This window comes from Parafrankia sp. Ea1.12, from assembly GCF_900465275.1.
Lineage (GTDB): Bacteria > Actinomycetota > Actinomycetes > Frankiales > Frankiaceae > Parafrankia > Parafrankia soli.
In genome coordinates, this window is the sequence record NZ_UBIZ01000431.1 from 1 (window position 1) to 41,076 (window position 41,076).

General features: G+C 73.3%; 30 protein-coding genes and 1 pseudogene. 12 read left to right on the forward strand and 19 right to left on the reverse strand.

The features are described 5' to 3' along the window. The 8 genes and pseudogenes from FMEAI12_RS25245 to FMEAI12_RS25280 all read right to left on the reverse strand — a co-directional run. Positions 1-310 (reverse strand): annotated as a pseudogene (locus FMEAI12_RS25245) (hypothetical protein); the annotation flags it as partial. Further along, positions 307-678 carry a hypothetical protein gene (locus FMEAI12_RS25250; protein WP_049795875.1) on the reverse strand — a complete coding sequence of 124 codons (372 nt, stop codon included), beginning with the start codon at positions 676-678 and terminating at the stop codon, positions 307-309. The pseudogene FMEAI12_RS25245 and the gene FMEAI12_RS25250, both read right to left, overlap by 4 nt. A 59-nt stretch (positions 679-737) precedes the next feature. Further along, complete coding sequence (locus FMEAI12_RS25255; protein ID WP_012157834.1) at positions 738-1,331, reverse strand: ATP/GTP-binding protein; 594 nt, start codon at positions 1,329-1,331, stop codon at positions 738-740. Next, on the reverse strand, positions 1,312-1,704 hold the full coding sequence (locus FMEAI12_RS25260; RefSeq protein ID WP_012157833.1) for a DUF742 domain-containing protein: 393 nt from the start codon (positions 1,702-1,704) through the stop codon (positions 1,312-1,314). The genes FMEAI12_RS25255 and FMEAI12_RS25260 overlap by 20 nt, the downstream gene beginning before the upstream one ends. 34 nt (positions 1,705-1,738) lie before the next feature. Beyond that, positions 1,739-2,149, reverse strand: coding sequence for a roadblock/LC7 domain-containing protein (locus tag FMEAI12_RS25265; RefSeq protein WP_071065810.1), 411 nt, complete (start codon positions 2,147-2,149; stop codon positions 1,739-1,741). A 3-nt stretch (positions 2,150-2,152) separates the two neighbouring features. Next, entirely contained in the window at positions 2,153-5,257 is a 3,105-nt protein-coding gene (locus FMEAI12_RS25270) for a nitrate- and nitrite sensing domain-containing protein (protein ID WP_112108098.1), read from the reverse strand. A 237-nt stretch (positions 5,258-5,494) separates the two neighbouring features. Further along, positions 5,495-6,931 (reverse strand): LuxR family transcriptional regulator, encoded by a 1,437-nt coding sequence (locus tag FMEAI12_RS25275; protein ID WP_112108114.1) that lies wholly within the window; start codon positions 6,929-6,931, stop codon positions 5,495-5,497. A 614-nt stretch (positions 6,932-7,545) separates the two neighbouring features. Then, the gene (locus FMEAI12_RS25280) at positions 7,546-8,811 is read right to left on the reverse strand and encodes a sensor domain-containing protein (protein WP_112108099.1); all 1,266 of its coding nucleotides are present in this window, start codon (positions 8,809-8,811) and stop codon (positions 7,546-7,548) included. Between the two features lie 1,193 nt (positions 8,812-10,004). On the opposite strand from FMEAI12_RS25280, the gene FMEAI12_RS25285 reads away from it, so the two are divergent. From FMEAI12_RS25285 to FMEAI12_RS25305, 5 genes are all read left to right on the forward strand, one after another. Then, the gene (locus FMEAI12_RS25285) at positions 10,005-10,283 is read left to right on the forward strand and encodes a hypothetical protein (protein ID WP_071065807.1); all 279 of its coding nucleotides are present in this window, start codon (positions 10,005-10,007) and stop codon (positions 10,281-10,283) included. After that, positions 10,280-11,611 carry a glycosyltransferase family 2 protein gene (locus tag FMEAI12_RS25290; protein WP_112108100.1) on the forward strand — a complete coding sequence of 444 codons (1,332 nt, stop codon included), beginning with the start codon at positions 10,280-10,282 and terminating at the stop codon, positions 11,609-11,611. The genes FMEAI12_RS25285 and FMEAI12_RS25290 overlap by 4 nt, the downstream gene beginning before the upstream one ends. Next, on the forward strand, positions 11,608-12,435 hold the full coding sequence (locus FMEAI12_RS25295) for a family 16 glycoside hydrolase (protein WP_112108101.1): 828 nt from the start codon (positions 11,608-11,610) through the stop codon (positions 12,433-12,435). Before FMEAI12_RS25290 ends, FMEAI12_RS25295 begins: the two co-directional genes overlap by 4 nt. A gap of 121 nt (positions 12,436-12,556) precedes the next feature. Further along, positions 12,557-13,819 (forward strand): non-hydrolyzing UDP-N-acetylglucosamine 2-epimerase, encoded by a 1,263-nt coding sequence (gene wecB / locus FMEAI12_RS25300; RefSeq protein WP_112108102.1) that lies wholly within the window; start codon positions 12,557-12,559, stop codon positions 13,817-13,819. Next, the gene (locus FMEAI12_RS25305; RefSeq protein WP_235014474.1) at positions 13,816-15,696 is read left to right on the forward strand and encodes a DUF2334 domain-containing protein; all 1,881 of its coding nucleotides are present in this window, start codon (positions 13,816-13,818) and stop codon (positions 15,694-15,696) included. Before wecB ends, FMEAI12_RS25305 begins: the two co-directional genes overlap by 4 nt. A 140-nt stretch (positions 15,697-15,836) precedes the next feature. Here the strand turns inward: FMEAI12_RS25305 and FMEAI12_RS25310 are convergent, their stop codons facing one another. Both FMEAI12_RS25310 and FMEAI12_RS25315 read right to left on the reverse strand, forming a co-directional pair. Continuing rightward, positions 15,837-16,481: a hypothetical protein gene (locus FMEAI12_RS25310; RefSeq protein WP_235014477.1), complete on the reverse strand. Its 645-nt coding sequence runs from the start codon at positions 16,479-16,481 to the stop codon at positions 15,837-15,839. 141 nt (positions 16,482-16,622) lie between these two features. Next, complete coding sequence (locus FMEAI12_RS25315; RefSeq protein WP_235014479.1) at positions 16,623-18,077, reverse strand: EAL domain-containing protein; 1,455 nt, start codon at positions 18,075-18,077, stop codon at positions 16,623-16,625. A 133-nt stretch (positions 18,078-18,210) separates the two neighbouring features. On the opposite strand from FMEAI12_RS25315, the gene FMEAI12_RS25320 reads away from it, so the two are divergent. After that, positions 18,211-22,011 (forward strand): ABC transporter ATP-binding protein, encoded by a 3,801-nt coding sequence (locus tag FMEAI12_RS25320; protein ID WP_112108116.1) that lies wholly within the window; start codon positions 18,211-18,213, stop codon positions 22,009-22,011. Between the two features lie 91 nt (positions 22,012-22,102). Here FMEAI12_RS25320 and FMEAI12_RS25325 read toward each other — a convergent pair whose 3' ends face one another. The 4 genes from FMEAI12_RS25325 to rlmB all read right to left on the reverse strand — a co-directional run bounded on the left by FMEAI12_RS25325 (position 22,103) and on the right by rlmB (position 26,687). Beyond that, positions 22,103-23,011 (reverse strand): hypothetical protein, encoded by a 909-nt coding sequence (locus FMEAI12_RS25325; RefSeq protein WP_112108104.1) that lies wholly within the window; start codon positions 23,009-23,011, stop codon positions 22,103-22,105. 7 nt (positions 23,012-23,018) lie between these two features. Beyond that, the gene (locus FMEAI12_RS25330; RefSeq protein WP_160144322.1) at positions 23,019-24,164 is read right to left on the reverse strand and encodes a serine/threonine-protein kinase; all 1,146 of its coding nucleotides are present in this window, start codon (positions 24,162-24,164) and stop codon (positions 23,019-23,021) included. Between the two features lie 219 nt (positions 24,165-24,383). Further along, positions 24,384-25,430 carry a PHB depolymerase family esterase gene (locus FMEAI12_RS25335; protein WP_112108106.1) on the reverse strand — a complete coding sequence of 349 codons (1,047 nt, stop codon included), beginning with the start codon at positions 25,428-25,430 and terminating at the stop codon, positions 24,384-24,386. A 96-nt stretch (positions 25,431-25,526) separates the two neighbouring features. Then, positions 25,527-26,687, reverse strand: coding sequence for a 23S rRNA (guanosine(2251)-2'-O)-methyltransferase RlmB (gene rlmB / locus FMEAI12_RS25340; RefSeq protein WP_071065802.1), 1,161 nt, complete (start codon positions 26,685-26,687; stop codon positions 25,527-25,529). A gap of 491 nt (positions 26,688-27,178) precedes the next feature. Between rlmB and FMEAI12_RS25345 the strand changes: the two genes are divergently transcribed. From FMEAI12_RS25345 to FMEAI12_RS25365, 5 genes are all read left to right on the forward strand, one after another. Next, complete coding sequence (locus FMEAI12_RS25345; RefSeq protein WP_112108107.1) at positions 27,179-28,900, forward strand: hypothetical protein; 1,722 nt, start codon at positions 27,179-27,181, stop codon at positions 28,898-28,900. Next, the gene (locus FMEAI12_RS25350) at positions 28,897-30,213 is read left to right on the forward strand and encodes a serine/threonine protein kinase (protein ID WP_112108108.1); all 1,317 of its coding nucleotides are present in this window, start codon (positions 28,897-28,899) and stop codon (positions 30,211-30,213) included. The genes FMEAI12_RS25345 and FMEAI12_RS25350 overlap by 4 nt, the downstream gene beginning before the upstream one ends. A gap of 123 nt (positions 30,214-30,336) precedes the next feature. After that, entirely contained in the window at positions 30,337-31,872 is a 1,536-nt protein-coding gene (locus FMEAI12_RS25355) for a PP2C family serine/threonine-protein phosphatase (protein WP_112108109.1), read from the forward strand. Between the two features lie 106 nt (positions 31,873-31,978). Continuing rightward, a complete protein-coding gene (locus FMEAI12_RS25360; protein WP_071065799.1) occupies positions 31,979-33,265 on the forward strand; it encodes a VWA domain-containing protein in 1,287 nt (428 codons plus the stop codon). A gap of 4 nt (positions 33,266-33,269) precedes the next feature. Next, positions 33,270-34,877 carry an FHA domain-containing protein gene (locus tag FMEAI12_RS25365; protein WP_112108110.1) on the forward strand — a complete coding sequence of 536 codons (1,608 nt, stop codon included), beginning with the start codon at positions 33,270-33,272 and terminating at the stop codon, positions 34,875-34,877. Positions 34,878-35,106: 229 nt separating this feature from the next. On the opposite strand, the gene FMEAI12_RS25370 is transcribed toward FMEAI12_RS25365, so the two are convergent. From FMEAI12_RS25370 to FMEAI12_RS25390, 5 genes are all read right to left on the reverse strand, one after another. After that, complete coding sequence (locus FMEAI12_RS25370; RefSeq protein WP_112108111.1) at positions 35,107-36,690, reverse strand: cysteine--tRNA ligase; 1,584 nt, start codon at positions 36,688-36,690, stop codon at positions 35,107-35,109. 69 nt (positions 36,691-36,759) lie between these two features. After that, entirely contained in the window at positions 36,760-37,152 is a 393-nt protein-coding gene (locus FMEAI12_RS25375; protein WP_012157807.1) for a PPOX class F420-dependent oxidoreductase, read from the reverse strand. Between the two features lie 222 nt (positions 37,153-37,374). Then, on the reverse strand, positions 37,375-37,857 hold the full coding sequence (gene ispF / locus FMEAI12_RS25380; protein ID WP_012157806.1) for a 2-C-methyl-D-erythritol 2,4-cyclodiphosphate synthase: 483 nt from the start codon (positions 37,855-37,857) through the stop codon (positions 37,375-37,377). Beyond that, positions 37,854-38,543 (reverse strand): 2-C-methyl-D-erythritol 4-phosphate cytidylyltransferase, encoded by a 690-nt coding sequence (gene ispD, locus FMEAI12_RS25385; RefSeq protein ID WP_112108112.1) that lies wholly within the window; start codon positions 38,541-38,543, stop codon positions 37,854-37,856. The genes ispF and ispD overlap by 4 nt, the downstream gene beginning before the upstream one ends. 204 nt (positions 38,544-38,747) lie before the next feature. Continuing rightward, complete coding sequence (locus FMEAI12_RS25390; protein ID WP_006545253.1) at positions 38,748-39,230, reverse strand: CarD family transcriptional regulator; 483 nt, start codon at positions 39,228-39,230, stop codon at positions 38,748-38,750. A gap of 1,099 nt (positions 39,231-40,329) precedes the next feature. Here FMEAI12_RS25390 and FMEAI12_RS25395 point away from each other — a divergent pair. Next, on the forward strand, positions 40,330-41,076 hold a 747-nt coding region (locus tag FMEAI12_RS25395; RefSeq protein ID WP_112108113.1), incomplete at its 3' end, for a hypothetical protein.

The window sequence follows — 41,076 nt, forward strand, 5'->3', positions numbered from 1 at the left end:
CCCCAAAACCGCCAACGCCCCCAACGCCCCCAACGCCCGTGGCGCCGACGGTGGAGGTCGCCCGGTGCGCAAGGTTGATCGCGGCGATGACGGCACCCAACGGTGAGCGCTCGAATCCCGCGACGACGTGCTCGCCCAGCACCCGCGGACCGGCGGAACGGCTGCACGGTAGCCGTGCGCCGTCCGCGTGGTCATAGAAGAAGACGTCGGCCATGGTGACGGCCCGATATCTCGTCCAGGTGCGGAGCAACAGGTAGGTGGACACCCCGAAGACGACCGCGGCCTCGGTCGTCAGCAGGAGGAGGGTCATACGATTCCCCCAGGCGCGATCTCCCGGCAGCCGGCGGGTGGTGGCAGGTCGGCCGGTGGCAGATCGGCGAGCTCGGGATGCCGGTCCGAGCCGGCGGCCATCCGGGCCGCGGCGAGCAGAGCCCGGGCGACCTGCGCCCATTCGCTGCTGTCACCGCCGACGGCGCCCCGGATCGTCTCCAGGCTGTGCAGTTCGTGGGAGAGCCCGCCGGCCACGTAGGCCGGCATCCGCACCATGACTGCGGGGCGCTGGCTGTTCGGCGGATCCTCCACCTCGATGGGATGCTCCCAGTCGACATAGATCTCCATTTCGACGCCGGGTACCCGGCTTTTACGCGGACGCGGCGCGTCGAGGTCATGGCTGGGCATGTCCACCTCCTGGCGTCCCCCCGGCTGGTCAATCCGCTTTCCTGGTCGGGCCGGGCCCGTCATGGCTCGTCCGGCAGGTCGCCGGAGAGAGCCAGTTCCAGTGCGTGGCGCACGAGATGGACCAGGGTCGTCTGCGCGCTGTCCGGGCGCCGGGCGTCGCAGTACATCAGCGGCCGGTGCGGCGCCAGGTCCGCCGCGTTGCGGACCATGGGCAGCGGGTACTCGTAGGTGTTCGCGTCGAACCGGTTGACGGCCACCAGGAACGGGACCCGGCGGTTCTCGAAGAAGTCGATGGCGGGAAAGGAGTCTGCCATCCGCCGGGTGTCGACGAGAACGACCGCGCCGATCGCGCCGCGGACGAGCTCGTCCCACATGAACCAGAAGCGGTCCTGGCCGGGCGTGCCGAACAGGTAAAGGATGATGTTGTTGCTGAGCGTGAGACGGCCGAAGTCCATGGCGACCGTGGTGGTCGTCTTGCCGTGCACGGCGCTGGTGTCGTCGACGCCGAGGCTGGCGCTGGTCAGCGCCGCCTCGGTGGTGAGCGGCTCGATCTCGCTCACCGACCCCACGAACGTCGTTTTTCCTACTCCGAACCCACCGGCGACGAGAACCTTGACCGCGGTGGGCGCCCGCTTAGAGACGGGTGAGACCATGCAGAACCCTCCGTAGGAGTTCCGGACTGGGCCGATCTGGATTTTCGGGGCGGTGGACGGAGACCATTCCGTCGCGCGCCATGTCGTCGATGAGGACCCGAACCACCATCAGTGGCAGCTTGAGCCTGGCGGAGATCTCGGCGATCGAGTGGATTCGCATGCACAGGATCGCGATGTCGTGTTCCTCGGGGGCGAGCCGGCCGCGCCGCCGGATCGCCGCCATTCCCGAATCGGTCGTCGCGACCAGCGCGACGAGCTCCAGCGGGACGGCGGGCGCGGTGCGCCCCCTGGTCACCGCGTAGGGACGGACCAGCGGCTCGGACTCATCCCAGCTATCGCCCAGTCCTGTTGACCCGGACCAGTCGCCAGCCACCCTGTTCCACCTCCCTGCGTGACGCGGTGCGAGTTCAGGACGGAAGGGCAGCCCGCATCTGGTTGCGCAGCTCGGGGGTCAGGAACCTGCCGGCCCGGCTGACGAGATGGGCCATCTCGTAGGCGATCTGGCCGACGTCGGCGTCGGCCCTGCTGGAGACCGCCAGGCAGGCGCTGTGGCCCACGGCGGTGATGAACAGGTAGCCGTTCTCCATGTCGACCATGGTCTTGTTGACCTGGCCCCAGCCGTGCTGCCGCGCCGCGCCGCGGGCCAGCGCGTCGAATCCGGAGGCGACCGCCGCGAGCTGGTCGGCCGCGGCCCGGTCGATGCCGGTGGAGGTGGCCAGCAGCAGGCCGTCGGAGGACAGGACGACCGCGCAGAGGATGTCGGGGACCGTCTCGCGAAGTCGGTCGAGCAGAAAGGACAGGTCAGGCTGTCGGGGCATGGCTCATCTCCCGTCGAGGTCGTCGGCGTCGCGCATGCCGCGGTCGAAAGCGGTGGTGAAACGCTGGGCGAGCGCGCGGGCGGCTTCGGGGTCGGGCGCGCTGGCGGCCTTCTGCGGCAGCCGCTCGCCGGCGGGGTCGTCGCGCAGGCTCTTGGCGAGGTGCGCGCCGCGCTGCCGGCGCGGCAGGTCCTCGAGCCGCGGGTGTCCGCCGGGGCCGGGCGGGCCGGCCAGCGCCTCGGCGCCGTCGTGGCCGCGCAGCGGGCCGAACAGCGGGTCGAACAGTCCGCCGTCCGCCAGGTCCGCGGCGCTGTGTGCGGCCATCCCGCCGGGACGTCCCTCGGGCCGGCGGCGCGGCGCGGCGTCGAGACCACCGTCGACGAAACCACGTCCGAGACCACCGTCGAGCCCGTCGTCGAGGCCGCCATCGAAGCCCCTGTCGAGGCGCAGGCCGCGTGGGTCCTCGAGCTGCCGGTCGGCCAGGTCGCCGCCGTGGCCGCCGGCCGCGCGGGCGTCGCCGTACCGGCCGGCGCGGGAGTCCGGCCCGTAACCGGTGGCCCGGGGATCGTCGCCGTACCGGCCGGCGCCGGTGTCGCTGCCGGGACCTCCGGTGCGGGGATCGTCCTGATAACCGCTGCCGCCGGGGTCGCCGCGGTAGCCATTGTCGCGGGCGTCACCGCCGTAGCCGGCCTGGCGCGCCTCGGCACCGTAGCCACCGTCGCGGCCATCGTGCGGGTCACGGGGGTCACGGGGGTCACTGCCGTAGGCGGCCGCGCGCGGGTCCTCCCCATAGCCCGCCGGGCGAGGGTCCTCCCCGTAACCCACCGCACGCGGGTCCTCCCCATAGCCTGCCGCGCGAGGGTCCTCCCCATAGCCGGCACCGCGGGGGTCGCCGTGCTGGCCACCGAACCTGTCGTCGCTACCACCGGAACGAGCCTCGCCAGGACGAACCTCTCCGGGACGGGCGTCGCCGCCACCGGGGCGGACGTCGTCGGCGGCCTCGGGCCGCAGGCGGGCGGACGCCCGGTGCGGAACCGCCGCGACCGCTCCGGCCAGCGCGAGCTCCTCGGCGGGGGTGGGCCCGGCCCGACGTCCACCGCGATCGCCCGGCGCGCCGGGACCAGTTCCGCTGCCGCCGCCGGCACCTCCGCCGTACACGGAGCCGCCCGCCGCGAGCGCCGCCGGCTGCCGGCCGCCGTTCGACCCGGCGGCCGGCAGCGATGCGGCCTGATGCGGGATCTCGGTGTGGATGAGCCCGGCCGGGATGATCGTGACGACGTGGACGCCCCCGTACACGCTGGGCTTGAACCGCACGGCGATCCTGTGCCGGGCGGCCAGCCGGGCGACGACGAACAGGCCGATCTGGCTGCCCTGCGTCGAGGCCTCGAACGGCGGCGGGTTGGCCATCCGGTGGTTGGTCGAGGCGTAGGAGGCCGGGTCGAGGCCGACGCCGCGGTCCTCGATCTCCACCGTCCAGCCCTGGCCGACGCGGCTGGCCTGCACGGTCACCGGGGTGTCGGGTGGGGAGAAGGCGGTGGCGTTCTCGATGAGCTCGGCGAGCATGTGGGTCAGGTCGCCGACGGCCGAGCCGACGATCTCGACGTCCGACGTCGGCAGGTGCACGTGTACCCGGGTGTAGTCCTCGACCTCGCTGGCCGCCGCGCGCAGCACCTGGACCAGGCGCACCGGCCCGCGGAAGGTGCGTCCCGGCTGGCCGCCGGCGAGGACGATCAGGCTCTCCGCCAGCCGCCGCATGCGGGTGGCCTGGTGGTCGACGCCGAACAGGCGGGTGAGGATCTCGCCGTCCTGCTGGTCGCGCTCGAGCTCGTCGATCAGCCGGAGCTGGCGCTGGATCAACCCCTGGGTGCGTCGGGCGAGCGTCTGCAGGATGGCGCCGACACTGCGGCTCTCCGCCACCTCGTAGGCCGCCGACACCGCGGACGAGTAGGTCACGTTGAAGGCACGGGCGACGTCGCCGATCTCGTCGCCGGCCGCGGTGGCGAAGGCCGGCGGCTCGGCGGCCGGGTCGATGGGATGTCCCTGCCTCAGCTTCGAGGTGACCGCGGGCAGCCGCCGCTGGGCCACCTCGAGCGCGCCGGACCGCAGCGCGCGCAGCGCGCCGACCAGCCTGGTCGCGACGCCGACGGACACCGCGATCGACAGGGCGACCACGCCGGCGGCGAGCAGACCGGAGAGCAGGGCGCTGCGCAGCGCGGCGTCGGCGAGCGAGGCGCTGCGGTGCTCCAGGTCGTCGACGACCTGCCGCTGCACCTTGCGGAGCTGCTCGCTCTTCGCGCCGCTCGCCGTCGCCCACGCGGTGAAGTCGATCCGCTCGCCGCGCAGCACCCGGTCGCGCAGGTCGGTGACGGGGTTCAGCGTCGGGCCGACGACGGAGTCGTACAGGGCGAGCTGCTCGGGGGTGGCGGACGACCGGAACTGGGTCATCCACGCCGCCTCGGCGCCGATCGCCGACTGGACCCGGGTGGCGCTGTCGGGCACCGCGCCGCCGAGCACGGCCGCCGCCGAGACGTACCCGTACTGCTGGCTGATCGCCTCGCTGGCCCGGGAGACCGCGGACAGTGCGGTGGCCCCGCGCACGACCTCGGTGTCCTCGCTGCCGATGCCGACCATGGCGGCGCCGACGTCCAGCCAGGAGGAGATCATCTGGTTGAAGGTGACGGTTCCCGGGCCGGGCTGGAGGGTCTGCGCGTCGACGCCGGCGCGCACCGTGGCGAGCCCGGCCATCTGGTTCCGCGCGGCGCCGACCGCGTCCCGGACCTGGTTGCGCGGGCCCGCCGGCAGTTCGTCGGCCGTCTCGGTGACGGTTGCGAGGGCCTCGTCGACCGGGCTGCGCGCGCTCGTCGAGCGGGCGGCGAACTCCCGTTCCCGGTAGCCGGAGCCGACCAGGCTGGAGACGGCGTACCGCTCGGCCTGCAGGGCGTAGACAAGATCGTTGACGTGGATGAGGAACCGGGCGGCGGTCCTGGTCTGGTCGCTCGCGCGCTGGGCCGCGAGCTGGCCGGTCACGACCCAGCTACCGAAGCCGACCAGGGCCAGCAGTGGCAGGAGCAGGACCAGAGTGATCTTGTACCGGATGGGCCAGTTCCGCACTCCGCCACCTCTCGTCGGGGACGCGGGGGTCCTCGAGACATCCAGTCGGCCGACGGGACCGGGGGGCGGCAGGAGGGGAGTAACCGCGCCCGGCTGCGGACGCACTGGGTGGCATGGCGACCTCGCCCCGGCGCCAACAGCCACCGAGAACGACGCTGAGCAGCTGTTCCGATCCCGTCGGCAATCAGGACGCTAACCGTGAGAGGTGCTCTACCGGAAGAGTAATCATGTGACGCTTTAGGGACGTCGTGTCCTGTTCATGCCATTACCGCGCCCGCCGGACGCCCGATCGCCCGTCCGGTCGCCCGCGCGGTCGCCTCGACGGGCACCGGCGGCACCCGTCTGGCCAAGTCGTGCCACCGGACGGGCCGCGCCCGGCCCCGAGGAGGCGGCCGCGGGCACCGACGAGGAGGATCCGGCCGCCTGCGCGGGCGCCGACGCCGCCGATGCGGACGCGGTCGCCGCGGCGGGGTCCGACTCGGGCGACGCCGGAGCGGGAACCGCTGGCAGGGCAGCCGCGCGGCCGCCCCGGCCGGCCGCGAGCGCCCCGCCGCGGACACCACCGAGAACCCCGCCGAGGGCGCCGTCGAGGCCGCCGTCGAGGCCGCCGTCGAGCGCAGCGTCGAGGCCGCCGTCGAGGCCGCCGTCCGGTCCGCCGTCCCAGCGGCCGGCGCCGGCGCCCCGGGGCAGGTATCCGGCGCGCGCGGCGGCGGCACCGAGTTGGAACCGGGTCAGCACGCCGAAGCGTTGGCACATCTCCGCCACGTCCCGTTTCACCGTCCGGTCGGAGACACCGAGCTCCCGGGCCGCACGGCTGTCGTCGAGCCCGCTGTCGAGCAGCTGGAGCAGGGCGCGCTGGCGGCGCACCGTCGCGGGCTCGTCGAGCTCGACCTCACCCGACCCGCGCCGCGCCGCCGCGTACTGGGTGCGGGTCACCATGTCCGCGATCGCCCGGACCAGAGTCGGGGCGACGACCGCGAACGCGCCGTCGTCGAGGTCGTCGTCACGCACCGGCACGAGCGCGGCGGAGCCGTCCCAGACGATCGCCCGCATCGGCAGTGCCGGCAGCACGTGGATCTGCCCGATCGGCGGCAGCCGCCGCCCCTGGTGCCGCCGGCGCGCCGCCGCGACCGCGCCCGCCGTCCACACGCTGACGACTCGCACGCCCCGGCTGGCGGCCGGTACCAGCAGGTCGGGGACGTCCCCACCGAGGCCGGGCGGCGGCGGCCCGGTCAGCAGGAACCGGACGGACTGGGTCGATCTGCGGGTCAGCTCCGCCATCCGGGGGAAGATCTCGTCGCGGGCGAGAAGCTGCACGCCCGCGTTGGTCCCCGCCCGGCGGCGGCCGGCGACGTAGTCGCCGAACAGGCCCGACCGGTAGAGCTGCGCCCGTTCGTCGGCCATCCGCGCCCGCTCGGCGACCAGCGCCGCCTCGCGCATGGCGTGGCGTGCCTGCAGGACGCGCACCGGGTCCTGCGGCTCCCACTGGTGGCCGACCCGGCGAACGAGACCCGCCTCCACCAGCCGGTCCATCTCGGCCTGGACAATGGGCTCGGGGCGGCGCAGCCACTCCGCGAGCAGGTCAACCCCGCAGTAGGGGTGGCGGGCCACCGTCCGCCACACCTCGTCGGAGAATTCGTCCAGACCCTCGAATCCGAGTTCGGACAGACGCACGCCCACCCCTCCCCGCGCAGCCGCCAGCCACAAGCGACGAACATTCCAGATACGTCCCGGAAACACTTCGCTGGATTCACGGGAAATCGCGGTGCGGGGCAGACCGAGAACCGCGCTGACGCGCCGATTACATCTGGTTACGGCAAGCTATACCACTTTGGGTGACTCTTCAACGGCTTTGCGCGAATTGCGGCAGGATCGACCGCGACACAACAACAGATACACAAAGATGATCGATTGTTTGACCTGTCATGTTCCTGCATGGTGCGCACGGACGATGAACCTGACCCCATCCGTAACATAGCGATAATTAAACCTATACACACCAACAGAAGCCCACCTGCGCTCCGGGCCGAGAGCGGCCGTCGTCGGCGCCTGGACCCGGCCCGTCCCACGCCACGGGCCCGGGGCGCACCGCTGAGGGCCGCCGCCAGGCGACCCGCTCCGGCCCCCGTCCACGCACAAAACCGTTACCCGCCCGTTACCCGGCCGGACGGCCCGCGATCGGCCGGGAATCGACGGCGCGGGCTGGCAGACGCCCATTCCACGCGTCCGCCCGGGGACGCCGGAGGCTGATTTGAAGATGACGTCGATGATGACTGTCGCCGGAATGATCAGTCCGACTGTGTCTGTTCCCTGTCCCGCCACGGCACCTTCGCGATGACGTAGGTCGGCCCGCCGGGTGGGCTGTCCACGATCAACGTGCCGTCGATGGCGTCCAGCCGCTCGGTGAGGCCCGCCAGGCCGCTGCCCCGGCCGAGGCTCGCGCCCCCGCGGCCGTCGTCGGTTATCCGCAGCAGCAGGTTGTCACCGACCCGGCGCAGGTCGACCAGCGCGTCCGACGCCTGGCTGTGCTTGCTGATGTTGGTGAGCAGCTCGGCGGCGGTGAAGTAGACGATGCCCTCGATCGCCGGCGCCGGCCGCTCGTCCAGCTCGACCGTCACCCGGACGGGAACCGTGCAGCGCATCCCCAGCGACGGGATCGCGCCCGGCAGGCCCCGGTCGGTGAGGATCGCGGGATGGATGCCGCGGGCCAGGTCGCGCAGCTCCCGCAGCGCCAGCTTGACCTCGCCGTGCGCCTCCTCGACCATCTTCGCCGCGGTGTCCGGGTCGTCGGCGAGCTTCTCCCGCGCCAGGCCCAGCCCCATCGCGAGCGCGACCAGCCGCGCCTGCGCGCCGTCATGCAGATCCCGCTCGATGCGCCGCAGGTCGGCCGCGGCCGTGTCGACGACGACGCCGCGGTCGGCCTCCAGCTCCCTGATCCGCCGCTCCATCCGGTCGGACGGCGAGAGCAGCGCCGAGATCATCGCCCGGTCGACGGCTGCCAGTGCCCGGGCCACGACCGGCAGCACCGGCCAGCCGACGAGCAGCAGCACCAGCGTCACGGTGAAGGTGACGATCACCCATGGAAGCCGGATCACGAAGTACAGGGCGTGCCGCCAGCCGACCGGGTCCGCCACCGCGGCCCACAGTCGGCCGAAGGCACCCGTGGACGCCGACCGCGGCCGCGACGCCGTCGGAATGTGCAGGCCGAGGATGGCCCGGGCCCGGGCCCGTTCGACGGTGCCGAGCGCCCGGGTCACCACCAGGCCGATGGTCAGCAGCGGCAGGCCGACGACCGTGACCGCCATCCCCACGCCGACCGAGAACCAGACGACCACGAAGACGAACCCGACGAGGCCCGTCGGCAGGTTCAGCAACAGGAAGAGGACCCGCCGCCAGGTCCGGTTGTCGAGGGCGAAGACCTGCTCGGGCCTGGCGTCCACCCCGGCGCCGGGCTGATCGGGAACGGGCTGGTCGGGAACGGGTTCTTTCCCGGCCGGCGGGGCCACGGGCTGCTCGGTCCGTTGGTCCGGGGTCGCGTCGACGGGGCCGGCCACTGCTGGGGCTCCTCCCGGGTGTGCGGCGGCTGCACGGGGCAGGCTCAACTCTCGCGCCACTCCGTCTGGACGACACAGCCTGGACGACGCACAAGGACACCGTACTCGTTCAACAGGACAAACAATAGCGAGGGTTTCTATCCGCTTTACGGCAGCACCGAACGAGACCACATCGTGTGACGCGGGGGCCGGCGCAAGAAAATTCCTCAACCCCCCGCCGCCACAGTCGCACGGCGTGTAAGAATAAGCGCCGAACAGGAAAGTAACGGGGCGCCCTCCCGCCCTGGTCCACTGAGGATTCAGCGAGATCGCAGCCGTCGCGTCTCGGCGGCCTGGCGGTTCCGGGAGGCATGGCTCCATGGGGGGAAATGATTTGGATCAGCAGAAACCCACGGGCGGCGATGTGTCGTGACGGTATCGCTCCGGCCCCGCCCACGGCCCACATCGGGCATACATCCGAGCTGCTCAGACAGCTTGCGGGGTGTCCCCTGGCCCAGCGCCGAGCGCGCTGCCGGGCCACAGTGAACCACTGCCACGCCGGCACATCCTGAGTCGCCGTACCGGGCGTTGTCCACTTTCGAAACGACCGCCGGCCGACCCGTCGATAGTTTTCTCCGGCCAGCGCTAAACCGCGCGAACCTGATTCCTCCAATCCGTTCCGGGGAATCAGTTGGACACCGCACCGGAATAGTTCCGTCGACATTTCTTGCGGCGCCGGCCGAATACACCGTCCAACGACCCGTGAGGGTGGCTGGCACCTGGGCGGCCGGCTGGTTGGCCGGGTCGTGATGCCTCGGCTGGATCCGTCCAATGGTCTCATCCGGGCCGGAGCGATCGGCTGACCCGGGTTCCGGGCTGACCCACCGACCGGCGCGCCACAGCGATCTCCCGCTGGAGCGCGGTGGCGGGGCTGGTCACGCCCGGTGCTCGTCATGCCCGGTGCTCGTCCTGCCCGTCGCGCCCTGAGCTGGGCACATCCCGGGTCAAGGAACACCTGGGTTCGGCGCGTCCCGAGTTCGACGTGCCTGGGCTCGGCCCGCCCCCGGGCCTGGTCCCGGGCGTGATCGCGCCGAGACGGCTGGCGTCCGGACAGGGCGCAGGAGAACCGGCCGCCGGTCGTCGACCGGCCGCCACCTCCCGTGCGGCGACGGCCGTCCCGCCGCCGCACGGACCCCATCTCGCACGGAGGAACCATGCACGTCCCCCTGACGTCCGGCGCGGCGCTCACCCGCGCGGGGCTCCCGCCCGCCCACCAGGCTCCCGGCGGGGCGGGCGGCGCGGCCCCGGTCGCCCGCGACGCCTCCCCGGACCACGCGACCGTGCTGCTCGATCTGCTCTCGGATCTGCTGACCAACCTCGTGGGCCTCGCCTTCGTGCTGTACATGACGGTCGGCCTGCTCGGGGTCCTGCTGGCACTGGCGCTGCGGGCCCGGCGCGGCGCGTCCCGGCCTGGTCCCGGAGCGGCGACGTGAACCTGCTCGACACCGACGGCCGCGACGCGCGCCTGCTCGCCGCAACCATGATCACCTTCGGGATGGTCTACCTGTTCGCGATGCTGGTGCTCTCCCGTGTCCACCGGCCCCGGACGGGCACGCCCCCCGACGGCATCTTCTTCGTCTTCGTGATGCCCTGCCTCAACGAGGAGGCGGTCATCGAGGCGAGCCTGCGCCGGCTCCTGCTCTCCCCCGCCACGAACCGCCGGGCCCTCGTCGTCGACGACGGCTCGGACGACCGGACCTCGCTGATCGTCCGCGGGGTGGCCGACGACCGGGTGTGGCTGCTGCGCCGCGAGCCACCGGACGCCCGACGGGGCAAGGGTGCCGCGCTGAACGCCGCCGTGGCCCATCTGGCGACCCGCCCGGAGATCGCCGCCTGCGACCCCGACGACGTGATCATCGCCGTGGTCGACGCGGACGGCCGTCTCGACCCGCACTCGGTGGAGGCGGTCGCCCCCTACTTCGCCGATCCCCGCACCGCCGGCGTGCAGACGGGCGTGCGCATCAACAACCGGCACACCAGCCTGCTCGCCCGGCTCCAGGACATGGAGTTCGTGATCTACACCGATGTCTTCCAACGCGGACGCGGCCAACTGGACAATGTCGGCCTCGGTGGCAACGGCCAGTTCGTCCGGCTCTCGGCGCTGCGGTCCCTCGGCGGCGACCCGTGGTCGCACAGCCTGACCGAGGATCTCGATCTCGGTGTCCGGCTGCTGCTGACGGGCTGGCGCAACCAGTTCTGCCCGCAGGCGGACGTCCACCAGCAGGGGGTCGTCCGGCTGGGACGGCTGCTGCGGCAGCGGTCGCGCTGGTTCCAGGGCCACCTGCAGTCGTGGGCGCTGATGCCCCGCGTGCTGCGGCAGGCGCGGGCCCGGGCGCTGCCCGACATGCTGTTTCACCTCTCCAGCCCGCTGCTGATCCTCCTCGCGTCGCTGCTGACGGCCGCCTTCGTGCTCAGCACGGTGGGCGTGCTGACGAGCTGGCTCGCCGGCGGGCCGGCGCCGGACCCGCGCTACTTCCTCGGCGCCTACCTGATGGCGGCGGGACCGGCGCTGGTCTGCGCGCTGATCTACCGGTCACGCGAGCCGCTTGTTGGCTTCGGCGTGGTCCGCCTAGCCGGCTATGCACACCTCTACATGCTGTACGCGCTGGTGTGGTTCGTCGCCGGCTGGTGGGCGATGGGACGGGTGGTCAGCGGCCGGACGAGCTGGCACAAGACCGCCCGAACCCCGGAGAGCGCGCCACCCACGCCCCTCCAGCCGGTGTCCGCCGCTCCCGCCGCTCCCGAGGGACCGGACCGGTGAGCGCCAACCACGACCACACCGACCTCCACCACAGCCGCCACCTCGGCCAGGAGCGTGGCCGGCCCGGCGCCGGCCCGCCAGCCAGGTCCGCCGTCGGCTCGCCGCGCCCGCCGCGTCGGCGGGTCCGCCGCCGGTATCGGCTCGTCGTCCTCGCGCTGGTCAGCGCGGGCGGGATGGCCGCCCTCGCCGGGCTGTGGGCGGTCATCTCGCTCAGCACCGAGGACGGGCCGACCCGCTGGCGGGACGGGACCAGGCACGGCCCGTGGCTGGCGGTCTTCGACGGCTACGGCCGCACCACCGGGCAGCTCGAGGCCGGCGGCCTGGTGATCACACTCGCCCCCCGGACCGCCGACGCACCGGAGCGCACCCACGCCGGCCTGGTGGTCAGCTCGGAGCACTACGGCGACGTGCGGTTCACCACGCAGGTGCGCACCGTCCGCCAGCTGCGCCACGGCACCCCGGCCCCGTGGGAGGTCGGCTGGGTGCTCTGGAACTACACCGACCCGGCGCACTTCTACGCCTTCGCGCTGAAGCCCAACGGCTGGGAGCTCAGCAAGCAGGACCCCGCCTACCCCGGCGGCCAGCGGTTCCTGGCCAGCGGGCCGGCGCCGCGGGCCCGCCTCGGCAGCTGGCACACGGTGGAGGTGATCCACGACCGGGACTCGATGGCGGTGTCCGTGGACGGCGTCCCCACGGTGCGGATGCAGGACACCGAGCGCCCCTACGTCTCCGGTGCCGTCGGCCTGTACTGCGAGGACTCCGTCGTGGAGTTCCGCGGGTCCGGCGCCCGCCACCTGCGCCCGACCGACCAGCCGCCGTTCTGACCGGCCGCCGTTCCGGCTGGCGCCGACCGGCCGCCGTTCGGAGCGGCGGCCCCCGAGCACCCGCCTCTCGGCGCGGTGGAGTTCAGCCGTTCACAAACGATCAAGAATGGGAGGATTCGACATGACCGACAGCTCTGACGGTCGCACGGTGCTGCTCGTGTACGGCACCAGACCCGAGGCGATCAAGATGGCTCCGGTGGTCCATGAACTTGGACGGACCGGCCCGCTGCGGCCGGTCGTGGCCGTCACCGGCCAGCACCGGTCCATGCTCGACCAGGTCAACGACCTCTTCGGCATAGTTCCCGACTACGACCTCGGGATCCTCCGGGACCGGCAGTCGCTGGCCGGGGTGACCACCCGCTCGCTCGGCGGCCTGGAGTCGGTGATGGCCGAGGTGCGCCCGGACGTCGTGGTCGTCCAGGGCGACACGACGACGGCGTTCACCGGTGCCCTCGCCGCGTTCTACCAGGGCCTGCCCGTCGTCCACATGGAAGCCGGGCTGCGCACCGAGGACCCGGCCTCGCCGTTCCCGGAGGAGATCAACCGCCGGCTCACCTCGCAGCTCGCCGACCTGCACCTAACGCCCACGCCGTCGGCCCGGGCGAACCTGCTGGCGGAGGGTATCCGGCCGGAGTCCGTGCTGGTCACCGGCAACACCGTCATCGACGCGCTGCTGCACGTCACGGCGGCACCGCCCCCGCCGGACCGGCTGCTCGCCGAGGTCCGCCAGCGCTCGGGCGACGGCCGGCGGCAGGTGCTGCTCGTCACCGCGCACCGGCGCGAGTCGTGGGGGGAGCCGCTCGCGCGGGTCGGCGCGGCGCTCGCCCGGCTGGCCGAGCAGCGGCCCGAGCTGCTGATCGTGCTGCCCGTGCACCGCAACCCGGTGGTGCGGGAGACGGTCCTGCCGCCGGTGGAGGGGTTCCCCAACATCCTCGTCGCCGATCCCGTCGACTACGCCACCTTCGCGCACCTGATGAAGGCTGCGACGGTCGTCCTGACGGACAGTGGCGGTATCCAGGAGGAGGCGCCCAGCCTGGGCAAGCCGGTTCTGGTGCTGCGGGACAACACCGAGCGGCCCGAGGGGGTGCAGGCCGGCACCGCCTGCCTGGTCGGCACCGAGTCGAACCGGATCGTCGCGGCCGTCGACCGGCTCCTCGACGATCCCGTCGCCTACGCGGCGATGGCGGAGGCGATCAACCCCTACGGCGACGGGCAGGCGGCGCGCCGCACCGTCGCCGCGATCGCGCACCGCTTCAGTGACGCGCCCGCCCCGGACTCCTTCGTCCCGCGCCCGCGCACGATCACCATTCCCGTCCAGCCGGCCGCCCCGGGGCAGGAGCTGACCGGCTCCGCCGCCGGCCGACGAGAGGAGTCCGGAACATGACCCCGCCGCTCAGGTGGCTCCCGCGCCGGCGCACGAGCCGTCCCGACGGCACCGGCCGGGGTGTCCGCCGGGGCATCAGACGCGGTGGCCGCGCGGCGACGACCGCCGGGCTGCTCGCGGTCGTGCTCGGTGCCGGCGCCGGTGCCGGTGCCGCGGCACCCGTGGCCGCGGCACCGGACGCGCCCAAACACCCGCCGCGGCACGCCCGCGCGGCCACCCCGCAGGTGCTGCCCGCCGAGGGGCGCTTCGCCTCACCGCCGGCTCCACCGGCTCCACCGGCGCCGCCGCGCACCCCGCCGCCGCGGCGGGCCGCGCGGCCCGTCCCGGGCACGAACCAGCGCCCGCCCGCGGCACCGGACGGTGCCACCGGGCCCGGGGCCGCGCCGGCGCCGTCCGGCCAGGCGACCGGGACGGGCACCCTGATCCTGTACGACACCACCGGCGCGTGGGGGTGGCTGGGCGAGCAGTACGCCATGCAGGCGGCCAACCTGGCCTCCCGGTTCGGCACCTGGCAGGCCCGTCCGGTCAGCTCGTACACCGCGGGCCAGATGTCCGCGTACGCCGCGGTGGTGTACGTCGGGTCGACCTACGACGAGCAGGTCCCGACGGCGTTCCTCACCGACGTGCTGGCGGGCAGCCGGCCCGTGGTGTGGATGTACAACAACATCTGGCAGCTCACGTCGCAGGCGCCGACCTTCCCGACGACGTACGGGTGGAACTGGTCCGGCTTCGACACGTCGGCGATCGGGACCGTCAGCTACAAAGGGACCGACCTGACCCGGTACGCGGCGAACGCCGCCGGGATCATGAACTACGCCTCCGTGGACACCACCAGGGCCACGGTGCTCGCCGAGGCGGTGCGCGGTGACGGCACCCGCTTCCCCTGGGCGCTGCGGTCCGGGAACCTGACCTACATCGGCGAGATCCCGTTCGCCTACGCCGACATGACCGACCGCTACCTCGCGGTGGCCGACATGCTCTTCGACGTCCTCGCGCCGCAGACCGCCGCCCGGCACCGCGGGCTCGTCCGCGTCGAAGACGTCGGGCCGGACGCCGACCCCGCGGAGCTGCACGCGATCGCCGACTACCTGTCCTCCGCGCAGGTACCGTTCTCGGTCGCCGTCTACCCGCGGTATGTGGACGCGAACGGCACGTACAACAACGGCGTACCGCAGGACTACACCCTCGCGTCCAGACCGGCGGTGGTCAGCGCGCTGAAGTACATGACCCAGCGCGGCGGCACACTGATCATGCACGGCTGGACACACCAGTTCTCGAACGTCGCCAACCCGTACTCGGGCGCGAGCGCGGACGACTTCGAGTTCTTCCGGGCGCATGTCGACGCCCAGGACTACGTGGTCTACGACGGACCCGTGCCCGGCGACAGCCAGACGTGGGCGACCGACCGGATGAACGGCTCGGCCGCCGCGTTCACCGCCGCCGGGCTGCCGGTGCCGACGACCTTCGAGTTCCCGCACTACGCCGCGTCCGCCCCCGACTACGCCGCGGCCCGGGCGGAGTTCCCGCGCCGCTACGACCGCGGGCTCTACTTCCGCAACCAGCTCGCCGGCGGCGCGGTGGACCACACGAAGTACGGCGGCCAGTTCTTCCCGTACCCGGTGACGGACGTCCACGGGTCCTTCGTCATTCCGGAGAACATCGGGAACATCGAGCCCGAGCCGTTCAACAACCACCCGGCGCGGCTGCCCGCGGAGCTGATCGACGCGGCCCGGCGCAATCTGGTCGTCCGGGACGGTTTCGCCAGCATGTTCTACCATCCGTATCTGGGCGTTGACTACCTGCGCCAGACCGTGGAGGGCGTGCGCGCCCTCGGATACACCTTCGTCGCGGCCGGCTCCGTCGTCGCGGGCGGGTAGATCTGACGGGCGCGGGAGCCCAGGTGGACTCCCGCGCCCGTCTCTTTCACGGATCTGTTTCCGGCTTTCCCCGGACCCGCGTTTTCGCCCTGTGGTGCGCCTGTTCCCGTGGATTTCGTTCGCACGGTTCTCCGGGAGTGCTACCGCGAGGCCCGGCCGGTGATGGCGACGCGTGCGCCGAGGCCGGTCAGGTAAAGCGGGCTGCGGTCGGTGAATCCGGCGACGTCCTCCTCGCCGATGTAGAGATCGAGGTGGCGCTGCCCGCCAAGCCCCGGCGTGAACTCGTCCCGGACCTCCCACGTCCCGCGCCGCAGCGCCGCGCACGCGTTCGGGTCGATCTCGGAGCCGTCCTCCTCGTGCCCGCAGTCCTCGACCACGAAGGTCGTGCCGGCCGGCAGGGTGGAGGAGTCGGCCGCGGCGCTGCGGAACGGGACCAGCGCCCGCCCGGCGGTGTCGACCGGGACATCGTCGATCCAGAAGCCGGAATCGTACGACCAGTTCAGCGCCGAGCCCCGCCGCGGGCCGCTGGTGATCCGCCCCGTTCCCTCCTCGCGCACCACCTGGACGAATCCGGCCGGGAACGTCCCGAGGAAATCGTTACCAAAGACGCAGTCGAGCTGGGGGCAGCCCCGCACCGTCAGAGGTGGGCCGTCATGGAAACGCTCCACGGCCGTGTAGTAGACGGTGATCTCCCAGTCGCCTTCGGGCCCGCTCGGGGGCTGGCCACCCGCCGACGGCGCACAGGCGCCCATTCCGATCAGCAGGGTTCCGGCGATTCCGGACATGGCGGAAACCGCCGCACGCCGATTCAGCCACCGGACCTTGTTCACGATGCCCACGACACGACACTGTCCCGGTTTCCCCAACGGCGGGCAACGATCTCTATCGAAAAAAGCTCCGGGCCACCGCGGAAGACCACACTGTATTTACGCCGGGGCCGGATTCAGGACGCGCACGCGGACACCAGCGGCCCGTGACTCGCCGGGACGTACCGGGACGCACCGGCCGTGCGCGGGCAGCGGCAACGGCCCCGGCGGGCCCAGGAACTCGCCCTGCCCCTGGTCCACACCGGCGGCGGTCAGCACGCGCAGCTCGTCCGCCCTCTGGATGCCCTCCGCCACGAGACACGCCCCGATCTGCCGGGAGAAGTGCACGAGCGCCTCGACGAGCGCGCGCCGCGCCGCGTCGGCACCGACGTCCGTCGTCAGCCAGCGGTTCATCTTCACGACGTCCGGCAGGATCTGCACCAGCCGGCGCAGGCTCGCGTAGGCGACGCCGACGTTGTCCACCGCGATCCGCACCCCCATGTCCCGCAGCTCGTAGAGGCGGGCGAGCGTGCCGGGCAGGTCGTGGATGCCGTCCCGTTCGGTGATCTCGACGATCAGCTGGTCGGCCGCCGTGACCGCTAGCAGCTCCCCGAGGCGGCCGGACGCGATGGTCGCCGGGGACGCGTTCACCGCGAGCGACAGCCCGCGCGGGAACCTGGGCAGCTCCGCGACCGCAGCCCGGATCGCCGCCAGCTCCAGATCGATTCCCATCCCGACCGACGCGGCGTGCGCGAACCAGCGGTCCGGCGGAAGATCACCGAAGTACGGGCCGGCGGCGCTGCGGTCGTCGGCCTCCTCACCGGCCGCCCCGCCAGCCTGGTCACCGGTCTCCTCACCGAGGTCCCCGGCCGGCTCCCCCGGCGGCGCGGGGAAGGTGGGGAAGCGGGCCAGCGCCTCGGCGCCCACGAGGCCGTGCGTCGGCAGGTCGAACACCGGCTGGAAGACCATCACCGGCCCGCCGCGGGCGATTACCTGCGCGATCACGCTCCGGATGTGGTCGTCGTCCGCCCCGCCGCGGTGCAGGGCGGACACCGCGTCCGCCACGACGTCGGCGAGCAGGCCCAGGAAGCGGGCCTCGCGGTCACCCAGGCCCGGGTCCGGCTCGGTGCTCAGCGCGCACAGCATGCCGTAGAACTCGCCGCTGTCGAGGTACACAGGCGCGCCCACGTACGAGCCGATGCCCAGCTCGCGGGTGACGGCCAGGGCGGCGGTGCGCTGATCCGCCCGGGCGTCGGGAATGACGGCGGGCAGCCGCCCGTCCAGCACCCGGGCACAGTAGGTCGCCTCCTGCTCGACATGCCTGCCGACCAGGCGCTCGACCAGCTCACCCTCCCCGGAGATCAGGTCGATGACCTGTTCGTCCCCGGTGAACCGCGACAGCCAGGCGACGTCCGTCCCGAGGTGGCGGCGGGCCAGGTCCAACACCCGGGCCACCTCGTCGGTGCGCTCGCGCACCCGCCCGCCGACGCGACGGTCCCGGCCACGCCGGCCGTCACGGCCGTCACGGCCGGCAGGTGGGTCCTGCGACCCAGCCCTGCTAGCGAAAACACTCACCAGTCCACCTCCACGGGTGTGTCCCAGGCGTCCAGCCCGGCCCGTGTGGACGTCCGCGGCGGTAGGCTTTCGCGCCATCGCCGGACTTCCGTCACCTCGTACCGTTTCCCGCGGCCCGGTGTCCCGCGACCCGATGTCCCGCAGCACGGTGTCCCGCGGCGCGGTCGCGGGCGGGAAGGCCGGCTGGCTCCGCCGGCTGACGCGTCAGTGCTGGCGGCACCGCGCGGCGCTGATCACCACCTGGGTCTGTGCGGTGACCGGGATGACCATCAACGCGCTCACCCCGCTGCTACCCAGGGTGATCATCGATGATGTGATCATCGCGCGGTCCCGGCCGATGCTGCCCTGGGCCGGGCTGATGCTGCTGGCCGGGATCGCCGCCTACCTCCTCCTCATGGTGCGCCGGCGCTGCGGAGCCCGCATGACGCAGGAGGTCACGCACGACCTGCGGACGGCGATGTTCACCTCGCTCACCCGCCTGGACGGCGCCGGCCAGGACTCCCTGGAGATCGGCCAGGTGATCGGCCGCAACACCTCGGATCTGACCCGGGTCCAGAACCTGCTCACCCGTACCCCCACGGCACTCGGCGGCCTTGTGGCGCTGGCCGTCTCGCTCGGGGCGATGGTGGTCCTCTCCCCGCGGCTCACCGCCGTCGCGCTGGTGACCCTGCCGGTGCTCGGCGCGCTCTCCCTGACCAGTCGCGTGACGCTGTTCCCCGCCTCCTGGTACGCGCAGCAGCAGGAGGCGGCGGTCGCCGGGGTGGTGGCGGCGACGGTGTTCGGCGTGCGGGTCGTCAAGGGCTTCGGGCAGGAGGAACGCGAGCTGAACCGGCTGGAGGCGGTGGCCGCCAGGCTGTTCGCCCACCAGCTGCGCGTGGTGCGCATCGACAGCCGCTTCGCGCCGTCGATCCGGGCCGTGCCGTCGCTGGGGCAGATCGCGATGCTCGCCTTCGGCGGCGCGCTCGCCGTGCACGGCCAGCTCTCGCTCGGCACCTTCATCGCGTTCGCCACCTACCTGACCAGGATCAACCAGCCGATCCGCAACCTGGTCGCGCTGGTGACCCTGGCCCAGCAGGCGCGGGCCAGCGCCGAGCGGATCTTCGAGGTCATCGACACCGGCCCCACCGTCGTCCAGCGCCCGGACGCGGCCGACCTTGACGTCGCCGAGAACAGCGACGTCGCCGAAGACCCCGCGGACGGGCCGGCGAAGGTGCGGCCTGCCCAGGCCCGGCCGGTGCCGGGTGCCGCGGCCGTCGAGTTCGACGACGTCTCGTTCGGTTACCAGGACGGCCGGCCGGTCCTGGACGGCTTCCGGCTGGCGGTGGCGCCCGGCGAGACGGTCGCGCTCGTCGGCCGCTCCGGCTCCGGCAAGTCCACCGTCGCGGCGCTGCTCAGCCGCTTCTACGACCCGTCCGCGGGCGTCGTGCGGGTGTACGGGCACGACGTGCGCGATCTGACGCTGACGAGCCTGCGCGGGCTGATCGGCGTCGTCGGCGACGACGGCCTGCTGTTCTCGACCAGCCTGTGGGAGAACATCGCCTACGGGTGCCGGGACGCCCCGACCGCGACGGTGCTCGCGGCGGCGCGCGCGTCGCGGGTCGACGAGTTCGCCACCGACCTGCCCGAGGGCTACCGGACCAGGGTCGGCGAACGCGGCCTGACGCTCTCCGGGGGCCAGCGCCAGCGCGTCGCGATCGCCCGGGCGATCGTCGCCGACACTCCCGTCCTCGTGCTGGACGACGCGACGTCCGCGATCGACGCGGAGGTCGAGGCGGAGATCCACCGGGAGCTGCGGACGGTCACCTCGACCCGGACGACACTGCTGATCGCCCACCGCCGGGCGACGCTGCGCCTGGCCGACCGGATCGGGGTCGTCGAGCAGGGCCGGATCCTCGACATCGGCACCCACGACGAGCTGATCGCGCGCTGCGCCGCCTACCGCGACCTGATCACCCCGGACGACCCGGCCGACCAGGACGATCCGGGCGACCAGGGCGATCCGGGTGACTTCGCAGCCCCGCGGCCCCGCGAGCCCACGGAAGCGACCACACCCACCGAGACCCCGGTGCCGGACATCCAGGCCGCCGCCGTTCCCGAACTGGAAGGACTGCCGGCGGCGCTGCGGCGCCGGGTGCTGGCGCTGCCGCCCGCCCTGGACACCCCGGACCTGGACCAGGAGGTCGTCCGCGCCCGCGACCCCCGCTTCGGGCTCGCCGCCATCGGCCGGCTGCTGTGGGCCTCGCTCACCATCGCCTGGCTGCTGCTCGTCATCGACAGCCTCACCACGCTGGCGCTGCCCATCCTGATCCGGCACGGCATCGACGAGGGCGTGACGGCCCGCTCGCTGCCGGTGGTACTCGGCACCGCCGGGGTCGGCGTCGCCGTCATCGCCGTCTCGTGGAGCGCGCACACCGCCCAGATCCGGGTGGTCGGCCGTCTCGGCGCACGGGTCGGCTACCTGCTGCGGGTGAAGCTGTTCGCGCACCTGCAACGCCTCGGCCTCGACTTCTACGAACGCGAGGCCAGTGGACGGGTGATGACCCGCCTCACCTCGGACGTCGACCAGATCGCCGACTTCATGCGGAGCGACGCCGCGTCATCCGCCGTCTCCGTTCTGACGGCGCTGGGCATCGCGATCGCCCTGGTCGTCATCGACCCCGGCCTCGCACTGGCCGTGTTCGCGCTGGTCCCGCCACTCGTCATCGGCACGGTGTTCTTCCGCGGACGGGCCGCGCGGGCGCACGCCGACGCCCGCGAGAGCCTGGCCGAGCTCACCGCCGAGCTACAGGAGAACGTCACCGCGATGCGGGTCGTCCAGGCGTTCCGCCGCGAGCCCGACACCCTCGACCGTTACCGCGACCGCAGCGCCACCTACCGCGACCAGCGGTTACGCGCCGTCCGGTACCTCGCCTACTACTTCCCCTACATCCAGTTGCTGTCGACGGCGGCGAGCGTGGCGGTGCTGCTCGTCGGCTCCGGGCGGGTACACGCCGGGACGCTGACCATCGGCGCGCTCGCCGCCTACCTGCTCTACATCGAGCTGTTCTTCGCGCCGATCCAGGATCTCGCCGAGGTGTTCGACGAGTACCAGGCGGTCATGGTGGCGCTGGGGCACGCCCGGGAGCTGATGGCCGTCCAACCCGTGCCGGCGGACACCCCGCACGCGCGGCCGGTCGAGCGGCTGCGCGGCGAGATCAGCCTCACCGGCGCCGGCTTCACCTACCCGGGCTCCGCCACGGCCGCGCTGCGGGAGGTGAACGTCACCATCCCCGCCGGCCAGACGGTGGCGCTGGTGGGCCGGACGGGCTCGGGCAAGTCGACCCTCACCAAGATCATAGCTCGCTACTACGACCTCACCGAGGGCACGCTGCGCGTCGACGGCGTCGACGTCCGCGGGTACGCGTTGGCCGACTACCGGCGGCGGCTGGGCCCGGTGCCCCAGGAGGCCCACCTGTTCGCGGGCACGGTCCGCGACGCGATCGCCTATGGACGTCCCGACGCACCGGACGAGCAGGTCAGAGCGGCCGCGCGCACCGCGGGGGCCGAGGAGATGATCGCCGGGCTGCCCGGCGGCTACGGCTACCGGGTGCGCGACCAGGGCCGCAACCTCTCCGCCGGCCAGCGCCAGCTCCTCGCCCTCGCCCGCGCCCACCTCGTCGGGCCGGACATTCTCCTGCTCGACGAGGCCACAGCGGCCCTCGACCTCGCCTCCGAGGCCGCGGTCGCCCGCGCCGCGGCCGAGGTCGGGCGCTCGCGCACCACGGTGGTGGTCGCGCACCGGCTGACCACCGCCGCGCGCGCCGACCGCGTGCTGGTGCTGGACGGCGGCCGTCTCGTCGAGGACGGCACGCACGGCGCGCTGATGGCGGCCGGCGGCCACTACGCCCGCCTGTGGGCGGCCTACGCGCACGAGCACCGCCTGGACGTCTCGTAGGAGGCCGGGCCCCGTCCCGGGACTGTGAGCACCGCGCCGCCCTGCCGCCACCACCCTTCCGAGGAGAAGAGCCAGGACCCTCCCCGATGCGCTAGACCCGCGTCGACTCAGGGGGAGCCGACGGGTAACCGAGCGCCCGCGCGCCTTCTGGACCGTCAGGGATGCCCTGGTACCACAGCCGGCAGATCTGCGCCCACTGGCGGCGTTCCGCGCCGAATGACGTCGCTCTGGTCCAGCCGACCGCGTCGATCACAAGACCGCGGTGCAGGTCGAACGCCGATCTCACGAGCTCGGCGTACGGCGCCGCGCTTCTGAGCAGGCCCCGATGCGCGGCCCAGCTCACGGCGGACCCGAGCGCCAGGCAGAGCAGCGGCGCGTGCCACGGCAGGGTCAGCGCCGCGACGGCCGTGCCGCTGACCGTGAAGAGCAACGCGAGGGTCAGCGACGCGACCGCGCCGTCGACGCGTGTCTTGGACACGGCCAGCTCGGTCCTGAAGTCAGGCGGCAGCACCGCGTACAGGCGTGGCCAGACGACCGCCGAATCAATGCGGTATCGCTGGAAGGCGTGGGTCTCCGAGCTTCGCATCATGTTACCGAGAGCGGACGGCATTACCCACTGGGCCAGGGGCGGGTAACGCGAGTACCGAAGCGGCGATCCTGCGGGCAGCCTGTCGAATATCCGGAGGTGACGGGTCCGTTGGCGCTCCCCGATTACACGCAACGGCCCACGCAGGGCGTAACCCTGGTACATCCGCAGCAGGCCGTGTATCTGGCCGGCCAGAGCCATCGCCCCGGTGACCAACGCGGCGACGGTGACGGTGACGAGCGCGGTCTTCTCCGTACCGGAACGGGCGTACCACCAGGTCGCGGTGTCCGTCCAGCCGATCGCGGAGATGACGAGGAACCCGTTGGCCGCAAGGAAAACGAGCACCTGCAGGAGAGCGCTGCGGACGAACCGCGGGTCCAGCAGGGTCGCGATCTGGTCGAATAACGAAGTCATTGCCGTCCTAGTCCCAGCTCACCGCAAGAACATGACCGGAGACGCAGTAGGTGATCGTCTCGACGAAGATGGTGACATGGTTGACCACACCGCAGACCGCGCAGGTCAGGGCCGTCGACACCGCCTCGGCCAGCGGGTCGCCGACCAGACGTCCGTTCACTGCCGGCGCGGTGAACACCGGACCCGGGACCTGGGTTCCGGTCCACTCGCCCGCGGGAGCGCCTTGAACCGGGACGGACCACTCCGAAGGCGAAGGGATTCTGCGCCCGGATAGATCACTCGTCCATGAATCGCCCAGTTCCGGGACGATGCCGGAGGTCGGGGAAACCCTGAGGCCCGACGTGGGGGGAGCCGGTTCCACATGGTGATGTACATGCTCCAGCAACAGGGCAAGTACGGTGGACATGTCAGGGCGGCGAGCGGGCTCGGCCGCCAGCGTCCGGCCGACCAGGACCCTGAGGTCGTCCGGGAGACTGGCCGGCGTATTCTCCGGTGCCGGGTCCTCGAATGTGTAGTCGCCCGTCGCCGCGAAGACGACAACCGCTCCCCAGCCGAAGACATCGACCGCCTTTGAAACCGTTCCCGACGCCGCACGCTCGGGAGCCATGAATCCCCGGGTTCCCGAACGAAATCCCTCAATGATTCCCGCCGGGGGAATGATCTGGGCCGTCCCGAAGTCGACGAGCTTCGGACCGACTCTCGACATTATGATGTTCGAGGGCGTGACGTCGAGGTGAGCGAAGCCGGCTGCATGGACCGATTCGAGCGCCATGGCCAAAACAGTCGCGACCTGTGCGACGTCCGCCGTCGGGAGCGCCCCGGATTCGGCCACCAGCTCACGCAGAGTGCGACCCGGGATGTACTCGTAGGCGATCCACCACCGGCCCGGGCCCAGCTCCGCGTCCAGTACCACCGCTGTACAGGTCGTCGGGACGCGGCGCGCGATCACGAGCTCGCTCTCGAAGTTCGACCGGAGCATCACCGGGTCGTCCGAATCATTCTTGAGGACCTTCACCGCGGCTCGCTGACCGTCCGGCCGCTGTCCAAGAAAGACGACGGAGGACCCGCCCTCACCGAGCCTGCCGAGAAGCAAATACGGCCCGATCCTCGTGGGATCAGACGGCAGCAGTTCCAGTTCCGGGGTCGCGGTCATCGGCTTCCCGCCCCCAAACGGCCAGCTCATCTATGCCGCCGACCCGGCGTGGCACCGGCACCACGAAAGTGTAGCGATCTGCGCTGCTCTCCCACCAGCCTGCCTTGCCACTCCCCGCTTCCCCTGCCACCGCGGCAGACATTCCCATCGAGGCATGACGAAGCGGATCTCGAGGGTGCCGGCGAACGGCCACACCGGTGGACCCTCCCTGATGCGGCGCTAGCTGTGGGAGGCGAGGAACTCCCAGATGACCCGGGTCGCGTCGGGGGCGTCCGGAGCGTCGTCGGCGCGTGGGCGGATCTTCGTTCCACCCGGCCAGGCGTGCCCGCCCCCGCCGACGCTGTAGAGGACGACGTCGGCGCCCCGGGCGCATCCTGAGTAGGTCGTGCGGATCACGGTGCCGTCCGGGACGGCCGACGGCTCCGGCACCCAGGGCCCTCCGGGCCCGACGGTTCCGCCCGGGACGGGGCCGCCGGGCCCGTCGACCCCCTCGGCCTCGGGCGTTGCTCCGCACGCGTTGTGCTCGGCCCAGAACTGGATGGCGTAGGCGACGGACTGGTCCACCCGGTCGTTCTCGGTGCCGACCCCGCGCCCCGTGGACCGCCCGCCCGCGTAGGGGACGTTGTCATCGGCGGTGCCGTGGATGGCCAGTACAGCCACGGGCCGCGTGGGCTGGCAGCCGTCCACGTTCATGGCCCCGGCCACCGGGGCGATGATCGCGACCCGCGCCGAGAGCTCGCAGCCGATCCGGTAGCTCATCATGGCTCCGTTGGAGAGCCCGGTGACACCGACCCGATCCAGGTCGACGGGATACCGCTCGGCGAGGTCGTCGAGCAGCGCGCCGATGAAGGCCACGTCGTCGATGTCGTTGTCACGGGCGAATCCACAGCAGTTGCCGGCGTTCCAGGTGAGCAGGCGACCACCCGCGCGGGCCGTTCCGTCGGGGTAGACGGCGAGGAAGCCGGCCTCGTCGGCGAGCTCGCTGAACCCGGTCTGCCGCTCGGTGAGCTCCCCGTTGCCTCCGCCCCCGTGCAGGACGATCATCACCGGCAGGTCGACGCCCCCCGCCGCCGGGGCGTGCGCACGGTAGGAGCGCTCACGCCCGTCCACGGTCAGGGAGCGCACGACGGTGCCGGCCGCCGCGGCCCCCGCTGCCGACGGGGCCGCCGGGCTGCCCGGGATCACCGGCCCGCCGCGCTGGCAGCCGCCGGCCAGCAGCACGGCAACGAGGCCGAACCCGACAACCGCGAACGATCTGACGCGCATGTCACCTCCCGGACCCCAACCGGCCGGCACGGCCGCCGGCCGCCGACTGGGCGGACGGTAGCCGGCCGAGATCTGAGGGAGGTGTGAATCCGCGGGTCAGACGGCGGCGGCCACCCGGCGGCGGCGGGCGATCTCGGAGAGGGCGATGCCGGTCGCGACCCCGGCGTTCAGGGACTCGACCTGGCCCGCCATCGGGATGCGCACCCGCAGGTCGCAGCACTCGCCGACAAGCCGGGACAGGCCCTTGCCCTCCGAGCCGATCACCAGCACCAGCGGGTCGGTGGCCACCTGCAGCTCGTCCAGGGAGACCTCGCCGTCCGCCGCGAGGCCCACGACGAACAGGCCCGACTCGGCGAACGAGCGCAGGGTTCGGGTGAGGTTCACCGCGCGCGCGACCGGCAGCCGCGCGGCGGCACCCGCGGACGTCTTCCACGCGGCGGCCGTCACCCCGGCGGCGCGCCGCTCCGGCACGACGACGCCGCTCGCGCCGAACGCCGCCGCCGAGCGGACGACCGCGCCGAGGTTACGCGGATCGGTGACCCCGTCGAGGGCGACGACCAGCCCGGGCGCCGCGGCCCGCGCGGCGGCGAGCACGTCGTCGGGGTGGGCGTACTCGAACGGCGGGACGGACAGCGCGAGGCCCTGGTGGGGCGCGGTGCCGCACAGGCGGTCGAGCTCGAACCGGCCGATGTCGACCACGGCCAGCCCGGCCCGGCCGGCGAGGCGCCGGGCGTCGGCGATCCGCTCGTCGAAGTCCAGGCCGCCGGCGATGTACAGGGTGGTGGCGGGCACGCCGGCCCGCAGGGCCTCGACGACCGCGTTGCGCCCGACCACGAGCTCGTCGGTCTCGACCCGCCGCGAGCCGTACGCCCCGGGCGCCCCCGCCCCGCCGTGACCGCCATGCGCCCCGTTACCGCCGTGACCGCTGTGACCACCTGAGCGCCCGGCACCGGCGGCGCCGGCCGATCCGCCGGTGCCCCGCTCGGCCCGGGGGCGGTCGCGCTCGTCGGCCGCCTGGCCGCCCGGGCGCTTCGCGGCCGCCCGCGTGCCGGCGGCGCTCACGGCCGCGCGCCGCTGCGCCGGATGGCCTGGACGCATCTCGGCCGGCGGCGTCGCGCCCTTGCCCTGCAGCGCCTTGCGGCGCTGGCCGCCGCTGCCGACCGCCGCGCCCTTGCGGTGGGAGCCAGCCTTCGCGGCCCGGCCTCCCTGACCGCCGCGGGCGATTCCTCGGCCGCCTCGACCCTGGCCACCGGCCATAACAGTCCACCTCGTCACTAGCCCGTCGGGTCGTGAACCCGCCCGGCGAGCCCACGGTCGTCCGACCGGGTCAGCTGGCCGTCGGCGGCCACGCCGCGACGCCGGTCGTCCATCAACGGTATCCGTAATGGGCACATCACACGGCGGGCGCCGCCGCCAGGCGAAGACGGCAGGCGAAGACGGCAGGGCACCGGCCGACGAGCAGACGAGAAGTCCGGCCACGGAGCAGGCGACCGAACGGGCCACAGCGACGACCACAGACCGCACCAGTTCAGCGAGACGGTCCGCGAGCCGGCTGCAGGCTACCTATCCTCGGTAGCAGGGACGTCCCCCGGCCGCGGGGCCCCGTCCACACTCGGGGCCGGCCGCTCCGGCGGTGCCGTCGGGCGGGCCACACCGCCCGGTGGAGGTGGCCGCGCGTATGGACAGGAGGCGCATGTACAGCGGGCGGATGAACAGCGTCTCCCGGCCCGGTCGCGGGCGGTGAGCCGGTGCCCTCTCCCGGCACAGACGATCTCGACGCCGCCCTGCGGGCGCTCGAGGAGACCGTCGCGGCCCAGGCGGGCGTCCTACTCGACCTGGAGAACAGCCCCGAACGTGCGCTGCTCGACCCGGCGCCGCTGAGTGGCGTCACCCGGGCCGAGGCACTCGCCGTGATCGCCGTCCTGGCGGACGTCTGGCGGGCCTACGCGGCCCTGCGCGACGTCACCGAAGCCGCGCGGAGCCTGCGCGGCCGGCGCTCCCGGGTGGACGCGAGGACCCTGACGGAGCTCACCGCGCTGCTGTACGGCCCCTCGGTGCCGGACATCCTCCCGCAGACGAAGATCCTTCCGGCGCCGGAGATCGGCCCGGTGGCACAGATCCGCCGGGTGGCGCAGATCCGTCCGGTGGCGCAGATCCGCCCGATCGCGGAGATCGGCCCGGTGCCGGCGCGCCACCGGCCGGAGCGTGCGGGACAGGTCCACCCGGAACAGGCGCGTCCGGAGCAGGCGCGTTCCGGGCAGGTGCGCCCGGCCGAGCTGGCACGCCGGGTGGACGCGGCCGTCGCCGCGGTGCGGGGGCGGATGCGGCTGATCCTCGGCGTGCGCAACGCGCTGCTGGCCGAGATCGCCGCCGGCAGCCGGGCCGTCGCCGAGACGAGCGTGCTCGCGGCCCGGCTCGGTCTCGCGCCCGGTGACGCCGGGCTGGTCGCGGCCCGGCGACTGCTGGCGGAGCTCTCCGCCGCGGCGCGCTCCGATCCCCTGGGGGTCCCTCCGGGGCTGCGCGCCCGTACCGAGGCCGCGGTCGCCGCGGCCACGCGCTCGACTGGTGATCTCGCCCGACGCCATGACGGTCTCGACGCCGACCTGGCCGCGGCGGGCGCACTGCTCGCCGAGATCACCCGACTGGACGACACCGCCCGCCGCGACGCCGGGCTCGCTACCGGCCGCATCCGCGGGCTGGGGCCGCTGTACCGCCTGGCGGACAACTGGCGGGACGACCAGCAGCATGGCCTGGCGCCCTGGCTCATCCGGCTGCGCGCGCAGGCGGCCGCGGGCCGTTGGAAGGAGTCGAGCCGGGGGCTGGCCCGCTGGCTGGAGGTGGCCGAGGCGACCCACCTCGCCGCCCAGCGGATCGCCGGCGCGAACGGCGCCGCGCTGCGCCGGCGGGAGGAGCTGCGCGGCCTGCTCGGCGCCTGGGAGGCCAAGGCGGCCCGGCTGGGCCTCACCGCGGATCCGAGACTGCTCCCGCTCGCCCGCGCCGCCCGCCGCGAGCTGTACTCGGCGCCGACCGATGTCGAGCGCGCCGCCGGCCTCGTCAACGACTTCGGCGCCGCCCTCGCCGCCCGGGACGGCTCGCCCGCGCGACCGGCACCGCCGCGGCGACCCGCGCAGCGGGACCGATCCGGTACGCGCACCCACCCGATCCCGCCCCCGCAGACCGCTCCGCACCCGCGACCGGCACCGGCACCGACCGCCTCGACCACGCGGCCCATCCAGGCCACGCCCTCCGCTCCGCCCGCGCCTCCCGCTGAGCTTGCGCGCCTCGCCCAGCCCACGCCTCCTGGTCAGTCCCCGTCCCCCGTTCAGTCCGCGCCCTCCGCACGGCCCAGGCATCCCACCCAGCCCACGTGGCCGGCACGGCGCACCCGGGCCAGGCGGCCCGCGGGGAGCGCCGGGGGCGGGAAGCCGGCCGGGATCGGGAGCTCCACCCGTCCCGAGGCGGTGACGTGACCCGCGGGCATTCGGTTCGCGGGCGCGACCGGGGCACACCGCGTGAGCCGGCCGCACGCTGCCCCGTCTGCGCCGGGCCGATCGGCCGCGGGCGGCTCGGGCTGCCCGCCCGGGACCGCGGCTTCTGCCCGCGCTGCCGGACCCCCTACTCCTTCGCGCCCCCGCTGCGCGCCGGGGATGTCGCCGGCGGCTACGAGATCGTCGAGTGCCTGGCCGAAGGCGGCCCCGGGCCCGCCGGTTGGGTCTTCTCAGCGGTCGACCTGCGCGGCGTGGCGGGCGCCGCCGAGATCACTGGCACGGGCGACCCGACAGGCCCAGGTGGCCCAGGTAGCCCAGGTAGCCCAGGCTCCGGCGGTGGCGTCCCGGGGCGGCTGGTGGTACTCAAGAGCGTGCGCCGCGGTGGGATGCGCCCGCCCGCGCGGCTGGGCCTGCGCCCGGGCCGCCGGCTGCCGCCCGACCCGCCGCTGCGACATCCGGCGATCGTCGAGACGCTGGGCGAGGTCCGCCACGACGGCGTCGTCTACGCGGTGATGGAGCTGGTGAGCGGCCCGTCCCTGGCGGATCTGCTCCGGTCCCGGCGGGCGGCGCGCGGCGGGGCGCCGGCGCCGCTACCCGTTCCGGAGGCGGTCGCCGGGGTGCGTCGGCTGCTGTCCGCGCTGGAGTACGTCCACGACCGCGGGTACGTCTTCTGCGACCTGGCACCGGGAAACGTGGTGTGGGACGGCGACCGGGTGACGCTTATCGATCTTCAGGCGATCCGTGAACCCGGGCGGCGCGGCGGCACCTTCCATGTGACGGCCGGTTTCGACGCCCCCGAGCTGACGGCGAGCCCCCCGTCGGTGGGTTCCGACCTCTACGCTCTCGGCAGGCTGTTGGCAACCGCGGTACTCGACTTCCCGAACAGAGCGTCAACCTACCGATACACCCTTCCCGCCCAGGAGGTCGACCAGGTGCTGGCTCGGCACGAACCGCTGCGCCGGTTCCTCCTTCGTGCCACCGCCGCCGATCCGGCGGACCGGTTCGCCAGAGCCGCCGACATGGCCCGCGAGCTCGCCGGAATCGCGGTGGACGGCGCCGCCGCGCCGGCCGTGGAAGCCACCGCGGAGGCGAGAAACAGAGCGCCCACTAGGGAAAAGGTGGGAGAGGTGGCAGAGGTTACGGAGAGCGCCCGTGGCGAGGGCGTACTGGAGACAGAGCTCCGACCGATCCCAGGAGCACGGGCGAGCGCTGGCACCGAAGGGGGCACCGAGATCACGGGCGTCGACGCATCTGGCGGATCATGCCACTATTCATTTCGGCGTACTTGGATTTGAGCAGGTCGACGTGATATATCCGGTCCCCACAGGACGGGCAGGAGGCACTCACCACATGGCTCCGCGCACACCGCCCAGACTCGCTGTCCCCGGCGGGCCGGTCCAGCGGCCGGTGGCCTGACTGTGGACCTCAACCCCCGGCACGGGCAGGGCTACCCCGGGCACAGCTATCCCCCCGAACGCCCGGACTCGCCGCACCCGAATGCCGGCTACGCCGAGAGCTCCACCCACCCCGGCGGATACCCAGGGGACGATCTTCCGACCGAGAGCTACCGGGCGGAGGACTTCCGAGCCGATGATCAGCCTACCGAGAGCTACACGCCGGACCAGTTCTCCGGGTCCGCCTACCCGGAGAACGGCTACGCCGACAACGGCTATGCGGAGAACGCCTATCCGGACGGCGCCTATCCCGGCGCCGGCTACCCGGCGGGCACGGGTGGCTACCGGGACGGCGACTATCACCACGAGTACCCCGAATCCGCGTACTCCGAACCCGGCTACCAGGGTGAGACGTACCCGGACGGCACCTATTCGGGCAGCGGATTCAACGAGGACGGATACGCGGAGGACACCGATCCGGCCACGATGCTCCTGGGCCAGCGCGCCGCCCCGGGCGAGGCGGACGACGACGCGCACGACGAGGTGATGCGCTGCCCGGTGTGCGCGGCGCCCAACTACCAGGACGCCCGGTACTGCGAGGCCTGCGGTTTCGCCCTGACCGGCGTCCCGGTGGCCGGCGGCGACGAGGACCACCGCGAGATCGACCTCGGCCCGCTCGCCGGCGTGTGTGACCGCGGCGTGCGGCACACCACCAACGAGGACTCGATGGGCGTGGCGATCGTCCACGGCACGCTGATCGCAGTGGTCTGCGACGGGGTCTCGACGACCCCGGGCTCCGGGGAGGCGTCCGCCGCCGCCGCGGCGACCGCGACGGCCATCCTCGCCGACGCGGTACGCGCCCACGGGCCCGGCGAGGCCGTCCCGTACGACGAGCGGCCGGCGAGCCGGGCGAACGACGTCCTCGACGTTCTGGAGGAGTACTCCGAGTACGACGAGCCGCGCACCGCTCCGCGGCGGATCTCCGGTGGTTTCGGCCCGGACGAGGCCGACATCGCCCTGCAGCGGGCCGTGGAGGCCGCCCAGGCCACGATCGCCCAGCTCAGTGCGGCGGAGGGCCGGATGGCGCCGTCCTGCACCTTCGCGGCGGCGATCATCACGCCGCCGTCGGTGGACGGCCCCGGCATGGTGACCGTCGGCTGGGTCGGCGACAGCCGCGTCTACCTGCTCGGCCCGCGCTGGTGCGAGCGGCTCACCGCGGACGACACCTGGGCGGCCGAGGCGGCCCGGGCCGGGCTCATCCCGGCGTCGGAGGCGGAGACCCACCGGCGCGCGCACACACTGACGCGCTGGCTCGGCGGCGACGCCGAGGACGTCACCCCGCACACCGCCGCCTTCCCGATCGAGACCCCGGCCACCGTCCTCGTCTGCAGTGACGGCCTGTGGAACTACTCCTCGCGCCCGGACGTCCTCGCCGCGCTGGTGAACCAGCTCGAGCCGAGCGCGTCCGCGCTGGACGTCTCCCGCCACCTCATCGACTTCGCCATCGACCAGGGCGGGCACGACAACATCACCGTGGTCGCGGCGAGGGTGACGAGCTGACGATGCCGCCGCGCCCGCAGGCCGCCCGCCGTGTCCGCGGGCGGGGCCGCTCCAGATCCGGCTCCGGCTCCCGGCGGCGCTGCCGCGCCCGGGCCGCGGCGGGCGGATGAGCGCGTTCACGGCGAAGGTGTACCAGAACGAGTTCCTGCCGGTCGGTGGGACCCAGGTACACGCGGTGATCACGGTGACCTCGACGGGCGCCCCGGCCGCCCCCCCGATCGCGGGCCGGCCGACCGGGCGTCCGGAGCAGGCCATGGTCATCCTGCTCGACTGCTCCGGCTCGATGGCGAACCCGCCCGCGAAGGTCACCCAGGCCCGCCGCGCCGTCCGGGCGGCGCTCGACAGCCTGCCCGACGGGGCGTGGTTCGCGGTGGTGCGCGGCACCGGCTCCGCCGCGATGGCGTACCCGCGCTCGCCCGAGCTGGTTCCGGCGTCCGCGGCGACGCGGGCGGCGGCCTGCCACGCGGTGGACGCGCTCGAGCCGCACGGAGGCACCGCCATGGGCCGCTGGCTGCGGCTGGCGAACGACCTGCTGGCGACCCGGCCCGACGCCATCGGCCACGCGCTGCTGCTCACCGACGGGCAGAACGGCGAGATGGAATCCGAGCTGCTCGGCGCCGTCGACGCCTGCCAGGGCCGGTTCCAGTGCGACTGCCGAGGGGTGGGCACCGACTGGCGGGTGGAGGAGCTGCGGGCGATCGCCACCGGCCTGCTGGGGACGGTGGACGCCGTCCCCGAGCCCGCCGGCCTCGCGGCCGAGTTCGAGCGGATCGTGGCCACCGCCCTCGACCGGGCCACCGACCGGGTCTCGCTGCGGCTGTGGACGCCCACCGGTGCCTCGCTGGACTTCCTGCGCGAGGTCACCCCGGACCTGCGGGACCTCACCGGCTCCGGCCGGGCCGTCGACGACCACTGCACGGACTACCAGACCGGGGCCTGGGGGATCGAGTCCCGGGATTACCACCTGTGTGTCCGCCTACCGGCCCGCGAGGTCGGCACCGAGGTCCTGGCGGCCCGCGTAAGCCTCGTCGTCGACCACCAGCCGACGTCATCCGCGCTGGTACGCGCACTGTGGACGGATGACACGGCACTGGCCACCCGGGTCAACACGGAGGTTGCGCATTACACCGGTCAGGCCGAGCTGGCCAGGGTCCTGGCGGACGGGCTGGAGGCCCGTCAACAGGGAGACGACGTCACTGCCACACTGAGGCTTGGGCGGGGAGTACAGATCGCGCTCGCGTCGGGCAACGAAGCAACCTACCGCCTCCTACAGAAGGTGGTTCACATCGACGATCCCACAACGGGTACGGTTCGTCTGAAGAAAAACGTCGAGAAGATGGACGAGATGGTCCTCGACTCGAGGTCAACCAGGACTGTCCGGGTGAACAGGTGATCAGGTGAGCGCACGCTGCCCGGAGGGGCACCTGTCGCACGATCCCGACTACTGCGATCAGTGCGGGCTGCGGATCGTGGGTGGTCAGGAGCGATACGGCTACCGTCAGGACGACGCCGGGCGCGGCGCCGCGTACAGCGCGGGCGCGCCGACGGGGCGTCCGGCAGACCCGTACGGGCGTCGGACGCCGGAACGGGACCCCTCGGTGCCCCCGGGGCCTTCGGGCCCCGCCGGAGCGCCGGGAGGCTATGACCCGCTCGGCATCCGGCGCGCCCCGGCCGACGCGCCAGGCGTGGCGGATCCGCCGCGTGGCGCCGGCCGCGGCGGCGACCCCTACGGGGGCTACGGCCGCGAGGGATACGCCGAGGAGCCGCGCTCCGGACGGTCGTACCCGGCGGCGGACCCGTACAACCGCGACGGGTACGGGCGCCCCGCCGACGAACGGGCCCGGCCTGACGAGCGGGCCCGGCCCGACGAGCGGGCCCGGCCCGACGGCCGCGGCGAACGGCCGCGGGATGGGCTCGACCCCTATGGCCGTGAGCGCGACGACCGCGGCGGTGCCGGCGGCTTCGGCGGCCGCGACGACCGCACCCCGCCCGGGTACGGGCGGGACGACCGCGGCGGTGCCGGCGGCTTCGGCGGCGGGCGCGGCGAGCCGGATCCCGCCGGCTACCCTCGCGCCCGCGACGACCGCGGCGGGTACGGCGCGCCCGACGGGCGGGGCGGCTACGGCCCCGGCGAGCCGGGCCGGCCGGCGCCCGAGGCCGACGACCGGCGCGGCTACCGTGACGACGGCTACGGCCCGAACGGCGGCGGCTACGGTGCGGACCCGCTCGGCGTGTCGGCCGCCGGCGCGACCCCGGTACCGGCCCCGGCCGGCACCCGCGACCGCTACGCCCCCGCCCCCTGCCCGAACTGCCGCTCGCTGAACGAGCCGTCCGCGCGGTTCTGCGAGACCTGCGGGCTCGACTTCAGCACCGGCCAGCTGCCCGCTCCGGCGGGCGCGGTGCCCGTCGACGACGCGGGCGTGACCTCCCGGCAGACCGGGTCACGGCGCGGCGCCGAGGCCCGCCACTCCACCGACCCGCGGATGGCCGACCCGCGCCGCGCCGACCCGAGGCTCGACGATCCCCGGCTCGGCGACCCGCGCGCGGCCGATCCCCGGATGGGCGGCGACCCGCGAACCGGCTCCCGTGGCCGCGAGTGGGACGAGGCCGGTCCCGGTGGCACGTGGGAGGCCGTCATCGAGGCGGAACGCGAGTACTACGACAGCGGTGACGACCACCGCGTGCCGTTCCCCGCGTTCTACCCGCGCCGCGTCTTCGTCCTGACCGAGTCGCAGATGCTGATCGGCCGGCGCAGCGAGTCGCGCGGCATCCACCCCGAGATCGACCTCTCGGGAGCACCGGAGGACCCGGGCATCTCCCGGGCGCACGCGACCCTGGAGCGGATGCCCGACGGCACGTACGCCGTGCGTGACCCCGGCTCGACGAACGGAACCCGCCTCAACGACGAGCCGGACCCGATCGAGCCCGGCCGTCCGATCCCCCTGCGCGACGGCGACCGCGTCTACGTGGGTGCCTGGACGAGGATCACCGTCCGCGCGCAGTAAGCCCCACCTGGCGGGGCCGCCCGGCTTGGACACCGGGCGGCCCCGCCAGCCCCACCGGCTTCTCGCGGGACCCTCGCTGGCTCCTCGTCGGGGCCTCCGCCGGGCTACCGCGCTGAAGCGTGGTGCGCCAGCAGCACATGGACTGGCTCAGGCGACTCGCCTCGACGACGGGCCACGCGGATGGCCGGCCGGCCCGGATCTCGCCCCAGGCGGGCCGGCGGCCCGTCGCCTACGTGAGGTGCCAGCGCTGCCCTTCGGGCGTGTCCTCGATGACCACACCGGCCGCCGCGAGCCGGGAGCGGATGGAGTCGGCCTCGCTGTAGTCCCGCCGGGCCCTGGCCGCCGAGCGCAGGTCCAGCAGGACGTCCATGACGCCGTCGAGCGCGGGGCGCAGCTCGGCGCCCGCCGTCGGCCACTGCTCGACCGGGTCGAGCCCGAGGACGGTCAGCATCCGGCGGGCGACGTCCACCCAGCCGGCCAGCTCGCGGCTGTGGGTCTTCGACAGCACCTGGTTGCCCCGGCCGACCACGCCGAACAGGGCGGCCAGCGCGCGGCCGACACCGAGGTCGTCGTCCAGCGCCGCGGCGAACTCGGCCCAGGCCCCGTCCGCGTCCGCAGCCTCGGTGCCCGCCACGCGATCGGCCTCGGCGGCAAGCGCCGCGGCCTCCGCCGGCCCGCCCAGGATGTCCAGGGCGTTGCGGACGAACGTCTCGATCCGGTCGTGCGCCGCCGCGGACTCGTCCAGGGTCTGCTCGCTGTACTCCAGCGAGGAGCGGTAGTGCGCGGAGAGCAGGTGGTAGCGCAGCACCTGGGGGCGTACCGCGGCCAGCGCGTCGGTCACGAAGAACGAGTTCCCCAGCGACTTCGACATCTTGGTGCCGCCGGTGGTGAGCAGGCCCACGTGCATCCAGTAGCGCGCCATCTCGCCCGCCACGCCGGCACCGGCCACTCCCGCACCGGCACCCCTACCAGCCACGCCCGCACCCGCCGCGCGGGCGCCAGCCGGCACGGCGCCGCCGGAAACGGCACCTCGGGACGCCGCGCTCGCGGTCGCGGTCGCGGCTTCCGCGACCGCGAGCTCCGCCGCACACACGGACTGCGCCCGCTCGTTCTCGTGATGCGGGAACACCAGGTCGAGCCCGCCGCCGTGGATGTCGAACAGATCGCCGAGGTACTTGCCCGCCATCGCGGAGCACTCGAGGTGCCAGCCCGGCCGGCCGGGGCCCCAGGGAGAGGACCAGGACGGCTCACCGGGCTTCACGGCCTTCCACAGGGCGAAGTCCCTGGGGTCGGCCTTGCCCGGCTCGGACTCCGGGGACGGGTGCATCGCGGCGGGCCGCTGGTGGGAGAGCGCGCCGTAATCAGCGAACGCGCCGACGCGAAACCACACCGAGCCCGCGCCGGGATAGGCGAACCCACGCTCGACCAGGACGGCGATCATCTCGAGCATCTCGGGGATGTGCCCGGTGGCTCGTGGGGAGATCGTCGGGGGCAGGATCCCGACGGCCCGGTAGGCATCCTCGAACGCCCGGGTCTGCCGGGTGGCGAGCTCCCACACGCTCGTCCCCGCCCGCTCGGCGTTGACGATGATCTTGTCGTCGATGTCGGTGACGTTCTGGACGAACGTCACCGACAGGCCGCTCTGCGTCAGCCAGCGCCGCAGCAGGTCGAACGCGAGGGCGGTACGGATGTGGCCCACATGCGGCGGAGACTGGACGGTGGGCCCACACACGTACACGCCCACATGACCGGGGCGCTGCGGCACAAACGGCCGCACGCGCCGGGTGCGCGTGTCATAGAGGTGAAGACCCATCTGTCAAGGGTACGGCCCCGCCGCGGCGGCGGCGCCAAAGGGAGGTCCCCCGGGTCGGTCGCGGCGGGCTCAGCCGGTGGTGAGAACGCGCTCCGCGACCACCCGGATCACCAGCCGGACCTCATCCGGACCGTCCCACTGGTATGGGGACCCGGTGTACTTGGTGGCGAGCTGATCGATGAGCTCCTTGCCGCCCTCCTCGGAGAGCGTGGCCAGCCCGCGGACCTCCACGTAGCTGTACGGGTCCCGCTGATCGAGGAACATCAGCCCGACCCGCTGGTCACGCGCGATGTCACGCTCCTTCGCGCGCCCGCGCACGGTCGACAGGAGCAGCTCATCGCCGTCCCGGGCGATCCACAGCACGGTCAGGCGAGGCGAGCCGTCGGGACGGATCGTCGCCAGCGTCACGTATGTCGGAGCATCCGCGAGCGCCCTGACCGACTCGGGAAGCCGCGCCGCCATCACACTCCTCCGGGAGTCACTCACCGGGCACACCCTCTCACTCCACCCGGGATCCAACCTACGCCGATGCCAGTCAGGCATATCCCTTTGGCCACGACTTGGCCCACGACCATTTCGGACGACCGCGGGCCACTGACAGCCACAGGCACTGTCACGTGCGTCCGGTCAGACGGATCCCGCCGGGCACGGGGTAGTCGGGCGCCGGGGGCCGGGCCGGGAACGTCAGACGCGGGTGACCAGAGCCGTCGCGATGGCGGCCAGGCCCTCGCCGCGGCCGGTGAGGCCCAGCCCGTCCGTCGTCGTCGCCGAGAGGTTCACCGGGGCGCCCAGCGCCGCCGACATCGCCTCCTGCGCCTCGACCCGGCGCGCGGCCATCCGCGGGCGGTTGCCCACCACCTGGACGGCGACGTTCCCGATCAGCCAGCCGCCCTCGGCGAGCAGGCGCGCGGTCTCGCCGAGCAGCGCCGCGCCGGACGCGCCGGACCACTCGGGGCGACCGGTGCCGAACACGGCACCGAGATCGCCGATGCCGGACGCGGTGAGCAGCGCGTCGCACGCGGCGTGCGAGGCGACGTCACCGTCGGAATGCCCGGCGAGCCCCGTCTCCCCGGGCCACAGCAGGCAGGCGACCCAGCACTCCCGCCCCTGCTCGAAGGGATGGACGTCGACACCTGTGCCCACCCGGGGCAGCGACGGTTCGGTCACCGCTGCCCGTCGCCGGGTGCGAACTGGGCCAGCAGAGCCTCCGCGAGGACCAGGTCAGCTGGTCGGGTCACCTTGAACGCCTCCTCAGCGCCGGGGATCGTCGTCACCGGCACCCCCAGAGCTTCCACCAGACCGGCGTCGTCGGTGACCGGGAGGTCCCGGTTCGCGTAGGCCGTGTGCAGGATGTCCCGCCGGAAGCCCTGTGGGGTCTGCACCGCGCGCAGGACGTCCCGGGGTGGGGTCCGCACCACCCGGCCGTCGGCGTCCACCTCCTTGACGGTGTCCGTCACGGGCAACACGGGGATGACAGCGGGATGGCCGTCGAGCACCGTGGTCGCGACGGCGTCCACCAGCTTGGCGGGCGTGAGCGGCCGCGCCGCGTCATGCACGAGGACCACGCCGATGTCGTCGTCCAACGCCTCGAGCGCGGCGCGGACCGAGTCCACCCGCTCAGCCCCGCCGGGGACGACGAGCACCCGTGGGCCCAGGATCTGGCCCACCACCTCGACGAGAGTCGGCGGTGCCGCTACGACGACCTGAGAGACGAGCGTGGACGACAGGAGCGTCTCCACCGCATGCAAAAGCATCGGACGGCCCCCGAGCGGCCGCAGTGCCTTGGGCGTGCCACCGCCGAGACGCTCGCCTCGGCCCGCCGCCGGGACGAGGGCCCCGACCCGGGTGCTCACCAACTCCGGCCTCCGCGGCGAACGCGCCTGACCGCCCGGGAGATCCGGACGGGTGAGAGGCCCCCTTCCGGGGGCACTCCCACGGGGATGAAAATCCGCCGCAACCACGATTCGGTCGGAAACATCAAGCCTTCCGCTGACGTCGGACGGCGCGCACAATGCCGCCCCGGTGTTGCCGACCGCGCATGTTCGAGCCTGCCGGTATCAGCCGGCGAGAACCTCGTCGAGCATGGCTTCAGCCTTGTCCTCATTGGTTCCCTCGGCGAGCGCGAGCTCGCTGACGAGAATCTGCCGCGCCTTGCTGAGCATGCGCTTCTCACCCGCGGAAAGACCGCGTTCACGATCACGCCGCCAGAGATCACGAACCACCTCGGCGACCTTGTTCACGTCACCCGAGGCGAGCTTCTCGAGATTGGCCTTGTACCGCCGGGACCAGTTGGTCGGCTCCTCCGTGTGCGGGGCGCGTAGCACCTCGAACACACGCTCCAGGCCGTCCTGACCGACGACGTCACGCACCCCGACCATGCCGACGTTGTCGGCTGGAACGCGGACAGTGAGGTCGCCCTGGGCGACCTTCAGCACGAGATAAAGTTTCTCTTCACCCTTGATGACGCGCGTTTCAATCGCATCAATCAGAGCAGCACCATGATGCGGGTAAACAACGGTCTCGCCGACTTGGAACGCCATGTGTCACGTGCCCCTTCCGCCTCTACCAGCGTAACACGCACGCATCGCCGCAGGTCAGACGCGCGCTGCTGGCCTGCCACGGGAAGGGGGCAGCCGTCGTGTTCCGGCCACCCTCCGAGGCCGGCAGGTACGGCACGCGACAGACCTGGCGCCGAGCCCGACCGGATCGGCGCAGGTCGGGGGCTATCAACGGGCGACGTGTCCGGTCTGGCGAAACAGATGGCGTTGCGGCGGAAGTTGTCCGGTTGTTGGCATCAAGAGCGTCGCGACACTACCGTCCCTACCCCGCTGGCCCCACATCGACCCGCCGAAGGTCCCCCGGAGCCGCCGTCCGCACCGGGCGTGTCGCGCCGGCTCGGCGGGCCGCCTCCCGCCCCCGTCCGCTCGCACTCGCCGTGCGACCGAAGACGGGGCGGCCGCCGCGGGGACCGAAGACCCTGTCTCCCAGGGCCCTGCGGCCTTTCTCCCCCGGACCTGTGGAATCCGGTCGGCCCGCCCCGAGGGTGCCGGGCCCTTCCAGGCCCCCCTGTTCGGTGCGCGCAACTGGCCCGAGTCATGACGAAGCGGATTCTCCGGACATCCGATCACGCAGATGACATCCGGTTGCGCGAGACGACGGGGAAACGCCATGCTCGCGATCGCTCACCCGCCCCAGGCCGGCTCCCTTCCGCCAGCTCCACCCGCCGACCTGGTCAGACAGCTGAACCCGCCTGGACCCGCCCCCCGAGGCCACGGCTCTCCCGCCCACACCCGCGCCGCGGCGAACGGGTCCGACCTGCGGGCGGGTTCGCATGGGCCGTTCGGATCTGTTGTCAGCCGTCCGATCGGTCCGAGATGTCGAGCCCAACACGCTAGGCCGCACATAGCGGGCGCGGATGGCTAGTCTTAGCCCCGCACCCGCGGCTCCGACCTGGGACGCGGGTGACCGGGTGCGCTCCCGGTGCGCCACGCGGCGATCCACCGACTGGAACGTCGCGACGGCCCGCACCGGTGCGCGCCGGCCGCTGCGGGCCCCCGCAACGGCCACCTGACCGGTCACGACCGATCGGCACCGACGCGCCAGGCGCGCCGGTCCCTGCGCAGGAGGAGCCACCGAGCCGTGAGCCGCCGTCTGGGTGCTCGTTCCGCGACGTCCACCATCCATGGGACGCCGCACGTCGAAGCCGCCGAAACCGGTGGTCCGGGCCACGCCCCGGAAGTCGGCGGCGGCCCGAGAACCGCCCGCCGCGGCCGGGTCCGCGCGCGGGCCGCCCTGGCGACATCCGTCGCCGCGGCCGCCGTCGCCGCGGCCGCGCTGAGCGGATGCGCGTCCGGCACCGACGCCCTCACCAACTCCGCCCGCACCACGACCAACTCGGTGAGCGGAGCCGTTGGGTCGGTCACCCTGCGAAATGTCTACGTCGCGGGCCCGGCGAACGAGGGCGGGTCGGCGCAGGTCATCTCCGCCGTGTTCAACGGTGGAGCGGAGGAGGACAGCCTGATCGGGATTTCCTCCCCCGCCGCCAGTAGTGGCACGGCGCCCAAGCCCTCGATCATCCGTCCCGGTGCGGGCAACATCTACATCGCGAACGGCTCGGCGCCCACGCTGACCGGCCTGAACGAGACGCTGGCCATCGGCGACGAGGTGCCCGTCACCTTCACATTCGCGAAGGCGGGCAGCGTCACCCTCGACGTGCCGGTCGAGGCCCCGGCCCCCGGGGCCTCCGGTGGCCCGGTGGCCCCGACGGCGCCCGCGGAGACCTCGGCGTCCCCGTCCGGCACCGCCACGCCGTCCAGCGGCGCGCCAGCCGAAAGCGGCGCACCGGCGGTCGGCGGCACGACGACCGAGCCCGGCGCCCCCGCGGAG

Bases quoted from the DNA above. Each gene is read 5' to 3' on its own strand.
- FMEAI12_RS25250 (WP_049795875.1), bottom strand. From the start codon at position 678: ATGCCCAGCCATGACCTCGACGCGCCGCGTCCGCGTAAAAGCCGGGTA.
- FMEAI12_RS25255 (WP_012157834.1), bottom strand. From the start codon at position 1,331: ATGGTCTCACCCGTCTCTAAGCGGGCGCCCACCGCGGTCAAGGTTCTC.
- FMEAI12_RS25265 (WP_071065810.1), bottom strand. From the start codon at position 2,149: ATGCCCCGACAGCCTGACCTGTCCTTTCTGCTCGACCGACTTCGCGAG.
- FMEAI12_RS25285 (WP_071065807.1), top strand. From the start codon at position 10,005: ATGCACGTCCCCCTGACGTCCGGCGCGGCGCTCACCCGCGCGGGGCTC.
- wecB (WP_112108102.1), top strand. From the start codon at position 12,557: ATGACCGACAGCTCTGACGGTCGCACGGTGCTGCTCGTGTACGGCACC.
- FMEAI12_RS25305 (WP_235014474.1), top strand. From the start codon at position 13,816: ATGACCCCGCCGCTCAGGTGGCTCCCGCGCCGGCGCACGAGCCGTCCC.
- FMEAI12_RS25310 (WP_235014477.1), bottom strand. From the start codon at position 16,481: ATGTCCGGAATCGCCGGAACCCTGCTGATCGGAATGGGCGCCTGTGCG.
- FMEAI12_RS25320 (WP_112108116.1), top strand. From the start codon at position 18,211: ATGTCCCGCAGCACGGTGTCCCGCGGCGCGGTCGCGGGCGGGAAGGCC.
- FMEAI12_RS25325 (WP_112108104.1), bottom strand. From the start codon at position 23,011: ATGACTTCGTTATTCGACCAGATCGCGACCCTGCTGGACCCGCGGTTC.
- FMEAI12_RS25330 (WP_160144322.1), bottom strand. From the start codon at position 24,164: ATGACCGCGACCCCGGAACTGGAACTGCTGCCGTCTGATCCCACGAGG.
- FMEAI12_RS25335 (WP_112108106.1), bottom strand. From the start codon at position 25,430: ATGCGCGTCAGATCGTTCGCGGTTGTCGGGTTCGGCCTCGTTGCCGTG.
- rlmB (WP_071065802.1), bottom strand. From the start codon at position 26,687: ATGGCCGGTGGCCAGGGTCGAGGCGGCCGAGGAATCGCCCGCGGCGGT.
- FMEAI12_RS25360 (WP_071065799.1), top strand. From the start codon at position 31,979: ATGAGCGCGTTCACGGCGAAGGTGTACCAGAACGAGTTCCTGCCGGTC.
- FMEAI12_RS25370 (WP_112108111.1), bottom strand. From the start codon at position 36,690: ATGGGTCTTCACCTCTATGACACGCGCACCCGGCGCGTGCGGCCGTTT.
- FMEAI12_RS25375 (WP_012157807.1), bottom strand. From the start codon at position 37,152: ATGGCGGCGCGGCTTCCCGAGTCGGTCAGGGCGCTCGCGGATGCTCCG.
- FMEAI12_RS25390 (WP_006545253.1), bottom strand. From the start codon at position 39,230: ATGGCGTTCCAAGTCGGCGAGACCGTTGTTTACCCGCATCATGGTGCT.